Genomic DNA, 55807 nt, shown 5'->3' on the forward strand with positions numbered 1-55807 from the left:
ATGGCGAAGACCGCCCCGAAAACAGCACCTGTGATTGAAGGCTTGACCGCATTAATGGAGCGTCATGCCGACGCGCTTTCTAGCCAACTTAAAGCACATCATCTGAAAGTTTTCCCACCAACTTCTGAGAAGGGAATTCGGACATTCGGACCGTCCGAGGCGTCTAAGTTGCTCGGTGTCGGAGAGTCTTATCTACGACAGACTGCTTCGGAAATGCCAGAGTTGAATGTCGGCATGAGCCCGGGCGGCAGGCGCATTTTCTCGATCGAAGATATCCATGCGATCCGCAAGCATATGGACCAAGTTGGCCGCGGGAACCGTCGGTACCTCCCGCATCGTCGAGACGGTGAGCAGCTTCAAGTTATCTCCGTTATGAATTTCAAAGGTGGGTCAGGCAAAACGACTACCGCCGCGCATCTGGCCCAGTACCTCGCAATGCGTGGATACCGCGTCCTAGCTATCGATCTTGATCCTCAGGCCAGCCTTTCCGCGCTCTTCGGCAGCCAACCGGAAACCGATGTTGGCCCGAACGAAACGCTGTACGGCGCCATCAGATACGATGATGAGCAAGTACCGATCGAGCAAGTTGTCCGAGGAACATATATTCCTGACCTTCATCTGATTCCCGGTAACCTTGAACTGATGGAATTTGAACACGACACGCCGCGCGCGTTGATGAAACGCAAGGAGGGCGACACGCTCTTCTACGGTCGGATCAGCCAGGCGATTGAAGACATCGCGGATAACTATGACGTCGTCGTTATCGACTGCCCCCCCCAACTTGGCTACCTTACGCTATCAGCTTTGACGGCCGCGACATCAATCCTTGTCACTGTCCACCCACAGATGTTGGATGTGATGTCCATGAACCAGTTTCTGGCAATGACATCGAACCTACTGCGGGAAATTGAGAGCGCTGGCGCCGAATTCAAGTTCAACTGGATGCGCTACTTGATTACCCGTTTCGAACCGAGCGACGGACCACAAAACCAGATGGTCGGCTACTTGCGGTCGATTTTTGGCGAAAATGTTCTCAATTTTCCGATGCTTAAAACTACAGCGGTATCGGATGCGGGGCTAACAAACCAAACTCTGTTTGAAGTCGAGCGTGGCCAGTTTACGCGATCGACCTATGATCGCGCATTGGAGGCCATGAACGCCGTCAACGACGAGATCGAGTCCCTAATAAAAAAAGCATGGGGTAGACCCACATGAGCAGGAAGCACATCCTTGGCGTCTCGACGGACGCCCCCAACGCATCGCCTGCGGATAACCTTGCAGGCAAAACGCGGTCAATGCCGCTTCTGGGTGTAGCCAGGAAAGAACGCGATCCGGCAACAAAGCTGACAGCGAATATTGGCAACGCACTGCGTGAACAGAATGATCGTTTGAGCCGTGCTGAAGAGATCGAGCGCCGCCTGGCGGAGGGGCAGGCGGTAATCGAGTTGGACGCTTCAGCCATCGATCCGTCCTTCGTGCAGGATCGCATGGCAGGGGACATCGACGGGCTCCTGGCATCCATCCGAGAGCAAGGCCAGCAGGTTCCGATCCTCGTGCGACCTCACCCGGATCAGCCCGGGCGATATCAGGTTGCCTTCGGCCACCGTCGGCTTCGGGCGGTGTCAGAACTGGGTCTTCCGATCAAAGCAATTGTTCGCGATTTGACTGATGAGCAATTGGTCGTTGCCCAGGGCCAGGAAAATAATGAGCGCGAAGATCTTACATTTATCGAGAAGGCGCGCTTCGCGTATCATTTGAACAAGCAGTTTGCACGCGAGATCGTTATCGCAGCAATGTCGATCGACAAAAGCAATCTGTCGAAGATGCTTCTGCTCGTCGACGCCCTCCCCTCGGATTTGATCGATGCGATTGGGGCAGCTCCCGGGATCGGGCGGCCGAGCTGGCAGCAACTGGCGGCACTTGTCGAAAAGGCACCCTGCTTGGCGGAAGCGTCAAAATACGCGCTATCGGATGAGGTGCAGGCTCTCCCGTCGGCGGAAAGGTTCAAGGCAGTGATCGCCAACCTGAAGCCCCGCGGAGTGGCTCGTGGGCTTCCTGAAGTTATGTCAACACCGGACGGTGCTAGAATTGCGCAGGTTACGCAGAGCAAGTCCAAACTGGAAATCACGATCGACAAGAAGGCGACGCCGGAGTTCGCGGCCTTTGTGCTTGAACAGTTGCCGACGCTTTTTCAAGCGCACCGCGCACAAAACCAACGGAAACAGGGAGAGTAACCCGCAAAAGAAAAGAGCCCCCTCAACGTCGCCGTCGCGGAAGCCCTTCTGTCTCTGTAGCAAGAACAGAATCGCATTTCCTCGAATCCTCGTCAAGAGACTTGGCGCCATTTTGGTGAGTGAATTTCTTTTGCCTGCTGAAAGGTGAAAGATGATGCAGACAGGAAGTGTAACGACGCCATTTGGGCGGCGACCGATTACGCTTGCGCTCGTGCGGCGGCAAGTGGCGATGGTCGACATTAAACCAGGCAAGACTGCGGACAAGTGGAAGGTCTTCAGGGATGCTTCTGCCGCCATGGATCTGCTTGGGATCCAATCCAATAGCCTTGCGGTTCTTGACGCGCTGTTGAGTTTCTATCCAGATAATGAATTGCGCCAAGACGCACAATTGATTGTCTTTCCATCGAATGTTCAGCTTGCGCTACGAGCCCACGGAATGGCTGGCGCGACGTTGCGCCGACATATCGCCGTGCTCGTGGAGTCAGGCTTGATCGTGCGGAAAGATAGCGCCAACGGGAAGCGCTATGCTCGGAAAGATCGGGCAGGTCAGATCGAGTGCGCGTTTGGTTTCGACCTGTCCCCCCTTCTCGCCCGATCCGAAGAACTGGCGATGCTGGCTCAGCAGGTAGCTGCTAGTCGCGCAGCTTTCAGAAAGACGAAAGAGAGCTTGACCATTTGCCGACGTGATGTCCGGAAGCTGATCACCGCGGCCATGGAAGAAGGCGCGGACGGCGACTGGCAAGTGGTCGAGGAGATTTACGTGGCCCTTGTGAGCAGGATCCCCCGCGCCCCTACGCTGACTGACGTCACTGGGATACTCGAAGAAATGCAAATGCTTCACGAGGAAATCGTCAATCGATTGGAATTTCAAGGGAATCCTCAAAATAATAGCACCAATGACGATCATAATGAGCAGCACATACAGAATTCAAATACCGAATTCTTAACTGAATTTGAACCTAGCTCTAGAAAAGAGCAGGGCGATGGGACGAGTGATATCCGCCAACCGCTGAAGAAGCAGAGAAAGGAGTTCCCATTGGGAATGGTTCTCAGGGCATGTCCAATGATCGCCGACTATGGACCGGGCGGCGCGATTGCAAGTTGGCGCGATCTGATGTCGGCCGCGGTGGTGGTTCGGTCAATGCTGGGCGTAAGCCCGTCGGCCTACCAGGAAGCCTGTGAAGTTATGGGGCCAGAGAATGCGGCTACCGCGATCGCGTGCGTTCTGGAGCGATCGGCGTTTATCAACTCGCCCGGGGGCTATCTGCGCGATCTGACGCGCCGAACAGAGCGTGGGGAGTTCTCTCTCGGCCCGATGATTATGGCCTTATTGAAAGTCAGCGGCCAGAGTATCTTGAAGGCTGGGTAAGGCTGAGAACAGGGTGCTGGACTGCAGGCTGGCGATACTAAACCTCTCGAGAGCCTGCTACCGTTGGTGGTCAGCTGACCACTGTAGTAAATAGCTGAAAAGGCAGTGTTTTTCACGCTACCTTTTTAACAGCAGAATGCGGACTCGTCTCCTCGCAGCGGAACAAAACGTCGAACCAGCATTCTGTTGAGAAAATAGAATGAGAGCGCAGCCGCGAACAACAGCAGCAACACGGCGATGCTGGTGCCTGTGCACTTCTCGCCGAACATGTCGGTTGACGACCTGGTTGAGTGGGGTTTTCCCCGGATGAAGGCGAGTGCGAACAAGGCAGTTAAGAAGGGAAGGGCGGCATGTATTGTCATCACGTCTGCCACCGGCGCCAGGCGCAGCGGGTTCATGAGGCAGATTGTGGCGAGTGTCGAGAGGATCATCATCCACAGATCCGCCACTCCGACAGCTTGGATCGAGCCCCACAGGTCCTCGCTATGACACCAAGCCATATAGGCGCCGATGAACAAGTGTCCGAAGACGCCGCGCCAGAACAGGTTAGTAGCTATCTGGAGAGTTTGGACTCTCTGTGGGATTTCGCGAATGAACTCCACTTCGTCTCATAACGCGCTTAAAGTCAGGTGCGGCGCCCCGTTCGAAGTTTTACGGACAGAATTTCCGGTAGTGTCGACCATGCTTTTTACGATCCGGCGCATGTTGGAAAAACTGTCGAATGTAACGGTATCCACCGGTTCATCGAAACGCACAGTCATGGAATAGTATGTGCCCGAGGATGACAATGCGGTAATTTCGCCCTTGAAGGGTTGCCCAAGATACCGCCCCTGCACCCTTTGGTGCAAATGGAACGGAGGGGGATCAGCCTTGGCCAGTCTGGCAGATAACGTGTTCCAGTCGCGCGCGCCGTTCTGTCGGGCGACGAGCTCCAGTACCTGGGCATGGCCTAGTACGGTACCGTCGGCGGCGAGTGCGCTCCTAAAGGATTTTGCGTGCGCCTTTGCTTCTGCAATGGTTCTGACTGTCATGACAGGTTCTCCACGGCCCTCAGCCCGATACCGGCGTTTCCCCGCGCCTTCCGCGCGGTGGCAAGCACAAGAGTTGCGATGATTGCGGCCACGCCATCGGCCAACGGATAGGCGAACCAAATCGCATCCGCGCCCAACATTGCCGCAGCAATCGTGACCAAGACAGGCAACAGGATAAGAGGCTTGACCATGGTCAGAAGAGCCGAGCGGGCCGGTTGGCCGATGGCTTGGAAATAAAGCCCGAGCACAAGAACCGGTCCGGGAAAGAGATAGACCGCAGCCATGGGACGAAGTAATCGGCCGACCTCGCTGATGACATCCGGATCAGCGACAAAGGCTGCTCCGACGACCGTGCCCGCGCTGAACAGCAAAACTTCAACTGCAAGACAGTAGAGTAATGCCGTTGCCGCAGCGATCCGCAGGACCGCATCCGAGCGAGTGTAGAGACGCGCACCGACATTGTAGCCGACGATGCTCTGCATCGCCATCGCGATCGCCATGATTGGCAGGAAGGCAAAACCGAAATGCGTGTCACGATCCCGTAGGCGGCAATGGTCCTGGCGTAGTCGGTGCTGCCTGCAAGACGGAGGGCAAGCACCACGCTGGCGGCTGAAAGCGCCATTCCGATAAAACCCGGACTGATGGGAGCGCCCAGCGCAACAATAAGCCTCCAACTGCCGGTCCAGCGGTTCCGCCAGAGGCTGTTGAGCGGCATCATGCCCCCAAGGAACGGGCGTAGCCCGGCCAGAAGCACCAATCCCAGCGTCTGTGCCAGAAGCGTGCCCGTGGCCGAACCCGCAACACCCAGTTCCAGTACCGCAACCAGGATGTAGTTCAAGAGAATGTTGATGAGCGTGACCCCAAGCGACATGAGCGCCATCAATCCCGCCCGTCCTTCGTTCCTCCAGGCATCGGCGTGAACACCCAGCAGAAATTGTACCGGGGTTCCGAAGACGGTAATCGCCAGGAAGACCCACACCATTTCGTCAACCGGGCCATCGGCGCCCGCAACGCGCAGGGCGAAACCCCAGCCGCCAGCACAGAAGATGACGATCAGCGCTGAAGCGATCGTCAACGCAAGTCCATGCGCACCGGCGAATGTTGCGTTGACCGCGTTACGGTCGTCGGCGCCAAGCTGGCGAGCCAGCAGGCTTGACATTCCCCCGCTGACAAGGGTCGAAAGCGCGATGGTCAGCATGAGGACTGGAAAGGCCATGCCCACTGCCGCGATGGCGTCCGCACCGACGAAATGCCCGAGAAACACTGCGTCGATGATACCCAACATCCCGTTCATCACCATGATGGCAATCATAGGAAAAGCGGTGGCGGCAAAAATTCTGCCCGGCGAGGCAGTCAGAAAACGGTTTTCGGGCGATTGTCGCGAAGACATCACTCACTCCTCCAAAGAGGCATTTCGACTGAGATGGGGCCTGCATTGCCACCGACGAAATGCTTCGAGGGTGAGGACGATCTATACATACCGGGCTTCACCGTGACTTGCGTCTGCAGGCGGCAGGTGCCCGGAACCTTCGCGAGAAGGACCATGCATTCCAGACATTGTCAATGGATGCGCATGTGGGAAAATTCGCGCACGTTTGGGCAAATCCAGTTCGACGCAAACATCCCGGCTGCGTTTTCATTTTTACGTCTGATTTTTTGGGTATCAGCAGACTATCCAATTACCGGACGCCTGCAGCTCCTCCACTGGTGGACCGTAGCGAAATTGAGGCAAGCGAAACCGCAGCTAGTGGGCCAATCGTCTTTTCCGATAAGTGGCGTCGAGCTCTATGCCTTCATGTAGCTAAGCGGCGTCTACGACAGAAGACGTGCGGCTCGTCCTGTTCGCCTGGTCGCATTGTTGTAATAACTGGAGGCCTGCTGGACGGATCTGTGGCGGGACTGCTCCATGGCCTCTGGCAGAGGGACGCCTCGATTGGCGGCCTCCGTGAGATAGCCCGATCGCAGCCCGTGCGCCGAAAACTCTCCGGGCGCCAGCCCCGCCAGCGCCGCCCGCTGCTTGACGATCTGGTTGACCGCACTCGGCTCCAGCGCCCGCTTCGAAACGTTGCCCCAGCGATCGATCTTCCGAAAAATGCTCCCGCTTTCGATTCTTCCAGCCGCAAGCCAGCCGTTAAGCGCATCCACGGGCCGGCCCGTCAGATAAACGACCTCATCGTGCTTGGAGCCAGACGTTTTGGTGCGACCCAAATGTATGGCGAGAGAGGGGAGGGGAGGGCCGCCTTCGACGGTAATGGGCGCCTCGACCGAGAGCTGCTCTCTGCGCAAACCGGCAATCTCACTGCGGCGACGACCGCCGGACGCGAACGCCACCATCAAAATTGCGCGGTCACGGATGTCTCGCAGGCTGTCGGTTCCACAGGTCTCGAGGAGCTTGGCAAGGACGTCGCCGGTCACTGCCGTGGCGCTCTTGCGTTTCCTCGGACGCGGAGTTGCCCGAACGGCGAGCCGTATCGCGGATTTCAGCGAAGGGGAGGAGAAGACGCCTGACAGCCTGCGCCATTTCGTCAGCGTCGACCAGCTGGCAATCCGCCGCCGCACCGTGTCGGGCGCGTGCGGCCCTGGCGATCGCAGAAAACCCTGTTCCCGAAGGCTCTGTTCGACATCGGCTGGCATGCCGTGGTGAGGATCGATGTCGCGCTGTTCGGGCTGCCACAGATGGTGCGCGACGAATTTAAGAGCCAAGGCTTCGGGCGCCGGCCAGGGGAGGGAGGCGCCGGTCGCGGCAAGCGACCAGGCCTGTAGATAGGCGAGATCGGAGGTGAGGGCGCGCAGAGTGTTTTCGCCCATGCCCTCATTGACCAGATGGCGCAGCGTTTCGACATCCTGGTCGGTCAGCAGTTCGGCCAGTTCGTCGCGCCGGTCGATCGGCAGGACGCTGGCAATGGTGTCGAGTTCGTCGGCGCGGCGATCGACGGCGGTCTTGGAAATGGACGGCTTGGCCGCAGAGAAACTCCGGATCGGCGGCTTTTAACGGCCGAGCGGCCGTGGATTTACCGGATTCTTTCTGATTTGCGACTCCAGATCAACTACCATCGATAAGAGGTACTTATCGATGGTTAGATCGCCAACTGAGCTTACTATGCAATGACAGACGCTGCCACTTTACAGAGATTAGGGGGCTGAATTCTCTCTTCTCCAGGAGATCACAGGGTCTTCACGAAATAGCGGGCAGGTCTGCTTGCCACTCTTAACTATCGTATAGATCGAGACTTTGGTGCGATCCCAGCAGACTGTCTTATAATCACTCGATGCGGTAGATAAACGACGCCAGCTTCAGACAACGGGTTATCCATCACTTTTAGCAAGCGATACATGCCGGTCTCCCCGATACTCTGGGCGGGTTGCGCTACAGTCGTCAACTGAGGGTTGGAGACTTCGCCATAGCGGATGTTGTCGAAGCCGACGACCGAGATGTCACCGGGTACGCTGAACTTCATCGTCTGCAACTCGGAGATGGTGCCAAGCGCCATTTCATCGTTGGCGCAGACGATTGCGGTTGGCAACGTTTTCGCGTTGACAAGTTTCCGTGTTGCGCGCCGTGCATCGCTGATGATGAGATTGCCATCCGCCAGCCAGTCATCTGGAATATCGATGCCCGCGTCCTCCAAGGCCGCCCTGTAGCCCGTTTCGCGATCCTGAATCATGGAAAAGCCGGGCTCGCCGCGCATGAAGGCGATGTTGCGGTGCCCGAGGCCGATCAGATACAGGGTAATCTCCCTGGCGGCAGAGAACCCGTCTATTTGCACGCGCGGATAGTGCAGCAGTTCCGGATCCGCGGTTTCACCGCAAACCACGATCGCCGGATTGGCGGCAGATTCGCCCTCCCCGGCATTGCGCCTGAAAGGAGCGGCGCCCCCCAGTACGATGATTCCATCCGCTTCGCGGGATGTGACGATGTGGTTCAGATCCGTGTGTGAGAGACTGCCTGCTGTAAATTCCTGAATGCGAATGCGATAACCGCGCTGCCGGGCAACATAGGAGACGCCGGCCAGCACATCCCCATAGAAAGGGTCGCCCAGCGCGCCAACCAGTGCCAGCACGAGCTTCGTCTTGCCCAGCCGGAAATTTCGCGCCAGCGCATTGGGCAGATATCCGAGCTGTTCTATCGCCACCTGGATCTTGTTGCGCGTCTCCATCCGGACCCGTTCCGGCTCATGAAAATACCGGGAGATTGTTCCGTTCGAAACACCTGCATGCCGCGCAACGTCTCTTATCGAAGCCATCGTGTCTCCCGTTTTCCATTCGGCGCCAGCGCCATATCCGACAGTGGCGAATTTTTGAACAAAGCAATAGCCCGCATTTTTTTAAGGCACTCGCATTGACAAAGGTGATGTTTGATGAAAACGTTTTAATCAACGAGACAGCAGATATCAACGGAATAATCGGTTTCGCAATTCAATTTCCGAAAAATCCCGGCACGACGGCGCCTTTTTTTGAATGAGAATGAAAACGTTTTAATCTCTGTATCCGGGCTGTGAGATCGTCGAAAGACAGGACTGTATGGTGGATCTGGACGATATTGATGTGCGCAAGGGGCGGGGAAGGATCTTCGGTTCTCCCGCATGGCTGCCGCTTGAGCAGTCGCAGTGGCGCGGGACTTCGGATTGCGGAGCTGCGTTGTGACAGCTTCCAGAACACATCGGCGGCCATCAAGCTTTCGCTACGCGCAGATCGGGCTCTGGTCGTTTCTGCTGGTCTCGGCGATCTTCTTCCTCGCACCGATCTACGTGATGATCGTGACCTCGCTGAAGTCGATGCCGGAAATCCGGGATGGCAACATCTTCAGCCTGCCGCGGCAGATCACATTCGAGCCATGGGTCGAAGCCTGGTCGCGGGCGTGCACGGGCCTGAAGTGCTCAGGCGTGCAGGGCGGCTTCTGGAATTCGATCAAGATCCTCATTCCGAGCGTGGTGCTGTCGGTGATGTTCGGGGCGGTCAACGGCTATGCGTTGACATTCTGGCGCGTGAAGGGCGCTGAAATCCTGTTCGCCTGCCTGCTCGTCGGTGCCTTCATTCCCTATCAGCTGTTCATCTATCCGCTTTCCCTGACTTTCGCCGCCTTCGGGGTCAGCAATTCGCTGGGTGGTGTCGTGTTGATCCACGTCATCTTCGGCCTACCGGTCACCACGCTGATCTTCCGCAATTTCTATTCCGGAATTCCTGCCGATCTGATGAAGGCGGCGAAGGTGGATGGTGCCGGTTTCTGGCGGATCTTCATCTCGATCCTCTTGCCGATGTCCGCGCCTATTCTTGTCGTGGCCACCATTCTTCAGGCGACCGGCATCTGGAACGACTATCTCTTCAGCCTGATTTTCGCGGGGCAGGAAAACCAGCCGATGACGGTGCAACTGAGCGCACTCATCAACGCGCGAACGGGCGAGCGGCCCTACAATGTGCACATGGCGGCAACGATGCTGACGGCCGCCGTGCCTCTCCTCATTTATTTCCTCTCCGGGCGCTGGTTCGTCCGTGGCATTGCAGCAGGAGCGGTCAAAGGATGACTATGAACACCACCGCAAAAACCTCCGTTTCCGTCCGCGACCTGACGATTGCCTATGGCAATACGACCGTCCTCGACAAGCTGTCGCTCGACGTCGCGCATGGTGAATTCCTCGTGCTGCTCGGTTCTTCCGGATGTGGCAAGTCGACCCTGCTCAATGCCATCGCCGGTCTCGGCGATATCTCCGGCGGGGAAGTCTGGATCTCCGATAAGGATGTGACATGGGCAGAGCCGAAGGACCGCGGAATAGGCATGGTCTTTCAGTCCTATGCGCTCTACCCGCGTATGACTGTCGAGCAGAACATGAGTTTTGGCCTGAAGATCAAGGGGCTTAAGACGGACCATATCCGCGAGCGGGTTCAAAGCACCGCTTCTCTGCTGCAGATCGAACACTTGCTGAAGCGCCGCCCCGCAGATCTTTCCGGCGGGCAGCGCCAGCGCGTTGCCATCGGCCGGGCGCTGGTGCGCGAGGTCGACGTGTTCCTGTTCGACGAACCCCTGTCCAATCTCGATGCGCAGCTGCGCTCGGAACTGCGTGTTGAAATCAAGAAACTGCACCACAGCCTCGGCAACACCATGATCTACGTGACGCATGATCAGGTGGAGGCGATGACACTCGCCGACCGGATAGCCGTGATGAAAAACGGCCAGATCCAGCAATTGGCGCCGCCCGCCGAGGTCTATGCGCGTCCGGCCAATCTCTTCGTCGCAGGGTTTCTCGGTTCGCCGAAGATGAACTTTCTTCAGGGTACGCTGTCCACGCAGCAGGGCAAACCGGTCTTCACTTGCGGCCAGACCCACATTGATCTTTCTGCCGCCGCCATTACCAGCACCGCCTATCAGGGCGAGGCAACGCTCGGCATCCGGCCGGAACATCTGGCGATCGTTTCCGGAGCCGGAGCGCCCGGTCAGAAGCAGCAGCTTGAGGGCAGTGTGTCGCTGATCGAGCCGCTGGGCGCGGAAACCATCGTCTGGGTCAATTTCCAGGGGGCGTCGCTCACAATCCGGACGACGGCGTACATCGTGCCTTCGGTCGGCGACCGGGTGTCGTTCTCGCTCGATCTCACCAGAGCATCGGTTTTTGCCGCAGACAGCGGCCTCCGGCTCTGATCGCTCACCAATTCCATTCCATCAGTCAACAGGTCAACAGCATGTCACTCGATCACAAACTCTCTTTCCAGCTCTATTCCGCCCGCGAATTCCCGCCGCTTGGCGAGCAGCTGAAAACCCTTTCCGCGCTCGGTTTCACCAATGTCGAGCCTTACGGCGATCTCTACGAGGATCTCGCGGGCTTCAAGGTAGGGCTGCAGGCAAACGGACTGTCGGCGGATAGCGGCCATTTCGATCTGGCGATGCTGGAAAGCCAGCCGGAGCGCGCAATCGAGATTGCAACGGCGCTCGGCATGAAGAACATTATCGCCCCATGGCTCGATCCCGAAGACCGGCCGGTCGATGCGGCGGGCTGGAAGGCACTTGGTGACCGGCTGGAAACGCTGAACGGCGTGTTCACGGCCGCGGGCTTCAAGTTCGGCTGGCACAATCATGATTTCGAATTCACGCTGCTTGATGATGGCTCGATGCCGATCGAGCATCTGCTGGGCGGAAACGGCGTTGGCCTCGAGCTCGACGTCGCCTGGGTCGTGCGCGCCGGGATCGACCCGCTGCCGTGGATTTCGCGCTATTCCGATCGCCTGCTCGCCGTGCATGTCAAGGATATCGCACCGGCCGGTGAAAACCTCGATCAGGATGGCTGGGCGCATCTCGGTCAGGGCGTCGTCGACTGGAAGGCCATCTGGCCTGCCGTTGCCGCCTCGAGCGCACGCGTTGCCGTGCTCGAACATGACCAGCCAGCCGATTGGCGCCGATTCGCGCAAGAAAGCGCGGCCGCGCTGCTGTCGCTGCAAGCCAACTGAAAGGGCGGACACTCATGACCATGAATGTGGGCATTGTCGGTTGCGGCAATATTTCCGACACCTACCTCCAGAACGGACCCTTGCTGCGCGATATCAACTACATCGCCTGCGCGGATCTGCGTTTCGACGTGGCCGAGGCGAAAGCGTCGAAATACGGAATCGAAGCGGCATCCATCGACGCGCTCCTGGCGCGCGACGACGTGGATATCATCCTCAACCTGACGGTGCCCGCAGCCCATGCCGAAGTCTCGCTTCGCGCGATTGCGGCCGGAAAGCACGTCTACACGGAGAAGCCTCTCGCCATCAGTCTGGCGGAGGGCCGGTCGGTACTCGAAGCAGCTGCATTCAAGGGCGTACGCGTCGGTTCCGCCCCGGACACGATCCTCGGACCAGGCCTTCAGGCAGCCCGCGCCATCGTCGATTCCGGCAAGCTGGGCGATGTCGTCACCGGCCTTGCCACCGTCATGTCGCATGGCATGGAAGACTGGCATCCCAACCCGGCCTTCTTCTTCCAGAAGGGGGCCGGGCCGGTCCTCGACATGGGGCCGTATTATGTCACGGCGCTGATCAACATGCTTGGCCCGGTCAAGCGGGTTCAGGCGACCGGACGCATCGGCACGCCGGAACGGCTTGTGACCGCCGAAGGCCCGATGAAGGGCCAGACGGTCAAGGTCGAGACCTTCACCAGCCTCAACGCGCTCCTGAGCTTCGAATCGGGCGCCGAAATTGCATTTCTCGCAAGCTGGGACGTGTGGAACTACGATCTCCGCCCGATCGAGCTGCACGGCACGGCGGGCACGCTGCGCGTTCCCGATCCCAACAATTTCGGTGGCACCGTCGATTTCGCGGCCGAAGCGGGCGCGTTTGCGAGCGAGCAGACCGCCACCCTGCCGTTTGGCGCCGATAACAGGCTCTGGGCCGATGAGTATCCCTATTCATGTTATCGCGGCATGGGCCTGGCCGACATGGCACGCAGCATCAAGGCAGGTGTTCCGCACCGCTGCTCCGGCGAGCTCGGCTACCATGCGCTGGATGTCATGCTGGCGATCGAGGAAGCGGCCCTTCAGCACCGCGTGATCGAACTCGGCAGCACTTGCGCCCGGCCTGCGGCCCTTTCCTCCGAGGAGGCCGCACTGTTTGCCGCCGATGCCGCTTAGTGGTGCGGGATACAGCGCAAAGACCACAGAAAATTCACATCAGGTAGAAAACGTAGTCCATCAAAAAAAAGGGGACTTTATGAAAAATCTCTCGAAAATATCGATCCTTGCCGGTGCGATCGCCATGACGGCGCTCGGAGCGGTTCATGCGGAAACGCGCAAGGCCGAAGTCATGCACTGGTGGACAACGGGCAGTGAGGCTGCGGCGCTGAAAACCCTCGTCGACGCGTATAACAAAGCGGGCGGGGAATGGGTGGACCATGCCGTGCCCGACTACGAAAGCGCGCTTGCCGCCGCAACAAGCGCAATCGTCGGCGGTTCGCCGCCGGCCGCACTGCAGTTCATCGGTGGAAAGCAGTTCACTGACCTCGCCGCCCAGGATTATCTGACCGACCTGACGCCCTATGCCGAGGCTGGTAAATGGGCAGATGCCCTGCCACCGGCATTCATGTCGGCCGTCACCTATGACAACAAGGTTTACGCTATCCCGATCGACAATCACGGCGTGAACTGGATGTGGTCTTCGACGTCGGCGCTGAAGAAGGCGGGCGTGACCCTTCCCACGAAATGGGACGAGTTCTTCCCGATGCTGGACAAGATCAAGGCCGCCGGCATCACGCCTGTCGCGCAGTCCGGCGAACCCTGGGTCCAGCTGGAAGTCTTCTACCAGCTGATGATGTTCCGCGGTGATCTCGATCTCTATTATGCCATTTTCCGCGATGGCAATGTGGACGTGGTCAAATCGCCGGAATTCAAGGCATTTGCCGAGGATCTGAGGAAATACACGACCTATATGGATGCCGGATCCGCCGGTCTGAAATGGAACGATGCCACCAGCATGGTGATCAAGGGAACGGCCGCCGTGCAGTTCATGGGCGACTGGGCCAAGGGCGAGTTTACCGCGGCCGGACTGAAGCCGGGCGTCGACTATGACTGCACCATCGGCTTTGGCGGCAAGGACTATTACATCATGAGTTCCGATGTATTCGTTCTTCCGAAATCGGCCAGCGCGGAGATGGCGCCGGTGCACAAGCTGCTGGCGGAAACGATGATGTCGCCGGAGGTCCAGGTGGCGTTCAACAATCTCAAGGGCGGTCTGCCCGCCCGGCTGGACGCCGATCCCTCGAGCTTCGACGCCTGTGCCGCAAAGGGCTTTGCAGCGATGAAAAACCCTGAACAGCAGGTGGCCGGGATCGAGATGATGACATCGAGTGACCGCGTCGGTGCGGTCCAGGATGCTGTCATCCAGTTCTGGAACACGCCATCCATGACCTCGGACGATTTCGTCGCCGCGCTTGCGCAGGCCATCGAAACGACCGAATAAAGAGAAGCCGGGAGATGCCGACAATGCCTTCCACACGCAAGCCGCCAAGACGTCTGAACATGGCAGGCATTGCCCTCTGGCCGTCCTGGATCATCGTTGCCGTTGCCTATATCGGCACCATGGTCTGGACCGTCGGCATCTCGTTTACGAATTCCAAGCTGCTCCCGGTAGCAAACTATGCCGGGTTCAGCCAGTACAAACGTCTGTTCGGAACGCCGAGATGGCTTCAGTCCATTGACAACATGTTCGTCTTCGGCATTTTGTTCATTCTCATATGTCTTGTTCTCGGCTTCCTGATGGCGGTGGCGCTCGATCAGAAGATCCGGGCGGAGAACGTGTTCCGGACCATCTATCTCTACCCGTATTCTCTTTCCTTCATTGTCACCGGTGTCATCTGGCAGTGGATGATGAACCCGGCGCTCGGCATTCAGAAGGCCGTCAACGACCTCGGCTGGACCTCGTTCGAGTTTGACTGGGTGGTCGATCCCGACAAGGCGATCTACGCGGTCGTTCTCGCCGCCGTCTGGCAGTCGGCAGGTCTTGTCATGGCGCTGATGCTGGCCGGCCTGCGTGGTGTCGATCCCGACCTGTGGAAGGCCATCCGCGTTGATGGTGTTCCTACATGGCGTGCTTACATCTCGATCATCATACCGATCCTCAGCCCCATGATCGTTACGTCGGTCGTCCTCCTTGGCATATCCGTGGTGAAATCCTACGATCTGGTCGTGGCGTTGACCAATGGCGGACCAGGAACGGCAACCGACGTCCCGGCCAAATTCATCATGGATTTCCTTTTCCTGCGATCCAATATCGGGCTGGCATCGGCAGGCGCGACTGTCATGCTGGTCGCCGTCGTCGCGGCTGTCGCTCCATGGGTATACGCTGTCTACATGCGGCCAAAAACAACAGGATGAAAAATGCCCCGACCATGGGCGAACATGCCGCGGACACTCCTCTCTATAACCGAGCGACATCCGGAACGAGTGGCATCCCCGTGGGCCGGATCTGTTTCTTGAGGGCGGCGATACGGAAGATGGTGTTGGCAGCGCCGTAGCCGCGATAGCCGCGCCGTTCGACGATCTCGAAGAAAAAGCCCTCGCCATAGACGCCGCTGTAGAGCTGGAAGAATTCGCCGTACTTGTCGCGGTCGTAGAGGATATTTTCCGACTTCAGCCGCTCGCTGAGCTCCGGATCAAGCCCGAAGCGCGCCTCGACATCATCGTAATAGTTAGGCAAGATATGCAACGGCCGGAAACCGTTCTGTTTCAAGGCTGCGGCTGTCGCGAAAATATCGTCCGTGCTGAACGCCAGATGCTGGATGCTCGAACCGAAGGTTTCAGCGATGAAGTGGCCGGCGAGCGTGCGGCGGTTTTCCGCTCCGTTTAGCGTAATGCGCAAGGTCCCGGCGGCGTTTTCAATCACTTGGCTGCGCACGACACCAGCCGGATCGATGATATCGACCATCGGTGTCTTCTGTGTCCGGAAGATTGCCGTATAGAACAACAGCCAGGTCGGCATTTCCTCGTAGGCGACCGTCTGGGCGATATGGTCGATGGTGCGCAGATGAGCCGGCCGGCTTTCTTCTTCATCGGCGACGGACATGAAATCGATGTCCCACATGCGACCGAGATCAGCTTTCTCGTCAAGCAGATAGATAACCCCTCCACCGACGCCACGAATGGCGGGAATGTCGACCTCGCCGGACCCGACCGGCTGGCTGAACGGTTCCGCGCCCAGCGCCGTTGCCCGCGCCATGGTCTCCGCCGCGTCATCGACCGCCAGAGCCACGGCGTAGGCGGATGGGCCATGCACGGCATAGGAGGCATTGGCAAAACCCGCGCGCTCAGTGTTGATCAGCAACCGGATGTCGCCCTGCCGGTAGACACCGACCTGCTTTGTCCTGTGCTGCGCTGTCTTGCGAAATCCGAGAGTGGACAGGAGGGCAACCAGTTCGGCCACATCCGTTTCATCGACGGAGAACTCCACGAAACCGACGCCTTTCACCGGGGTGCGATCCGGCATTGCGGCAACCGTAAGCCCCACATTCGGATTGCGCCGGACCCGGTCGCCGAGCGTAACCAGCGATCGATGCCCGTCGGCTGCGATCGCCTTGGCGGAGCCGCCGCGGAACTGGTCGTTGAATATCTCCAGCGAGAAGTAACCGTCATAATCGGTTTCGGCGATGACGGTGGTGAAAGCCGCCACCGGCAGATCGCCTTCGCCGGGCATGTTGCGGAAGTGGCGGCTCCAGTAAAGCAGGTCCATGTCGATCAGCGGCGCGTCGGCCAACTGGACGATGAAGATCTTTTCCTTGGGGATCGAGTGGATCGAGTTGATATCGATCTTGCGCGACAAGGTATGGAAGCTGTCGAGGATCAGACCAATATTTGCATGATCCGCGCGCCGAACGATCTCCCATGCATCACGATGATCGAAGATGTGTCGTCCCCAGGCAAGCGCCTCGTAACCGACCCTGAGATTGCGTTTTGCCGCCCGTTCGCCAAGCTCATGAAAATCCGCCGCCGTCCGGTCGATACCGCCGAGCGAAACCGGCGAGACATTCGAGCAAACCAGCAACAGATCGGTGCCGAGTTGCTGCATGATATCGAACTTGCGCTCGGCTCGATCAAAGGCACGTGTGCGATGCGGTTCCGGCATGCCTTCGAAATCGCGAAACGGCTGGAACAGCGTGATCTCCAGACCTTGGTCGCGCACCATCCGTCCCACATCCGCAGGGCTGCCGTCAAAGGCAAGGAAATCGTTCTCGACGATTTCGACGCCGTCGAACCCCGCCTTGGCAATTGCCGCCAGCTTCTCCGGCAATTCGCCGCTGATCGATACGGTCGCTATTGAAGTCTTCATGGAAAATCCCCAGGTCCGCCATTCGCGGACATCCGTTCCCGACGAGCCTGTAGGTTCGAAGGGATTTTCCGATCTAAACGTGGGGCGGCTGCAATGGCAAGCGGCGCATCATAACGTTCTGATATACAAACATAACACCTTGTAATCGCCGCCATCGCTTTACGGATTGAACCCCCGAGCGAGGCCGCACATACTCTCGGTCATAACAACGACAAAGAGGGTAACATGTTAAAATTCAAGATCATACGGGCGCATACCTGCCGCCTTTCCATGTCCACCATCGCGAGCATCCTCCTGCTCGGTGCCGTTCAGGCGAATGCCGAAACGCTGCGGCTTGCCCACGCGTCAAGCTCGAAAAGCCTTATTCAGGACGCTGTCGTCATGTTCGCCGACAAGCTTTCCGCGGGGACCAAAGATGGCCTGACGGTTCAGATATTTCCGGACGGTCAGTTGGGAGACGAGGGCCCGATTGCCGATGGCGTCGGGTCTGGTTCAATCGATATCGGGCTCGGTGGTGTTGCCGATGCGATTGATCCGAAGCTAAACGTCGTCACTTTGCCCTTCCTGTTTTCCGATGCGAAGGCAGCCCACGCATTCCTTGACGGCCCGGTCGGCAAAAAGGTCTTCGACACCGGCGGCGACAACGGCTTCAAGATGCTTGGCGCGCTCGATTCCGGCTTCCGGCAGTTTGCAACGGTCAGCAAATCGATCGCCACACCGGAGGATATGAAGGGTTTGAAACTGCGGACGCCGCCAAACCCCGTCATACTCGCAACCATCGAACAACTGGGCGCGTTGCCGCAATCCCTGCCTTTCGGCGAGGTCTATACATCCCTGCAATCGCATGTGGTTGATGGCGTGGAGCCGGAAATCCGCGATTTCGCGGATCAGAAATGGTACGAGAGTGCGAAATTCCTGTCCGTCTCGAACTATATCTGGACGCCGAACTACTGGTACATGAACAGGGAACGCTTCGACGCTCTCAGCCCGGAATATCAGGCTGCCGTTACAAAGGCGGTGGAAGAGACGACAGTCTGGTATCGCAACCAGCTTGACGAGGTTTACGCCAAAGTCATTGAAGACCTCAAATCGAAGGGCGTGACGGTAACGACGGTAGACACCACACCGTTCCGTGCCATGGTTGATCCTGTTTACGTGAAATTCGGGGCTGAATGGGGCGACGAACTGGTATCGTCCGTGCGCGCGGCAGCCGCTGGTCAATAGCCGAAGCCTGCGGCGACATCACGACCGGTTGTCCGAGGGGTTGTCGCCGCATCGCCGTTTGCAAAGTTTCGTTCCTCCTTTGATGGAAGCTCCCATGAAACACCTCGGTTCCTCAGCGGTTCTGGTGATGACGATCGTCGGCGTCCTGGTCGTCGTCGCTCTGGTCTTTTCAACCGGTCTCGGCGCTGTCGGCCGATATCTCGGCCTTTCGGGCATTACCTGGTCATTCGAAATGGTCAGTATTCTCTTTTTGTGGACGACGGCCATCGGGGCCGTTCTCTCCGAGGTTGCCGGCGAGAATGTCTCCATCGACGGGAATACCTCGACAAGCGGACGTAGCCGGTGGTTTCGTATTTATCACAACTTCATTCTATTGAGCGTTGCGGCGGCCTTTCTGTGGAGCGGCACGGCCATGCTTGGACGGACTGGCTTCGTTCCCACGCCGGTCATGCGGGTGCCGAGCTGGGCGGTTCAAAGCATCATCGTCTTCATGGGGGCGACGCTGGCCGTAATCGCGACTGCGCGCATCGTTTCGGCTTTCCGGGAGCGCGCTCAATGACACTTCTGGTTCTCTTCGGAGTTTTCGCGGTGACCCTCTACACCGGCGTGCCGGTCGCCTGGTCGATCGCTGTTTCCACGCTTGTCGTCATCTTCTCCGGGTTGGTTCCGCTGCCTCCGTCCTGGTTTGCACAACAGGTCTATATGGGTGCCGATTCCATTTCGCTGGCATCCATCCCGTTGTTTCTCGTTGCAGGCGGCATCATGAACGAGGGTGGCCTGACACGCCGCATCATCGATCTTGCCAATGACATGTTCGGGTGGGTAAGAGGCGGACTGGGCGTCGTCAACGTCGCAACCTGCATGGTCTATGGAGGCATAACGGGCTCTGCCACAGCTGACACCGGTGCCGTCGGCGCCATCATGATCCCGGCCATGGCCGAACGCGGCTATCCCAGGGATTTCTCGGCAGCCGTTACCGCCGCCGCCGGTACGCTCGGCATTATTCTGCCGCCAAGCGTCGTCATGATCATGTACGGGGTCATAACGGATACGTCCATCGGCGGGCTCTTTGCAGCCGGCATCATTCCCGGTCTTATGCTGGCCGTCACGTTTGGGCTCACGGCCTGGTGGATCGGGGTGAAGGAGAATTTTCCGAAGTTGGAGACACGACCGACCGTCCGGAGTTTCACCCGGCATCTCTTCCGCGCCCTCCCTGCTTTGATGATGCCCATCGCGGTCCTCAGCTCCATGTTGAGCGGGCTTGCAACGACGACGGAAGCTGCTTTCGTCGCTGTCGTCTGGGCTCTTTTGGTTGGAGGCATTCTCTACCGGGAAATCACCTGGGCGGGCCTGTGGAAGATCGGAGTGGAAACGGTGCGGATGACCGGCGCCATCATGATCATCATGGCCGTCTCCGTTCCGTTCTCCTGGATCCTGACGGTCGAGCAGATTCCGCAGTGGACTGCCGGGCTGCTGCACGCCTGGGGTGCTGGCCCAACGATTACGATCCTGCTGATCCTGGCGCTTTTGACTTTCGTCGGCACGTGGGCGGATCTTGGGCCTTCACTGATCATTCTTGCCCCGATCGTTCATCCGATCGGCGTCGAAGCCGGGCTCCAGCCGTACCAGCTCGGCCTGATCTTCACGATGGCGCTTGGCATCGGGTTGTTCACTCCACCGGTCGGCACCAATATCTTTGTCGTCTGCAATGTCGCAAAGGTGGGGGTAAACGCGGTCACTCGACGGCTCATCCCGTTCTTCATCACCAGCAACATCTGCCTTCTGCTCGTCGCCTTCATTCCCGAGACGACGGAATGGCTGCCGCGCTACTTCGGTTTCTAGGACCGCCAGCGGTTACAACAAATGGATACAGGACAATGACGACACATCTGGTCGGAGGGATCTCCAGTGCCGGGCGAGCCCTGCCGCCCTTGGACGGCAAACCGTTCATCACCCGGCGGTCCAATGGCGCCTATGTCTGGGACGATGCGCAACGCCGATACATCGACACGGCACTCGGTTTTGGAGCGACCGTGATCGGTCATGCGCATCCACTGGTCGTCGAGGCGGTAGCGGCCGCCTTGCGCGACGGCCCGATGCCTGCCTTTGCCCATGACGGCGAAGAGGAGGCAGCGCGCATGCTGACGTCCGCGACGCGCCATCTGTCGCGGGTGATTTTCACGAACACCGGCAGCGAGGCGGTTCACCTTGCCTGCAGGATCGCGCGCGCTGCTACTGGCCGCTCCACCGTCGCCAAAATGGCTGCCGGTTACGACGGATGGTACGATGACGTTACGCTCGGGCAGGCGGGCTCCGCCGATGCCGCAATGTCCGCGATCGCGAGACCTGTTCGGGACCGCACCACCCTATTGCGTTTCAACGATTTTGAAGATGTCGATCAACTGTTTGCGGAAAACGGCGATATTGCCGCCGTTATCCTGGAGCCCATGCTGGCCAATGCGGGATGCGTTCCGGCAGCACCCGGATATCTCGCTCATGTCGAAGCGACGGCGCGGCGCCATGGCGCGCTCGTCATTCTCGATGAAGTGCTGATGGGATTTCGCACGGGCCTCGGCCTTGCGGGACATGGCATCGGCGTGGAGGCTGATCTGGCCACCGTCGGCAAGGCCATCGGCAGCGGCATCGCTGTCGCTGCAGTCGTCGGTCGACCCGAGCTCATGGCGCTTGCCGAAGAGGGCGCAGTCAACCGCGCCGGGACTTACAGCGGCAATCCCGTTGCCACCGCATCCGTCATTTCCACGTTCCAGGTTCTCAAGGATTTGAACTACCCGGCGCTTCTCGCACGAGGCGAGCGCCTGAGACATGGGATACGGACCGCGTTCGCCAAGAATGGTATGACAGTCACGACCTCGGGCGAGGGCTCCGTGTTCACGATCTGGTTTGCTGACAGCCCACCGTCAAACTACGCGGAGACGCTGGGGCTGGCAAACGCAGTCATGACGCTCAAACTTCACGAAACACTTCGTCGACATGGTCTGCTGATCATGCCCTTCGCATTCGGTCGCCTTTATCTTTCGGACGCCCATACCGATGACGTTATCGACGCTATGATTGGTATTTTTGAAGAGGCTGCGAGAGATATGGCCGCGTAGCGCCGTTGGTCAGTATTCACGACCCGCCGTGACCCCTTGCAATTGAAAGCAAAGAACATGAGCCTCATTTACATCCTCAACGGCCCCAACCTCAATCTTCTCGGCAAACGCCAGCCGCATATCTACGGTTATGAGACGCTTGCCGACGTGGAGGCGGATTGTCGCCGTATTGCCGTGGAGTTGGGACACGACATCAGATTCCATCAAAGCAACCGCGAGTATGAGATCATCGACTGGGTCCATGAGGCTCGCGAAGACGGGGCTGGAATTGTGATCAATCCCGCTGCATTCACGCATACGTCGGTCGCTATTCTCGATGCCTTGAACGCTTTCGAACCGCCGGTCATCGAAGTGCATATCTCGAACGTGCACAAGCGAGAAGCCTTTCGTCACCATTCCTTCGTTTCCCATCGCGCCGATGGCGTCATCGCCGGTCTCGGAACCGAAGGCTACCAACTGGCTGTGCGCCGAATTGCGAGCCTGATCAAGGTATCCGGCTGATAATGTCAAAGCTGCTGAAAGTGTGACCGAACGAAACTGGCGACCGTTCGAACGGCCGCGCGCGCGCCGTGTGGAACGAGCAGGGCGATCTCAAGGGGTTTCAACGCCGGCAGACCGTCGTCCTGCTCGGTCAGACGGCGGTGTCGTGACGCGACAACGGAGGCTGGCAACGCGGTAACGGCAGCACCTGCATCCAGCGCTGCCTGGATCGATGGCAAATGTGACGATGTCCACGCTGCACGCCATCCAATTCCAGCCTGGGTAAGTGCTTGAACGATATGCGGTCGCGCGCGACAATCCTTCTCCGGGAACAAGGCAAGCGGAAGGGGCCGCTGGCGCTCCGTGTGTCCTTCCGAAGGGCCGCACCAGATCAGTTGTTCCCGACGAAGCAATTCTCCGATAATCGAATCCGGTGCACGGGTTATGATAGCGAGATTGATAGTGCCGTGTTCCACCATTGCTTCAAGCGAGCGTGAAAAGTCGCACTGGATCTCGACTTGAATGCGAGGGTTGTCGCGAGAAAATTCTTCGATCAGTGGCTTACCGAAAAGTTCGATGTAGTCGTCGGGCATTCCCAGACGGACATAGCCGCGCATGGCGCCTGGATCGAGCGCTGCCAATGCCTCGTCCTCGATGGCAATCATGCGGCGCGCATAGCCGATCAGAATCTCGCCGGTTTCAGTCAGGTGCACGCCGCGCCTTGTCCTGTCGAAGAGCTTTCTCCCGACCTGATCTTCAAAACGTGCGATAAGGAGGCTGACGGTCGCTTGTGACTTGCCGATTCGCAATCCAGCGGCCGTGAAACCGCCAGCGTCGGCAACTGCCACGAAGGTCGCGAGCGCATCAGTGTCAAAGTGTTGCATTATACTGGATCTCGCTAGCGGGCTGACGGTGCTCTGCTGGTTTGAACCACCCCGACTTTGCGGCGAAATAAACATCGCCGCAAAGGTGGCCAACTGCTGCTACCATTCTCCGTTTTTGTAATGGAGTAAAGTGCCGGTCATTTGGTAGGTGAGATCGTCGCTTACCTCTCGTTTATCTGCTTATACAGCCCGCTCGGCTTGGTTAGATTAATGTGAAACCGATCCCTGAATCGCCGATATCGACGCGTCATTTCAGCGGAGGCATGGCTAAGCTGCTTCTTGATATAGCGTTCGCCGACTTCGGCAGAGGAGGCAAGGCTTGCGCGGATGGAATGACCGGAGAACTTGAAAGCGCACTCGATCTCGCTGAGATCGCCACATACGCCGGCGGCCATCGCAGCCCGTTTTATAAGTCGTGCTGTCTCCTTGTCGTTTAGTCGATCGGACCCAGCAGCTTTGCCCTGCCTCGTAACCTGTCAGAAAAGAGGACCATGCGCCAGCTTGTCGAACTTGATTCAGATCTTGACCGCAGCGACCGGACAGTTGGCGTCGGACGAGCCGCGAACGACTTCGACCTTACGCCATCCGGTTTTACCACGCAGGGTGACGAGCATGCCCTTGTTGAGGATTTCAATCCAGCCGCGACCGTCCTCGGTCTGGTTGGCCTTGAGGTCAAGACCGACGATTTCTGAGCGCAGAAGACCACCGGCAAAACCCATGTGGAGCATGCGCAGTCACACAGGCCGCGCAGTGAACCGCGTCCGAGCGTCTCGATCATGGCGATGATATCCTCGGCCATGATCGCTTCCTTCGAACGGGCTGCCTGGCATGGCTGTTGCGGATGCCGGCCATCACAGTGGGAATGTGCCTGTCTTTGCGATCAAGGGTGAGGCCGCGCTGAGCATAATTCCAGAATAGTAAGGAGAGGCGCCGTTCGATGGTTGAGACGGAGTTGGCCTTTGTGGCCCTGTCTACTGTGCGGGAGGCGCAGGCCGCGATGTAGAGTTCGCCTGTATTTGGATGCGGGGGAGGGGAGCCAGATTGAACCGCCGGCACCACGCGAAAAAGTGCTTCCAGTCGGCGTAGGCTTTTCGGGTGTTGACGGAGCTGGCGGCTTCGACATAGCCGCGGGCGCGATCGGCAAGATGAGCTGGCGTCTGATAGTCGCCAACGGGTGAGGGGAGGGGGCTGTCGCCCGACACCTCCGGTGTGGAAACATCACCCCCAGAAGCCGTGCTGGGAGACGGCGCTGAGGTCTCCTCGACGGGAACATCCGTGTTTTGCTCGATGATTTGGGCCATTTCTATACAAGGAGCATAACGTCCGATAATGCAAGATTATCGGTCGTTTTATTGCGTTGACGTGTGGTGCGGTTTAAGGCGATATTACTGGCTTAAACCGCGCATCAGATTTACAATCCCGCTCATGGATTCGCTCTCGCCCGCCTTCGCCGCTGGTATCGCCCCGAAATCGCTGGATGATCTGACTCTTGCCGATCCGCCATGGCTTGGCTGCTGGCGCGATCGCCTGGCGCTGAAATCGGCCGCCGTTGCCGTAAAAAAGGTCGGTCGCAACTAGGACGAACACGCTTTGCGTAATGCGCTTTTGCTCACTGCCGCCGGTGACGATCCTGGACCGGCCGGAAAGCTGTTTTTGGCCACACGAATGTTGACCCGCCGATCCGGGACAATCACCACACCCTTCGTTCAGGAGCTTGCCGCGCTGTGGGCCGCCGTCGCCGAACACGTTGAGCTTGGCAACACGGGCGGGGCCAGTTCGGTCGCGCGAGGACTTTTGGATGGCTTGCTCGATGCGGGGCTCCGCTGATCTAGCCAGACGACAGCAAGCGGCCGATTGCAAACTGTCAGAAAACTGCGTATATTTCTGACGGGAGATTGATATGCAACGGTTGAGCGAACAGATTTTGGCACATGCGGGCGGTTTGCCCGAGGGTACTCCCGTGTCCGCGAAGAGCTTGCTGCACCTCGGCAATCGGGCTGCGGTGGACCAGGCGCTGTCGCGCCTGGCGGAGCGCGGGCAGTTGATTCGCGCTGGCCGCGGCGTCTATCTGCGTCCCGTGACAAGCCGATTCGGCACGCGGTCGCCTTCGGTGGAACAGGCGGTCGAGGCGGTCGCCAGCCAGCGCGGTGAAGTCATCGTGTCCAGTGGTGCCGCGGCCGCCAACACTCTTGGCCTCACGACACAGGTTCCGGTCCGCTCGGTCTATTTGACCTCGGGCCGCACCCGGAAAATGAACCTCGGCAAGCAGGTGGTCGAACTGCGGCACGCACCGCGCTGGCAGCTCGCATTGGCCAATCGCCCGGCCGGTGAGGCAGTCCGGGCGCTGGCCTGGCTTGGTCCCGAAAAGGCTGAGGCGGCGCTTTTGGCTTTGAAGCGCAAACTTCCGCAGACCACCTTCAACGAGCTGGTGGCCGCGGCGCCGCAGCTTCCGACCTGGCTCGCGCGCAGCGTGGGAAAGGCGGCGCATGGCTGACGCGTTCCTCAGCCTTTCGGCCGCAGATCGCCGCGAAGTCTTGGGCGTCGCGGCGGACCGATCCGGTCGCCCGGCGCACCTCCTCGAAAAAGATGCCTGGGTGGTCTGGGCGCTTGCCGTTCTCTATGGCTCGCCCCTGAGCAAGCATCTGGTCTTCAAGGGCGGCACGTCGCTATCGAAAGCCTATGGTGTCATCCGTCGATTTTCCGAGGACGTCGACCTCACCTATGACATCCGCGCGCTTGCCCCCGACCTGGTGGGCGACAACGGCGAGGCCCTGCCGAAAACCCGCAGCGAGGAGAAGCGCTGGTCGAGCGAGGTCCGAAAGCGACTGCCCGAATGGGTGGCGAGCACGGTGCAGCCGGTTGTCGCCGAAGCTCTTGTCAGCGGATCGCTCGCCGCCGCGATCCGCGTCGAAAACGACAAGCTGTTCATCGACTATGAGGCGACGACGGCTGGCTCGGGTTATGTTGCGCCCATTGTAATGCTCGAATTCGGGGCGCGATCGACGGGCGAGCCGGCCAGCTTTCGCGACGTCGTCTGCGATGCTGCCGGCCTGGTCGACGCGGTGGACTTCCCGAGTGCTCGGCCGAGGGTGATGCATGCGGAGCGGACCTTCTGGGAGAAGGCGACGGCGATCCACGTCTTTTGTCTTCAAGAACGGCTGCGGGGCGATCGCTTCGCGCGGCATTGGCATGACGTTGCGCGCCTCGATGAAGCCGGCTTCGCGGCCTCAGCCATTGCGGATGGCGATTTGGCGAACGCCGTCGCTCGACACAAGACGATGTTCTTCTCGGAAAAAGCGGCCGACCGCACGCCGATCGATTACGTAGCCGCGGTCAACGGCGGTCTGCAGCTGGTCCCGGCTGGTGACAGTGCAAAGGCACTAGAGGAAGATTATGCCCGAATGGTCGAGGACGGCCTTTTTCAGGAGGACGCAGAGCCTTTCCCGGCGCTGATGGAACACTGCGCTGACATCTCGGCGAGAGCGAACGCTTAGGGCCGAATAAGAAAAAAGGGGCTGGGAGGGGATGTTGAATACAGGGGCACAGACATGAACGGCCAAGTCGCTCCACCTGCGGCGATAATCCGCCGTCTTTCGATCACCCGTTTCCGGGGCATTGGCAATTTGGTCTGGCGTCCCGGTCCTGGGGTCAATTTGGTACTGGGCGGTGGCGATGTCGGGAAGACCACCGTTCTTGACGCCATTGGCCTCGTCCTCAGTCCCGTGAATCCTTTAACGTTGTCCGACACCGACTATTTCGGTCGCGATATCGAAAGTGGATTTGAGATCGAGGCCGTCATCGCGTTGCCCGTTGACAGTGCTATCTCCACTCAAGCGCGTCCGGCTTGGCCCTGGGCTTGGGATGGTAAGGATCCTGTCGTGCCGGCCCTTGATGGCGATTCAGCGGAGCCTGTCTATCGCCTCATGGTCAAGGGCACCGAAGACCTGGAACTCATCTACGAGGTGCTGCAACCAGATGGGTCCACCGACACTTTGCCTGTGATGCTCAGGCGTTCGATCGGGCTTGTGCGTCTGAGCGGCGATGATCGTAACGACCGAGACCTGCGCCTCGTCCAAGGCTCTGCGCTTGATCGGCTGCTATCGGACAAGGGCCTGCGCTCACGTCTCGCCAGCGAGCTGGCTGAAGCAGAAGTGAAGGACGCGCTTGGCGATGCGGCGAAAAAGGCGCTCGCCGATCTGGACAAGACCTTCAGCGAACGCAGTCTACCCGTGGGATTGGACCTTTCGATCACAGGGGGGCAGGGCGCGTCGATTGCCTCACTCGTCGGTCTGACGGCAGACCGCAACGGCATTCCATTGCCGCTGGCAAGCTGGGGCGCCGGAACGCGCCGCCTCGCCGCGCTTGCCATCGCTGAGCAACGGCAAGGCGACCGCCCTGTTACGATTGTCGACGAAGTGGAGCGGGGACTTGAGCCATACCGACAGCATGCGCTCGTCGAGAAGCTCCAGGATAGCGGCGCTCAGGTCTTCGTCACAACCCACAGCCCGGATGCGATCGCTGCAGCTTCCAAAGCGAGCCTTTGGTATGTCGACCATACTGGCCAGATTGGTCCGCTGGATACCAACAAGGTCGCCCGTCATCGGGCGAATGATCCGAACGCCTTTCTGGCCCGCGTCACGATCGTGGCGGAGGGCCTGACCGAGGTCGGATTTGCCAGCATTCTGCTCAGACGCGCACTCGGCGCGCCGTTGTCCCAATTCGGCGTGCACATCAGCAATGGCGGCGGGCATGAATACACTCTGGAGCTGTTAGAAGCGTTGAACTCGGGCGGGCTGAGCTTTGGCGGCTTCGCCGATGATGAAAATGGCAAGCATCCCACACGCTGGAAAGCGCTCGAAGAAGTGCTTGGGGCCCTGCTGTTTCGGTGGCCAAAAGGCTGCCTCGAAGAAAATGTGTTCGGGGTGACGCCGGAAGGCAAGCTCGAAGCGCTGATGGCTGACACTCTTGGCGACCGCACAGGAATGCGGCGCCAGACGCTTGCGCTGCGGCTCGGCCTTGAGGCTAAAACCTTTGCCGAGCTCGCGACCGCGGCGGGCGATCAGCTGAGGCCGACCATGCTCGAAGCGGCGTTGGGAACCGTTCCCGCTGGGCGGGACGAAGACAAGGGAACGTACAAATCCCATGGTGGGACCTGGTTCAAGTCGCTGGGCGGCGGCCGTGAACTTGCGGGGAAAGTTTTCACACTCGGTCTCTGGCCTTCGCTGAAACCTCAGTTGCTTCCCTTCTGCAACAGCGTCCGCAGTGCCGTGGGTCTGCCCAGCATCGAGGACTTGCCGCAATGAGCGATGCCTCGGTCCGGGCGGCGCTACGATCCGACGAAAGGCTTGTCGTGATTGAGGCCCCTGCGGGCTGCGGCAAGACACATCAGGGCGCCGACTACGCAAGCGAGATTGCCCGCGCCGTTGATGGGCGCTTGCTGATCCTGACGCATACGCACGCCGCTTGCTCGGTTTTTGCCGAGCGCACCCGCGGCGTAGGCGCGCGAGTTGAAATCAGAACGATTGACGGCCTGATTAGCCAAATCGCGGGCGCTTATCACGCCGGCCTCGATCTTCCGGCGGATCCGGCGGCATGGGCCCGTCGAATCAAGGATGGCTATTCGCAACTCGCAATGAGGGTGGCGTCGTTCCTCGATCGACATGCCATGGTCGCCGCAGCTTTGGCCCGGCGCTACCCATTTGTGGTTTGCGACGAACATCAGGACTGCAGCGGCGATCAGCACGCGATAGGCATGGCGCTGCACCGGGAAGGCGCGCGGTTGCGGTTATTCGCCGATCCGATGCAGCATATTTACAAGGACAAGGTGTTGCCTGGCGGCCGGCCCCCGGCAGACTGGCAAAGTCTTGCAAGCGGCGCTGACGCGTATGAGGAATTGGACACCCCCCATCGTTGGCGCGATGGCTGTCCGGATCTCGGCTCCTGGACGCTCGAGGCGCGCCGCGTTTTGAAAGCGGGCGGTAAACTTGATCTCAGAGCCAAGCTGCCCCGCAGTGTCGAGGTCGTGTTTGCTGAAAATCAGGCGCGTCGCTATGGCGACTATCAACTGGCTACGGCAGATCGCAGAAGGATCGACGCGTTCGAGCGGGCGAATAGCTCACTTCTGATCGTGTCGCACTTTTCCGATACAGCACAGAACCTCCGCGCCTTTTTTGGCAGGCGCCTTCCTCTTTGGGAAGGCCACACCCGCCCAGGATTGAAGGCTTGGTCGAAGCGACGATTGCGCATCAGGGCAAGCCGATAGAATTGGCTCAGGCCCTAGTGGGTTTCATGGGTGAGGTCGGTAAAGGATTCAGCCCCTCTGCTTTTGGCGACCGGCTGGTTCGTGAGGCAATGGAGCGCTGCACAAGATCGACAAGCGGAAAGCCCGCCGCCATCCAGGGAATTGCCCGCCATATCGTCGAGACACCTGATCATCGGGGTGTCGCCGGCGCCTTGCGCAACTTAGCTGACTTGCGCCGCAGCCATGCCGACTTCACCGGCATCGAACTGGATTGTCCGTCAGAGTTTTGGGAAGCTATCAGATTGGGCGGGCACGCGGACGCGGAAGAAGGGTTCGCTCAGATCACACATCAGCGGACGCATTCGCGACCGACGCCGCCCGCCAAGGCGATAAGCACGATTCACAAAGCAAAGGGACTTGAATGCGACGGCGTCATCGTGATGCCTTGCGACGCTAAGACTTTTCCGGACACAGCCGAGGCGCGCTGCCTGCTGTACGTAGCCCTAAGCCGTGCAAAGAAACGGCTGTTGCTCGTAGTCTCTGCTGGAACACCGAGTCCACTCCTGTTGACCTAATGGAGAGGCCCGCTCACACAGGGTGATATCAGTTTGATCAGAGTCACCGCTAAGCCAATCGGTTGGGACGAGTGCGCGTTCGTCTCGCTGCTCTTCGATAAGGCACCTGGCAGAGTTGGTTCGCCTTAAGGTGTGACGGCGGCGTTGCAGCCGCCGGAACAGATTATTTTATGCAGCAGTTTCGGCCTTCCTGGCTGAAATCTGTGCATCGGTATCTTTGCTGCGAATCAGATTAGCGTTAGAAACATCGCCTTCAGCGATCAACCATCGCTGGTAATACGAGCTGTTTTCGGAAACCAAATCATCGACATAGTGCCCGAGCTTACCCGCTTTAATATCAGATGAACGTGGCGTGTGCATGGTTTGTTCTCCCGTTGACTTGATCATGCTATCAAAATTTTAAGGTTGAGTTAACTTGGAAAACCCGCTGTCCAGCATTGAGTTCCCTGAATTGTTTATCGGAATCGTTGCTCCAGTGGGCGTCGATATCTCTTCCACAATTCGATCACTATCAGATTTTTTTGTAGCGCAGAATTATCAAGTTATACCGGTGAAGGTCACTGACTATTTTTCAAATATAAAAAGATCTCTAAATATAGATTTGCCTCTATCAGGCGCCCCCACAGACACGAGGATTGATGATTATATAAATTTTGGAAACCACGTACGATCAATATTTAATGATGATGCAATTCTTGCCGCATATACAATATTTCGGGTAACACGATTAAGGCAAAAGGCATTCAAGCGCGAAGATAAAATCAGTTATTCGCGGCGAGTTTTTATAATTCATCAATTCAAGCGCAAAGAAGAAGTCGACTTGATGAGGTCGGTTTATGGACGCGGTTTTTTTCAGATTTCAGTTTACTCAAAAAAGCTTTCTCGAATTGAGTATCTCTCTCGAAAACTTGCGCACGAGCAAAACAGCGCGGACGTAGATTCGTTCAGGTCTGCAGCTAACAATTTGGTAGTAAGAGATCAAAATGAGATAAGTAATTCGCACGGGCAACGCGTTGCAAAAATATTCCATGACGCTGACTTCATAGTAAATCAGGATGAATTGGGGAAAGAGTCGGTCAAGAAGCAAATAGAGAGGTTTTGTTTTCTTCTGTTTTCGGCAAATTATATTTCACCTTCCAAAATGGAATACTCGATGTTTGCTGCGAAAGCAGCCGCCCTTCGTACCTTGGACTTGTCAAGGCAAGTTGGGGCCGCCGTATTTCGACCTACAGGAGAAATATTGAGCATGGGTTCGAATGAAGTTCCCAAAGCGACAGGTGGAACATATTGGTGCGATGAGCCGCCCTTCGACGCTCGAGAATTTACTTATGGGGAAGATTCCAATGATCGACGGAAAAAGGAGCTGCTCCGAGAACTCTTCGAGATTAGCAACCCTGAAGATGATTTCGAGGCCTATTTCGATTCCAAGCCGATCAGAGACAGTCAGTTTATGGATGCACTGGAATATGGCCGGATCGTTCACGCAGAAATGTCAGCTATTACCGATGCGGCGCGACTTGGGATCCCATTGAAAGGCGCAATACTATATTGCACGACGTTTCCGTGCCATATGTGCGCTAAGCACATCGTCGCGACTGGGATCTCGGAAGTGATTTTTCTTGAGCCCTATCCCAAGAGTTTGGCTTTTGACCTGCATTCGGATTCTATTCAGATTGAAGGCGCCAACAGAGGAATCTTCGATGAATACGATGCGGTGCGCTTTAAGCACTTTCACGGCGTTACTCCAAGGAGATACCGCGAACTGTTTGAGCGCTCTTCTCGAAAGAGGGATGGAGTTTTCGTGGAATTCATAAACGGGAACGCGCGTCCTAATGTTAATTTCAAAGCACCCTTTTACGCCGACCTGGAGTTGTTGGTCATTAAGAGCGGAACGCGGGCCCTGAGCGAGATATTATCACCATAGTCTCACTTGTACGCGGTAGCCCCCAAACGAACTGGGACATTTATACGTGTGCGTTCGACGATGACGGGACAGGGTACAGCGTTGGCCCGCCTCAAACCGTCTCGGTTGGAGGTTTATATTAACGCTTCGAGCTCGCCTGCTCCCCTGTTCAAGAGCGTTGCCGGGCGATAGGCACTAAGGTTCTGATATTGCTGCATAACCGCAGAAGTTTCAACGGGGTCAGCGGTTCGAGTTGGTTCAAGACGAGGCCATCAAACACCCCTGATCTTTATGGAATCGCGCTGCAATATCCGTGATGTTGCTCTCGTTCGTCCCCAGCATCGCCTCACGGATTTGCTGCCGCAACCATGCGCAGCCAAGATCGCTGTCCATCTGCAGCGGCCAGACCATTGCCACGGGTGGAAAAGAAAGCGCCAATGGCACCGGGCTGACCTGAAGCCCCAACAGCGGGCCATAACGAAGCGCAATGCGCGAAGATACGGTGGCAATCACCGCAGATGAACGCGCGGTGGCCAATATCGACATGAAATCGGGAGCTGCCGCCACGACTTCCAGTTCTGCACCTGCATGCTCCAGCGCATCCTTGACGCAGCCATGCAGGCTGTCCGTCTGCGAGATCACCGCATGTTGTGCGGCCATATAGGCATCAAGATCCACCGGATTGGAGAGCTTCAGGTATTGGGGATTGAAACAGCACAATACGCTGGACTGATACAGCGATTCGCTATGGTGCCGTGAATCCGGCAGATAACTGCACCCCACAGAAAGATCGATGACGCCCGCATCCAGCATCGCATCGACTTCTGCCGCATCACCACCACGGGCCAGAATACGGATGCCCGGCGCGATTTCCCGCAGCCGCGCCGTCAGATCGGGCAGCAATAGCAGTTCCACCTCGCTGGAAAGTCCCAGCCGGAATGTGCGGTGCTCGGTGGCCGGATCGAATGCATCCGCCATCAACACGGCCGCCTGCGCCTGCCGCAGTGCCTGCCGCACCGGGCCGGACAAATTCAGCGCGCGTGCGGTGGGCTTCATCACCTGTCCTACGCGGATGAACAAGTCATCCTGAAAGAGCGTGCGTAGGGTGGATATGTTGTGGCTCATGGCAGGTTGCTGGATTTTCAGCCGCTGCGCTGCACGGGTGACGCTCATCTCTTCCATCATCGCGTCGAAGGCCACGAGAAGATTGAGGTCGAAGGAACGAAGATTGAAATGATCGATGACTTGCATGAACGGTATCGATTTGATTGCTGACCGAGACATCATTAGCTGATGGGCAGGAACTTGCAAGCCGTTCCGCACACTCAGCCAAGGAGCAAACCCATGCCATCTCGTCGTTCAATTCTCAAAGGCGCTCTTTCCGGCCTCATTGCCGCACCCTTCGTCACACCGTCGATCGCCTTCGCCAAGGCACCCTATGCCGTTGTTCAGGCACCCGGTTTCTACCGGCTGAAAATCGGCTCCGTGGAGGTCACCGCCCTGTCGGACGGCACCGTCGCGCTGCCGCTGGCAAAGCTTTACACAAACACCACCGAGCAACATGCGCAGAGCGCGTTGAATGATGCCTTTCTGCCGGACATCATCCCAACCTCCGTCAATGCTTTCCTTGTCAACACCGGCGAAAGACTGGTGCTGATCGACGCAGGCACCGGTGCATATCTCGGGGCCTCGCTCGGCAAGCTCGTCGCCAATATCGAGGCATCAGGTTACAAGACGCATGACATCGATGATGTGGTCCTCACCCATATCCACACCGATCATTCCGGCGGATTGGTGAGCAATGGCAAGCGTACCTTCTCGAACGCCACATTGCGGGTCAATGAACGCGAGGCGAAATTCTGGCTGAGCGCGGACAACGCCAAGGCGGCAACCGGCGTCGTCAAGCAGCATTTTGCCGAGGCGTACCAGTGCGTGACGCCTTATGTGAAGGCCGGGAAATTCGAAACCTTCGCGGATAATGCAGCGCCCGTCCCCGGGCTTGGGTCGATTCTTTACGCAGGACACACACCGGGTCACAGCGCCATCACGCTGGAAAGCGAAGGCCAGAAGATCGTATTCTGGGGCGACATCACACATGGCGATATCCTGCAATTCGATGAACCTGGCGTCGCGATCGAATTCGACATCGACCAGAAAGGCGCTGTGGCTGCACGCGACCTTGCATTCAAACAGGCGGTGGACGGTAAATATCTGGTAGCAGGCGCGCATGTCGCCTTTCCGGGCATAGGCCATGTGCGCAAAGACAGCACGAATTACGACTGGCTGCCCATCAACTACGCTTAAGATCTGACAGCCGCCTGTAATAGGGCGAAACAGGCGGATCCGGGAAGAGGCTCACGCCAGCCTCTTCTTCCATAGTGACGAACGTCGATTTCGCCGTGGGTCTTGCCACTCTGACCTTCTGGAGCCACGTGCCCATTCTCACCAATCTGCGCCACCAGGGCGCGGTTGGGCCCCGCTGAACCAGGGAATTGCAGCCCGTTGCAGGTGTTCAAACCGACGAACAAATCCGATGAGTTCTGGCTACAGAGGGCTAGGACGACGTCAGTTTGTACGCACGAACGTGGTCAATGAGTGCGCGCAGCTTGGGCGCCATATTCCGGCGGTTGGGGAAGTAAAGGAAGAACCCTGGAAATGGCGGCAGATAGTCGTCCAACGCCGTGATCAACTCGCCGCGCTCGATAAATGAACGAAACGTCTCTTCCAGTGCGAATGTGATACCCCCGCCAGCGAGCGCGGTCCGGATCATCAGATGCAGATCGTTGGTGGTAATTTGCGGCTCGACGGCAACGTCGAAAGGTATGCCATCCTCCTCAAACTCCCATCGGTATGGCGCAGCACTTGGAGACGGACGCCAGCCGATACAGCGATGATTGGCCAGTTCCCGAGGATGGCGGGGCGTTCCGTGGATCTGAAAATATCCCGGCGTCGCGACCACCACTTCTCTCTCTTCTTTGGTCAGTGGAACCGCGACCATATCCTGCTCGATCACGTCACCCAGCCGGACCCCTGCATCGAAGCCGGCGGCAACGATGTCGAAGACGTCGTCGGTCACCGTGACGTCGATGGTGATGGTGGGATGGGCTTCGGCGAAGGACGCGATTAGCGAGCCGGATAGAAACCGTTCCGCAATCGATGTGACCGCGATCCGCAGCAGGCCGCTGGGTCTGGCGTCACCTGCCACGTTCTCGAAAGCGGATCTCACCTCGGCCATCGGCTGAGACAAGGCTTCACGGAAGCGGTCGCCCGCCTCGGTCAGCCGCACGCTGCGCGTCGTGCGGCTGACGAGCGCGATGCCACAGATATCCTCAAGCCGTCTTATTCCTTGGCTTACAGCCGAGCGAGTAACACCGAGGCGATCAGCGGCCGCCCTGAAATTTCCCTCTTCGGCGACTGCCAGAAACACCGGCAGCAGGTTTAAATCGATTGTCATTGTCGTATGTCGCTAACCAATTTCGTTAGCGGAAAGGGAATACAAGCGACAATCGAACTTGTCTATCTATTGCTCATAGCCGACCGGAACTTTGGCGGCTGGCAGACAGAACAACCGATCATCGAAGGAGAGATTCCCATGACAAACATCAAGATCACACTCGCCGCAGCTTTGACTTTCGGGATCTTCGCCGGACCCGTCGCTGCACAGGATAGGGCATGCCCCCAGGACGGCGCCGATTCTCCTCTCGCACTCCATGCCGACTGGATCATGAAGGGCTGGGAACGCAATGAAGGTGATGGTAAATTCGTGTTCGCGGAAAAGCTGAACCGGTATTACGACCTGGAAAACACCAAAGGGGTTTTCTACGATAATTTCGCGCCGGGCGACACGCAGCTCTTTGACAACTCCGCCCGCTATGGCGCCAACTGGGAGGCGTTGCAGAACGCTGCCCGATCGGTTCGCCACGGCCTGACCGGAGGTCACGACGCGATCATCAGTGAAACAGTTTCTTCGACGACTCTTGGTTTCGTCGGCCGCATTGATCGTCTTGACGGCAAGGTGATCGCGTTTGATGGCCGCTCGCAGCTGGGCTGGGAATGCACTGCCGGCACATGGAAAATCCGCCATGAACTGAACTACGCCTGGGTCGTCGAGCCCGAGACCATTCAGTCTTTCCTGGGCAAGACGGAGCTGGCTCGATGACCAGCCCGATGCTCACGCACCCTTATGTCGGCATGTGGCAGACCGCAGACGGTCGCATCCGGCACCAGTTGCTCCCGAATGGCCGTTACGACGAAGCGCGCGGCTCACGCGAAAGCGCCTATCAGGGACGATACGAGGTGTCGGGAGACCACATCGAGTATTGGGACGATACCGGGTTTACGGCCGACGGCGATTTTGTCGATGACGTCCTGTACCACGCGGGAATGGTTCTCTATCGCAAGGAGTAGTCTCAACAGCACACCGGCATATCCAGTGCCGGTGTGGTCCAATTCTTTCGCTCGATGCAGACATCCGCGCCCGTGAAAATCAGATCAAATAGAAAGCGATGATAATGACCAATATCGAAGAGCAGCTCGAGAATTTGGCTTCGCCAGGAGACATGCAAAAACACCTGCGCGGCCTTGCCGTCCTCAAGCAGATCGGGGGCGAGAATTTTGGCGGGCCGGTAAGCCAGCTTGCCAGCTTCTCGGAAGATCTGGCGCGGTTCACCATTCAGTTTCCCTATGGCGATGTGCTGTCGCGGGACGGCCTGGATCTGCGGACACGGCAGATTCTGACTGCGGCCACATTGTTGGCCCACGGATCGGCGCAGTCTCAGCTTTCTTTTCACCTCAAGGGATTGCTGAACGCCGGGGGAACCAGCGACGATATCGTCGATCTGTTGTTTATTTCCGCAGGTCTTCTCGGGCTTCCGACCGCGATCAATGCCGTTCCTCTCGTCCGTGATATTCTTACCGATCGCGGCGAAATTGAAAATGTCACCAAGACAAAAGCATCACCTGCTGTCTCGGATATGTCCTCGGTCGGGGTCGCCATACTCGACCGGTTTGCGCCTGAGTTCTTGAAATGGCGCGAGCATACGCTCCACGAGGAGATATTCGGTGCGGTGCACCTGGAACCCAGACTGACCCACCTCGCGTCGGCTGCAATGCTGGCGGCACGAGGGAAAGTAGGGGCGAGCTTTGACGGTCATATTGTTTCGGCATTGGCTGCGGGTGCTACCGATCGTGATATTGTCGAGATGGTTATCCAACTGAGCGTCTATTCCGGGTTCCCCGCCTCGCTCAACGCTGCCGGCAGAGCCAAAAATGTCCTGGCGGCTTCCGAACGGCCACAGGTGGGTACCAAGAAAAGAGTCGAGACCACAAAAGATGACGAGCGACGCTTCATGAGGGGTATCGCAACACTTGCCGAGACATCAGGAGGATCCGGCGCTGATGTGGTCGACAGCTTCAAGGATGTTGCGCCTGGTTTGGGTAGGCTTATCGTTGCCCATTGCTACGGCGATATCTTTTGCCGCCCCGCCATTAATCCAAAGGACCGTGAATTGGGTGCAATCTCTGCTCTCGCCGCCCAGGGGACCGTCGCGGCAGAGAAGCCGCTCGGCGTCCACATCGATGCAGCTCTCAATCTCGGGGCCACCCGAGAAGAGATTGTCGAGACCCTCTTCAACATCATTCCCTATGCCGGCTATCCATTGATCGAAAAAGCTTTGCTGATTGCCCATGACCGTATCTCGTTGTTCGACGACAAGCGGGTTGATGGCAGCCCCTCTTGATCATCGAAGACCGAATATGTGCTCCGACTGATGGTTTGAGGCCATTGGGTGTCCAGCCACTTTGGCAGCGCGTCGGTCTCCCTCAAATGAATTTGCGAGGGTTACGAACAATGGATTTTTGCAGGATCAGGCAATCTCATTGGAGCGTCGTTCTACCGCTCTTCGATCGTCATGGACGATGCTTGTTCGAAACGAACCATCGATGGAGTGGATCATGTTCGGCAGTGAAGCAGTCACATTCATTCGAGCACGACCAGGGGAGGGCGCGATCTTGCGTTCGCTCTTTGAAAAAGATGCCGTCGGAAGCTTTCCGGATGGTGCCACCAGGCCGGAAATACTTTCTTGCGACGTTGATGTGGATTTCATCTGCCTCAAGGAGTCAGAAGAGACCAGTTTTATTTTCCTATCGGACGAAACCAAATGCTGCATTGCATCATTGATGGTGGTTGTGGGCGGTGATGTGAACCGGGACGTATTCCATTGAAGCTCCATGTAATCTTGAGGCAGCTCTGCCGGCTTTACGAAAGTGTCCGCATTGGCAAACGTCGAAGCATCCCGTCAGAACGTTTCCCCTCCAATACCGGCTGTTACCGGGAACCCTATTTATCCAGCGGTCCTCGTGCCCGAACTGGAAGAGGTTATTGCAAGGCCCGATCGGACGTCCCCGCTCGGGCTTGAACAATATATAGCCGGTCGCACGCTTGTCAGTGGCGATAGTCCTGCGTGGAATGACATGTTCGTGCAGGTCTATTCCCGCATGAACAAGCAGGAGCCCTTTCTCGTTCCCGCAGTCGCGGAACCCCTGATCGTCTGGGTGATGTCAGGCGAAGCTGTCGTTGAGGAACGCGACCTTGACGGGGACTGGGTCGCCAACACCGTCACAGTTGGCGATTTTTTTCTGACCCGCTCTCCTACCCCATACGAGATGCGCTGGCGCGCCATCGGTGACGCACCTTTCCAGGTCATGCATCTTTATCTCTCCGTTCCGCTTTTCGAGCGCGTCGCCTACGACGTGCTGGGCTGCGCCGCCCCTCCTGCACTTCGCGACATTTCCGGGGGCAAGGACACGCAGCTGTCACACATTCTTGCAGTGATCCATCAGGAGCTGACGTCTGAAGGGAAGGGGAGCCAGCTCTTCATTCAGGGCCTCGCCCAGTCCCTTGCCGTGCAACTGATCCGGAATTACGCCGCCAGTGAAGCGACCGACGATCGGCAGAACGCGCTCCCCGGCTTCAAGCTCCGTCGGGCCGTGGCCCACCTGGAAGAACATCTAGCCGAGCCGTTCAATCTCGCCCAGTTAGCCGAGACGGTCGGCATGAGCGAATTTCATTTTAGTCGTTTGTTCAAGAAGGCGACCGGGCTCTCGCCCTCGCGCTACTTCATTCGCCAGCGCGTTGCCCGGGCACAGCTTCTCCTGCAGGAGACAGATACGAGCATCATCGAGATTGGCATGTCCGTCGGCTATTCGAGCCCAAGCCACTTCGCCCAGGTCTTCCGTCGCGAGACCGGCCTGCCGCCGAGCCACTATCGGCGAGGCTAAATTTTCGACCTGTCGCGATTTCGAGCAAGATCGCGACAGGTCGAGCAAGGCCCCGAGAGAAGGGCGCCGACGATCGGCTTAAATTCCTCCTTGTCGAAACGAAACGCCCACCGCGGTGGTGGGCTTTGAGACAAGGAGTAAAGACAATGACCAACCTCAACGGAAAGATCGCACTGGTCACCGGCGCATCGAGTGGCATTGGCGCTGCGACCGCTGCAAAGCTTGCTGAAGCCGGTGCAAAAGTTGGTATCGCTGCACGGCGCACCGACAAGCTCGACGATCTCAAGAAACAGATCGAAGCCAAGGGCGGAGAAGCCCTTGTGATCGAAATGGACGTGGTTGACACGACTTCGGTCGAAGCGGGCGTGAAGAAGCTGATCGATGCCTATGGTTCGATCGACCTCCTCGTCAACAATGCCGGTCTTATGCCCCTCTCCGATATCGATCAGTTCAAGGTCGACGAGTGGCAGCGGATGGTGGACGTGAACGTGAAGGGCCTGCTCAACACGACGGCCGCCGTTTTGCCCCAGATGATCAAGCAGCATTCCGGCCACGTGTTCAACATGTCCTCGATCGCCGGTCGCAAAATCTTCAAGGGCCTGTCGGTCTACTGCGCGACAAAACATGCGGTCACGGCTTTCTCTGATGGCCTGCGTATGGAAGTCGGTCAGAAGCATGGCATTCGCGTGACCTGCATCCAGCCGGGCGCCGTTGCCACCGAGCTCTACGACCACATCACAGATCCGGGCTACCGCAAGCAGATGGATGAGCTGGCCGGCCAGATGACCTTCCTCCAGGGCGAGGATATCGGCGACACCATCGTCTTCGCAGCCCAGGCCCCGACCCATGTGGACGTCGCCGAGCTGTTCGTTCTGCCAGTAGAACAGGGTTGGTAACAGACCGGCCCTGAAGGGTCCCTGCATTGATGCAGGGACCTCTCAAGGGAGATTGTCATGAAGGAATTACCCGCATCTCAAGCATATCGCGTCCTGGAACCTGGCCCGATCGTCATGGTCTCGACCAGTCACAACGGCAAGCCCAACGTGATGACGATGGGCTTCCATATGATGATCCAGCACGACCCGCCGCTGATCGGTTGTGTCATCGGGCCCTGGGATCACAGCTATCAGGCTCTCCGGAAAACCGGAGAATGTGTTATCGCTGTACCCGGTCTTGATCTCGCCGAGACCGTTGTCGACGTCGGGAACTGCTCGGGCGACAGGGTGGATAAATTCCAGAGGTATGGTCTCAAAACGCGACCTGCGAGGGACGTATCAGCCCCGCTCCTCTCAGACTGCCTGGCCAACATTGAATGCCGGGTCGTCGATACCAGGCTCTCGGATCCTTACAACCTCTTCATCCTTGAGGCGACGAGGATCTGGATCAACGAGAACCGTAAGGAGCGTCGAATGATGCATCACCGGGGTGACGGTACGTTCACCGTCGATGGCGGCACACTCGACCTTCGAGATCGGATGGTCAAATGGCGCCATCTCCCCTGAGAGGCGCCGGGCCCAAAATGCACCAGCAACCCATTACGAAAGGAAGAAAACCATGTCTGCTTATCTCGTCGTTGATCTCGACATCCACGACATGAAGTCGATCGAAGACTATCGATCAAAGGCCTTGCCGCTCGTTGCCAAAGCCGGCGGCAAGCTTATCGCCATCGATGAAACCCCTCTGGAGCTGGAAGGCTGGAAAGCCACCAACATGCTCATCATCGAGTTCCCGGACAAGAACGCTATCCGTGAGCTCTTCGCATCGCCGGACTATGCGCCGCTTGCGGCTCAACGTCAGGCCGCCGCCGGGTCGCGTATCGTTGCGATCAACGGCGTCTGAAAAAACCGCATCGGCTTTACTGAACAAGGAGACCCGAAATGGCTGAATTGACCAACGTGGCCTACTTCACCGCAAAGCCAGGCCGTTCCCAGGATCTGGGTGCCGAGCTGCTCCAGCTCGTCACCCCCTCGCGCAATGAGGAAGGCTGCCTGCGCTACGAAATCCACCAGTCCAACGACGTCGCCGACGTTTGGATGGTGCTCGAAGACTGGCGGCATGCCTCGGATTTCAAACTGCATATGAGCACGAACTACGTCCAGGCCTTCATGGCGAAGGTTCCTGACCTTTGCGTCGAAGACGTGGAAATCTGCGGCTACCAGCAACGGTCCCCGCAGGCCTGAAACAGAAAGGAGTATATGAAATGAGCACGCAAAACCCCAAAGTCTGGCTCGTAACCGGATGCTCTACAGGCTTCGGTCGCTACATCGCGGAACACCTGCTGGAGACGGGTGAACAGGTTGTCGTCACCGCCCGCAAGACCGACAAGATCGCGGATCTTGAACAGAAAGGTGACGCCCTGATCCTTCCACTCGATGTCATCGATCGGGATCAGTGCCAGAAGGTCGTTGATGCGGCAGAGGCCCGCTTCGGTCGGATCGACGTCCTGATCAACAACGCCGGGATCGGCTTCTTCGGTGCTATTGAGGAAACCGATGAACAAAATGCCCGTCGCCTGTTTGACGTCAATTTCTTTGGCACCGCAAACACGATCCATGCGGTCCTTCCACATATGCGCGCCCGCCGCAGTGGTACGATTGTCAATCTGACATCAATCGGCGGCCTGGTCGGCTACACAGGGGTCGGTTATTACTGCGCCACGAAATTTGCCGTGGAAGGCCTGTCGGATACGCTTCGCAAAGAAGTCGCTCAGCTCGGGATCAATGTGATGACTGTCGAGCCAAGCGCCTTCAGGACGGAGTGGGCAGGTTCGTCAAACGAGGTCTCTGCGTCCATCGACGACTACGATGGCACAGCGGGCGAGGCACGTCGAGCTTACCACGCATCGGTCGGAAAACAGGCTGGCGACCCCGCGCGTGCGGCGAAAGCCATCCGGGAGGCCGTGCTGGCTGAGCAGCCTCCGCACCACCTTCCGCTCGGCAATGACGCCGCGGACGCTGCCCTAAAGAAGGCGGAGGACCTGAAGGCAAACGTTGTTGCCTGGGAGGCCTTGTCACGTTCGGCCGACTTCCCGGCAACCTGAACCAATCCAGTCAAACCCAAACACGAAACCGACACTGCCGCGGCCTTCGCCACGGAGAATGAAGGAGTGTGTCATGTCAAAACGGTTTGAAGGAAGAGTAGCAATTGTGACCGGCGGTGGTTCCGGTATCGGCGCCGCCATTGCCAACCGGCTTCTTGAGGAAGGAGCGTCCGTGATGATCTCCGGCAGAACCGAGAAGCGATTATCGGAAGCTGCCTATAAGATGCCGACTGAGCGCAGCGGCACCTTTGTCGCCAATGTTTCTTCACGGCCGGACTGCGACGCCCTTGTCGCGGCGACGGCCAAGCGGTTCGGCCGCATCGACACTGTCGTCAATGCCGCCGGCATGAATCTCGTCGGCACCATCGAAGAGACGAGCGATCAGGATTGGGACGAGTGCATTGCCTCGGACCTCTCCGGTGTCTTCTACATGAGCCGTGCAGCGGTTCCGCATCTTAAGGAGACCAAGGGTTCGATCGTCAACATTGGCTCCGTCTCATCCCTTGGTGGCGGCTGGAGCCATGCGGCTTACAATGCAGCAAAGGGCGGTGTCGCAAACCTGACCCGCTCAGCAGCCTGCGACCTCGGCAAGTTCGGCGTCAGAGCAAACACAGTGGCACCGGGACTTACTGTCACGGGAATGGTGGATGCTATCATGGATGACGATGGGCTTCTGGAGAAAGCCTGGGACCGGATCCCGTTGAGGCGGGCAGGCCAACCCGAAGAGGTTGCCTCGGCGGTCGCTTTTCTTGCCAGTGATGAAGCTGCCTGGATCACCGGAATTGTCTTGCCTGTCGATGGGGGCCAGACCTGCACGGATGGTGGTCCGGAATGGGGTAAGTAAAAACGCGGAAAGCCCGGACCATCGTCCGGGCTTTTCCTTTGATCGGGTGCTTCGCTTAACGGCGGGCGTCGAGGCTGTAACGACCCGCGCCGAACGCCACGACCTGCAGCAGACCGCCGGCCATTGCGATGTTCTTGAAGAAGTGGATGAACTGGTTCAGGTCGCTGAGGTTGTTGTGGAACGTCAGTGCCGTGGCAACGCTGAACAGGGCAAGGATCAGAGCGACGATGCGGGTCTGGAAACCGAGGATCAGGGCAATGCTGCCCAAGAGTTCAGTCACGACCGCTGCGCCGTAGGACAGCGGCGGGAAGGGCAGGCCAACCATATTGATATAGCCGATCGTTCCAGCCGGGTCAGAGATCTTGCTGATACCGGACAGAAGGAAGATTGCTGCCAGCAGGACACGGCCGGTGAGAGGCGTGACGCCGTTGATGAGGGCCGAATGGGAGAGAGTTTCAACGCGCTGGGCGATTGCATCGGAATAAGACATGGACGTTCTCCTTAAGTTTGGGGCGTAGCCACCGTGGCTGCGTCGTGAGGAGAAATTGCCACCATCCGAGCGAACGAAAAAGCTGGATAATATCGCAGATTATCGTCGAAAAAATCGAACGATGGAGGCAAAGAAAAACCCGCGCTTTTGAGGGCGCGGGTCCGACTGGAGGGTCGAGCAATCAGATAACGGAGAGCAGCCCTCCATCCACCAGGAGCGCAGTGCCCGACACATAGCTCGACAGGTCCGAGCCAAGGAAAGCGACAGCATCTCCGACTTCCGCCGGCTTGCCAAGCCGGCGAAGCGGCGTCCTCTGGCGAAAGCCCTCGGAGGCCTGGGCGATACCGGGGCTCGTGCGAAGAAGCTCCGTGTCGATGGTGCCGGGTGCGACTGCATTGACGCGGATACCGTCGGGGCCAAGAGCGTCGGCCAATGATTTGGCCATCAGCACAACGCCGCCCTTGCTGGTCGAGTAGGCGACGGTGATGCCGGCGCCAGAGATCCCGCCCATGCTTGCCATGAGGACAATGCTGCCCTGCTTGTTGAGTGCTTTCATCTGACGTGCAGCTGCCTGCGCGCCAAACAGCGGGCCATCGAGATTGACAGACATCAGGCGGCGGTAATCGTCTTCCGGAACCTCCGCCCCGTCTGTCTTCAGCGTAATGCCTGCATTTGCGACCATGACATCGACGCCGCCGAATTCTTCTGCCGCCGCAACGAGGGCGTCGTTGTCAGCCTTGCGGCTGACGTCTGCTTTCACGAAGACGGATTTGGCCCCCAGTTTTCTGATCTCCGAAGCAGTGGGTTCACCGCCTTCGCGCGGTGCTTCCACGACGTCCGAGACGATGACTGCTTTGGCGCCATGTCCGGCGGCCCGAATGGCGATCGCACGTCCAATGCCGCTTGATGCGCCGGTTACGATGACGACTTTGCCGTCGAGAATGTTACTGTTGCTCATTGTGGTGATCCTTAATGTTCCGGCACTTTGGGGGCCGAGGAGGGCAGGGCGTCGAGTTGCTGCAGAAGATAATAGAGGTTGGCCACGCCCCAGTGTTCGGCGATTTTGCCGTTGCGGATGCGCATGGCGTCCACGGTTTCGAACTTGATCTGGCGGCCCGTTGGTGCGATCCCAAGGACGACGCCCCGGTGCGTGCCGTGATAGGTCTTGAAAGTCGTCACGATGTCGCCATCGACCGCTTGCCAGTGAATTTCCGCGCGGAAGTCAGGGAAGGCTTCGCGCAGCGCGTGGTAAAGACGACGCGCTCCTTCCTTGTCTGGCGTCCCGCCTGGCTGCGGTGTGTGGTCCAGAAAATCGTCGGCGAAAAGCTCGTCGAAAAGTTCGAAGTTGCCGCCGGACTGCACCTCGAGTGTGTTGCGGCGGACGATTGCTTTCAATGATTCAGGTTGGTCTGACATGGGATTTTCCTTTCAAGATTCGGTGTCAGAGTTCAAAACCACCGATTGTCATGCCGCCGTCGACGGTCAGCATATGTCCGGTGACATAGGAGGCGGCGTCGGAGGCAAGCCAGATTGCCGCGGCCGCGATTTCCTCCGGCTTGCCGCCGCGTTTGGCAGGAATGGCGTTCTGAGCGAGTGCCGCAAACGCCGGGTTCTGGTGGCTGTTTGCCGCAACCATTGGCGTTTCAGTCCAGCCAGGCGCGATCGCGTTGACGCGAATGCCGTGCGCTGCATTCTCCATCGCGACGACCCGGGTCAGGCCCTGCACCCCGTGCTTGGAAGCAGCGTAGGCACTCATGCCTCCCGGTCCCGTCAAAGCGGCGACGGAAGCCGTGTTCACGATAGAGCCACCACCACTACGCTTGATCAGCGGGATCTGGTACTTCATCCCGAGAAAGACACTCTGGAGATTGACTGCGATGACCCGCTGAAAGTCTTCCAATGGATAATCTTCAATCCGTTTTGCAGGGCCGGTTATCCCGGCATTGTTGAAGGCCGCGTCGAGCCGACCGGATGCGGCATCGATCTGTTCGATCCATCCGACGACCTGAAGTTCGCTCGCGACATCGAGCTCGGTTGTGAATGCCCGGCCATCTTCGGCGCGGATGAGCTCTGCCGTTTGGGTGAGACCCTCGGCATCGCGATCAGCCAGATGCACTGTCGCGCCGTCGCGAGCGAGCCCAAGTGCTATCGCCCGACCGATCCCAGAGCCTGCACCGGTGACCGCGACGACCTTGTTTGAGAAAAGCGAGGACATGACTTCTCCTTGCCAGCCGATCGCAATCGGCTGGTCTGGTTGGAGCTGAATTTCAAGAGTGAGTTAGGCGGGTTTAGTTGCGGGCAGCGACAAGAGCGGCAGCAGTGCGGGCGACGATTTCGCCCTGATGGAAGGCACCGGCGAGATCGATTTGCGAAGGCTGGCGCGACCCGTCGCCACCGGCAACTGTCGTTGCCCCATAAGGAGCGCCGCCAACAATTTCTTCAGTGCTCATCTGGCCCTGGTGGCTATAGGGCAGGCCAACGATGATCATGCCAAAGTGCATGAGGTTGGTGATGATCGAAAACAAGGTGGTTTCCTGGCCGCCGTGCTGGGTGCCGGTCGATGCGAACGCTGCGCCCACCTTGCCGTTGAGAGCACCCCGTGCCCACAGACCACCGGCCTGGTCGAGGAAGGCTGCCATCTGCGACGACATCCGCCCGAAGCGTGTGCCGGTACCGACGATGATCGCGTCGTAGTCGGCGAGTTCCGCGACTGTCGCAATCGGTGCCTCCTGGTTGATCTTGAAATGAGACTTTTCGGCAATTTCGAGCGGGACAGTTTCCGGGACACGCTTGATCGTAACATCGGCGCCGGCGCTTCTTGCGCCTTCAGCGATTGAGCCTGCCATTGTCTCGATGTGGCCGTAGGACGAGTAGTAGAGAACGAGAACCTTGGTCATTTCGGTAACTCCGTGAGGATGTTGGTGTCGATGAATGCAACATCTGCTTTTTCATCGTTCGATAAAAGCTGCATAATTTTGTCCATTACGTTCGATTTTATCGACCGATTCCATTGTCAAAAATCCGTGTTGCCTTCCGTGAAATTCTCTATATCTTATAACTTATAAGTTAGGGAACAACGGGAGTATATCCGTGACATCGTTAAATTTCTATAGCGGCCATCCACCGATGGATCGCAACAATGACCCATTGTCTGATGCGCAGTTGGAGCATCTCCGCGAGCGTGCAAAATTCGTGCGGCTGGAAACGATCCGGCTGATATCAATCGCTAAAGTGGGGCACTACACGTCAGTGTTCTCATGCGCCGAGATTTTTGCAGCTCTGTACTACGACGTCATGAGGATCAAAAAAGGCGAGCCCGCATGGCCCGACCGCGACCGCTTCCTCATGGGTAAAGGCCACGCCGCCGTCGGGCTTTTCCCGATTTTGGCCGATCTCGGTTACTTCGACCCAAGCTGGCTGGATTCCTACACGCGTCTAGGGAGCCCACTCGGCGACCACCCAGATATGACCAAGGTGCCAGGCGTCGACTTCAGCTCCGGCTCCATCGGACATGCTTTGTCCAACGGCGTCGGAATGCTCCTCGGAGGTCGCTTCCATAAGCGTGACTTCAACGCCTTCGTACTTCTCGGAGACGGAGAGATGCAGGAAGGGCAAGTCTGGGAGGCCGCCTTGTCTGGCTCGAGCCACGGCCTCTCCAATCTGATCGCGATTGTCGACCGCAACGGCTATCAGCTTGATGGAAAGGTTGACGATATCCTTGCTGTCGAACCTCTGGATGAAAAATGGCGAGCGTTTGGATGGGAAGTCCACACCGTCAACGGCCACGACATCCATGCTCTCACCGCTCTACTGCGGCAGGTCAAAGCCGACAAGGGTCGCACGAAACCTTGCTGCATTATCGCGAAGACCGTCAAGGGCAAGGGCATCGATTACATGGAAACCGAACCAGGCTGGCACCTCGGCTTCCTTGGTGCGGAAGACGAAGCGAATGCCCTCGAAACGATCCAAAATACGGTGATCTCATAATGAACCAGCTGATTTCCAAGGACTCGTGGCAGTACCGCGAAGTCAATCGCCGCGCCCCCTCGCTTCCAACTTTTTCCAATGCCCTGATCGAACTCGTGGAAGCCGGTCATCCTGTGATGGCGGGAACCGCAGATCTTCAGTATTCCAACGGTTTGAACGAGTTTGCCCAACGCTTTCCGGAGCGGTTTGTCCAGTTTGGGATCTCTGAACAGAACATGGTCTCCGCTGCAGCGGGTATGGCAACGACGGGTGTTATCCCATACGTGGCCACGTTCGCGTCTTTTCTTGCACTGCTTTGCTGCGAGCAGATCCGAATGGATGTCGCTTATTGCAGACAGCCGGTCCGCCTGATCGGCCATCACACCGGCATTTCGCTCGGTTTTTACGGTACCTCCCATCACGCAACGGAGGACATCGCGATCACGAGAAGCATCGCGAACCTGGCCGTCGTTTCGACAGCGGACGGCCCGGCTCTCGCCGCGGCACTCAAGGCGACCGTCGATTATCCTTTGCCAATCTATTTCCGCATTCACCGCGGACATGACCCAGTGGTTTACGACAACGGCGTCGATTTCCAGCTTGGGAAGGGGATTGTTCACGGCATAGGCAACGACGTTACTATCATCGCGGCCGGGCACCCGGTCCATGGTGCGAAAAAAGCAATGGAAGAGCTCAACGAGGCTGGCTACTCGGTCGGTCTGATTGACATGCATTCCATTAAACCACTCGACGAGGAAGCCATACTGGAGGCATCCGCGCGCTCCAAAATCATCCTCACGGTGGAGGAACACAACATTATCGGCGGTCTCGGTGGCGCGGTAGCTGAAGTCCTTGCTGAAAAGGGTAAAGGCGCTCGTCTCGTTCGCCACGGTATCAGGGACGAGTACAGCCTCATCGCTCCTCCGACCCATCTCTACAGGCACTATCGGCTTGATGCTGCCGGGATTCGCGCTGTCTTGCTCGAGGCCATCGAAGGAGCAAGCGCATGACGAATAACGAGGTTATCGCACGCCGCGCTGAAGCCGTCATTCCCGGCGGTCTTCTCAGCCCCAGCCGACGCCTTGGAGCGCCTATCGCTTTCTCCAGGGCGGACGGGCCTTACCTCTACGACGCCGACGGCAATCGCTACACAGACTATCACTGCGCGTTCGGTGCAAACGTGCTCGGGCACCGCAACCCGGCAATCTTCAAGGCGATCGCGGGTGTCAACGAGAGTGTCGATTTGATCGGCGCCGGTGTGCTCGAACTGGAGGTCGAGGTCGCCGAGCTCCTTGTAAAGGCCATCCCGTGCGCCGACCAGGTCGCGTTCTGCAGCAGCGGATCGGAAGCCACATACCATGCCCTCCGTCTAGCCCGTGCCTACACGGGGCGAAAACAAATTATCAAGTTCCAGGGCGGCTATCACGGGTGGCACGACTACGTCGCGATGAACGGCCAGTCCAGCCGCCAGATGATCGGCTCGTTCGACCCGATGTCCGACGGAATCCTTTATGACGCGGCTCGATATACGAAGATTTTGCCCTACAACAATGCAACCGCCGTTGAGGACTATATCAGAGCCAACCCCGGCGAGGTTGCCGCGATCATCATCGAACCAATCGCGCACAATATGGGCGCCGTCATTGCACAGAACCAGTTCCTACAGGACCTGCGCAGGATAACGAGCGAAAACGGCGTTGTACTGATATTCGACGAAGTTATTACGGGGTTCCGGCACGCGCTTGGCGGCTACCAGTCGATCGTCGGCATCACCCCCGACCTCGCCACCTTTGGCAAGGCAGCCACTAGCGGCTACCCGATTGGTCTTGTTGCCGGCAGCAGGGACATCATGGAACGTGTCGGGAGAACTGGCGACGGAGCCGTGTTCATGGGTGGCACCTTCAATGGAACACCGTCTTCTCTGTCCGCCGTGAAAGCCACCGTTCAAGAGTTGTCAAAGCCCGGCGTCTACGACCGCCTCTTCGAACTCGGTAGCTACCTCCGGAAGCAGATCGACGAAATTATAGCGCGGCACGGCATCAGAGCGCAGTCGGCGGGCTTTGGCTCGGTCTGGCTCGTTTACTTCTTCGATGGCGAGTTCCGGGAATACGCCGATCTGCTCCGGAACGACAACGATCTCGACATGCGGTTCCGGAGGGCACTGATAGAGGGAAAACAGATTTTCCAGCCGCTTCAGCTCAAACGCCTCTACCTCTCCCTCAGCCACGACGAGACCGTGTTGAACGAGACTCTCGAGCTTATCGACACCACCATGGCCCACCTCGCGCGGTCGGCCGCGGCTTAACTTCCAGAACCTGATCTCAATCAAAAAAGGGGAACCAATGAAACATCGGTTAATTACATTGATGGTCACGGTCGCGTGTTTTGCGACCACGACTCCGACACTTGCCCGCGATCTTACGGTCGTCGGCTTCGGCGGCGCAACGCAGGAGGCGATGCGCGAGACACTCTTCAAGCCTTACGAACAAAAGTCGGGAGCACCACTTCTGGAGGAGTCTTACACAGGAGGCATCGCCAAGGTGAAGGCGATGGTCGAGACTGCAACGACGACATGGGATGTCGTGCAGATGGACGAGAATGAGATGATCTTGGCTTGCGACCAAGGACTTCTCGAAACGTTCGACTGGAAGACATTGCCGAACGCAACAGACATCATTGGACCTGCCAAATCCGACTGCGGGGTTGGCGCGTTCGTCTGGTCGAAGATACTGGCTTACGACGGGGACAAGACCACCGGCGTGACATCCTGGGCAGATTTCTGGGATGTCAAGAAATGGCCTGGGAAGCGAGGCTTGCGCAAGCAGGCGCGGATGACGGTGGAAATCGCACTTCTGGCCGACGGCGTAAAGCCGGAGGATCTGTACAAGGTTTTGGCGACGAAGGAAGGTCAGGATCGCGCCTTCGCCAAGCTCGACCAGTTGAAGCCTAACATCCAGTGGTGGGAAAGCGGTGCCCAGCCGATGGAATGGCTCGCGTCTGGCGAGGTCACCATGACGTCTGCGTATAACGGTCGTGTTATTGCAGCCAATCAGCAGGGCAAGCACTTCCAGATGTTCTGGACCAATCAACTTTACGCTATGGATTTTTGGGCTATTCCTAAGGGCAGCAATACGAAGGCGGCATTTGATATTGTCACCTACATGACAAGCCCCGAGCCTCAAAAAGCATTTGCGGAAAAGATGGTCTATGGCGTCACGAACGCAAAGGCGACCGCCAGTATTTCTGCCGATATAGCCCCTCAACTTCCTACCGCTGAGAAGAACATGGCAGGCGCTGTGGCCCTGAACACCCCATTTTGGGTCGATCACGAAGAGGAGCTGCAACAACGATTCAACCGGTGGGTAGCGCAATGAGGAGGAACCCCATGCCATATCGTAAACTTTTCAGCGGGCTTATGCTGCTCGCATGCCTCGGCGTTACATCCGCGGCGCTGGCGGATTCAGGAAGCCTGACCGTGGTTGGTGCAGGTGGCGTGCTTCAGGACGCGGAGCGAAAAGCCTTTTTCGAACCTTTTGCGAAGTCGTCTGGTGTGAGCGTCACCGAAGACTCTTATTCAGGTCAGATGGCCAAGGTTCGTGCAATGGTGGCCAGCGGGAGCGTTTCCTGGGACGTCATGCAGGTCGAGCAGAACACGCTGCTGTCAGGATGCGCAGAAGGCCTGTTTGAAGAACTCGACTGGACTAGGATAGGAAATCAGGAAGACTTCATTCCTGAAGCTTACAGTGAGTGCGGAGTTGGCGCTTTCGTCTGGTCCATGGTTCCAAGCTATGACAAGTCCAGGCTCGCTGATGGGCCGAAGAACTGGGCAGACTTTTGGAATACTCAGAAATGGCCTGGCAAGCGAGGTTTTAGACAAACTGCCAAGATGACGCTCGAGATCGCTCTGCTTGCAGACGGCGTGCCCGCTAGAGAGGTTTACGATGTTCTGTCGACCAAAGCCGGTCAGGATCGCGCCTTCGCCAAGCTCGATCAGATCAAATCGGACATAATCTGGTGGACGTCTGGAGCGGAGTCGCTGGAGCGTCTGGCGTCTGGTGACGTCGCGGCAACAGCAACCTTTAACGGCCGTGTGTCGGCCGCGAATGCGACGGGTAAAAACTTCGCCCTTCTCTGGGATGGTCAGGTTTATGGCATTGACTACTGGGGCATCGTGAAGGGAAGCGCCAACCGGGAAAACGCTGAAAAATTCATTGCTTTCGCATCCTCCGACACCGCGCAGTCGGCCTTCCCGCAGTATATCACCTACGGAGTGACCAACAAGAAAGCCATCTCAAACGTCAAGCCCGAGCTGGCGAAGGACCTTCCCACCACCGAGGAAAATCTGAAAAACGCTGTCGGCCTCAACACCGAGTTCTGGGCGGACAATGGTGAGGCTCTTGAGGCGAGGTTCGCAACATGGCGGGCTCAGTGACATCCGAATTGGCAGTGCGGCAGTCCTCCGGGGCTGCCGCCGCCCAGCCCGGACGCGCGTTAGCGCTCGCGGCTGGTTTTCGCGCCGACCGAAAAAGGCAGAGAATGATCTCGGTCATGCTGATCGGACCGCTCGTTGCGTTCATCGTCTTCGCATTCGTTCTACCGCTGGGAACCATGCTGTTCTACGCGGTGAACAACCCCGAGGTTCGCAACGCACTGCCGCAAACACTGGAAGTTTTGAAAACATGGGATGGATCAGGTCCTCCACCCCCGGAGGCCTTCGACGCGCTTGTCGCTGACATAAAATCCGATGTTCCACCGAACGTTCTTGCCGAAGCTGGCCGTCGTCTGAACTACGAGATAACTGGCTTCCGCAGCCTCCTTGCCAAGACAGTTCGCAACGTTCGCAACGCCGAAATAACAGTAGCGCAGCAGCACTTATTGGCTATCGACGAACAATGGAATGATCCTGCCTACTGGAGGGTAATCCAGCGGAACGGGTCCGCATTGACAGCATTCTATCTGCTGTCTGCTGTCGATCTTAGACCTGGAGACGAAGGAGGTGCCAAGCTCGCTCCTCGGGAAGAGCGGCTTTTCCTTTCTACGCTGATGAGAACGCTGGTCATCAGCGCTGTCGTAACGCTCATCTGCGTTCTCCTTGCCTATCCAATAGCCAATGCGGTCGTTTCTGTCGGGGGACGATTCTCGGCCATCATGCTGGCTTGCGTTCTGTTGCCGTTCTGGACCTCGCTTTTGGTGAGAACGAGTGCCTGGATCGTGATTCTTCAGAAGGAAGGGATAGTCAATCGCGTGTTACAGGCACTTGGTTTGACGGACGCCCCGCTTGAGCTCGTGTTCAACAGAACCGGCCTTTATATTGCAATGGTCCACATCCTGCTGCCGTTCATGGTGCTACCGCTTATCAGTGTCATGAAGGGTATCTCGCCGACCTTCGTCCGCGCCTCATCATCTCTGGGGGCAGGGCCGTTGACAACATTCCTCAGAGTATATCTCCCGCTTACGCTGCCCGGCGTCGGTGCTGGTTGTCTCCTGACATTCATCATCGCAGCAGGTTATTATGTCACACCGACACTGGTTGGCGGCGCATCGGACCAAATGCTCAGCTATTTTGTCGCCTTCTATGCGAACACGACAATCAACTGGGGCATGTCAGCCGCACTCGGCGTCCTTCTTTTGAGCTGCATTCTGGCGCTGTACATCATTATCGGCAGGATCGTCGGTATCGACCGGATCGTTGGAATGGAGTGAGTCATGCCTGCTAATATCAGACGCTTACAGATTGGGTTTTGTTTTTTCGCGATGGTTTTCCTGATTGGGCCGACCTTCGCAATCATCCCGATCTCTTTCAGTTCGGCGAACTTTCTTTCGTATCCGCTACCCGGCTTCTCGCTGCAGTGGTACTATAAGATATTGCAGCCGCAGCCATGGATGGCTGCGCTGCTGAACAGCCTCATCATCGGCGCGGGCGCGACTGCGGTCGCAACGGTCCTCGGCACTGTGGCAGCTCTCGGTCTCTCAAGAGGACATCTTCCCGCACGATCGACGATTCTCGCCGTCATCATCTCTCCGATGATCGTCCCCGTCGTGATTAGCGGTGTCGGAATGTACTTCTTCTTCGCGAAACTGGGCCTCGTTGCTTCCTTCCTGGGCCTTGTACTGGCTCACGCCGTGCTTGCGGTACCCTTTGTCGTGATCACCGTGACCGCGACACTGAAGAACTTCGATATGAACCTGGTGCGAGCAGCGGCAAGCTTGGGTGCTTCGCCTTTTCACGCATTTCGTACAGTGACACTTCCCCTGATTGCTCCCGGCGTCGTGTCGGGTGCGCTGTTTGCTTTCGTCTTTTCGTTCGATGAGGTGGTCGTTGCCCTATTTATCAGTGGTCCGGGACAGAAAACCCTGCCGCGACAGATGTTTGACGGTCTTAGGGACAATATCGACCCATCTATCCTGGCAATGTCGACGCTGCTCGTCATCATCTCGATCATCCCAATGAGTGGTGGAGCCCTCGTCCAGAAACGCGCGGCCGCTCATGCGAACCCGCAGAATAAGTCGGAGTAATTGGTAAATGATCATCGTAACTGGAGCCACGCACGGGATTGGACGGGCTTGCGTCGAAACGCTTGCAGCAGCAGGAAGACAGGTAGTTGCAACCGGTAGAGACGCTGTCGCTGGCGCAGAACTTGCCGAAGCAAACGCGACTGTCGTTTTTGTCCCGGGTGATGTCACTGAGGAAAATGACTGCAGAAAGGTCGTCGAGTATGCTCTCGAATTGGGTGGTGGAAGTCTTTCAGGTCTCGTCAACAATGCGGGAATGTCAAAACGCATTTCATTCTCTGAGGCAACACAGGCGGACTGGGACGAGGTACTCGCGGTTAATGCGCGCAGCGCGTTCCTCTTCACACGCCACGCTCTAGCGGGCCTAAGGAAGGGGAGGGGCTCGGTTGTAAACATCGCCAGCATCGCCGGCAAGACGGGCGAGGAGGGACTGGCAGTCTATTGCGCATCGAAAGCTGCCGTCATCGGAATGACCGAAGCGCTGGCTCTCGAGTTTGGGGAAGAAGTGCGCTTCAATGCAGTGTGCCCTGGACAGATCGCAACACGAATGATGAACAAGATTATCGCTGATCCACTGAGGAAAAAGCAGCTTGAACTGCGTATTCCGGCGAACCGCTTCGGTACGCCGGAAGAGGTCGCAGACGTGGTTGCATGGCTCCTGTCCGATCACTCCAGCTATGTGAATGGAACGGTCATCACTGTCGACGGCGGTGAAACGGCAGGCTTGCGCACCCCGCGTATTGCTGAAGTTACAAACTGAGAACCAAGTGATCGGGAGCTAAACCAGCTCCCGCTCTTCGAAATATCGCAGAAAGCTTGTTGATGCCCGTGTAATATCATTCTCGATTGCCGCTCGGGCCTTTTTCTTGTTCTTCAACCGAAGAGCTTCCAGGAGGTGCTCATGCTCTTCGGCGCCAACGTAATCGTGTGGGATCTCTCGATAATAGACATTGAGGATGGGTCCCATAGACACCCACATTGTCTCGATTTGCGCGATGAGCATCGGCATTTTTGAAAGGCGATAGACGCCGAAATGGAAAGACCTGTTTGCCGATCGTGCAGCCTCAAAGTCATCAGACTTCTCGCTCGCGACAAAAGCTTCGTGGAAGTTCTTTAGCTGCTCGATGTCCGCTGCTGACACATTCTCTACCGCAAGTTCAGCAGCAAGGCCCTCAAGAGCAGTACGTATCACTTTTATCTGTACATAACGATCTTGACTGAGTTCCGGGACAACGACAAACCGGCCCGAACGGAGTTCGAATGCCTGCTCGCTCACAAGACGCAAGCACGCTTCACGCACAGGGGTGACACTCGTGCCGAGCCTTTCCGCGAGCTCTTGCATCAAAAGCCGCTCGCCGGGAGCAAAACTCCCCACAATCAAACCCTCACGCAGCTTGGTATAAATCCTGGCAGACAGGCTCCCCATCTCCCCCGGCTGCATGTCCATAACACTCATCGTCTCAACTCCTAATCCCTACTGCTTGCATACCTGAACCGGACGCCACGACCAACCACTTATATCTTATAATCCAGCCGTGCACGTTAGATGACGAATTTTATTCCAAATCCAACAAAGCAGTTGTCAACTTCTTCTGATAACTTATAAGTTATAAAACACAAGAACGCTTTGGAGGCTATCGTGCTTAATTCGCTCCGGTCACGCGATATGGCGTACCATTTTCACTCGCAGACCAATCCCCGCCGTCAGGAGGTTGACGGCCCGTTGATGATCACCAAAGGGGAGGGCTGCTATGTCGTCGACGAGCTCGGCAACCGATATCTGGAAGGTATGGGTGGGCTTTGGTGTGCATCGCTCGGCTTCGAGAACGAGCGTCTGGCAGAAGT

Annotated in this window: 58 protein-coding genes and 5 pseudogenes (1 of these 63 cut by a window edge); 43 read left to right on the forward strand and 20 right to left on the reverse strand. The window is 57.8% G+C overall.

The genetic code is table 11. From position 1 onward, the window contains the following. The 3 genes from repA to repC all read left to right on the forward strand — a co-directional run bounded on the left by repA (window position 1) and on the right by repC (window position 3603). Entirely contained in the window at window positions 1–1215 is a 1215-nt protein-coding gene (repA, locus tag PY308_RS21010) for a plasmid partitioning protein RepA (RefSeq protein WP_275791369.1), read from the forward strand. Next, window positions 1212–2234, forward strand: a complete 1023-nt coding sequence (gene repB / locus PY308_RS21015) for a plasmid partitioning protein RepB (protein ID WP_275791370.1) — start codon at window positions 1212–1214, stop codon at window positions 2232–2234. Before repA ends, repB begins: the two co-directional genes overlap by 4 nt. A gap of 154 nt (window positions 2235–2388) precedes the next feature. Beyond that, on the forward strand, window positions 2389–3603 hold the full coding sequence (gene repC / locus PY308_RS21020; protein WP_275791496.1) for a plasmid replication protein RepC: 1215 nt from the start codon (window positions 2389–2391) through the stop codon (window positions 3601–3603). 125 nt (window positions 3604–3728) lie between these two features. Here the strand turns inward: repC and PY308_RS21025 are convergent, their stop codons facing one another. The 6 genes and pseudogenes from PY308_RS21025 to PY308_RS21045 form a co-directional block, all read right to left on the reverse strand. After that, a complete protein-coding gene (locus tag PY308_RS21025) occupies window positions 3729–4205 on the reverse strand; it encodes a hypothetical protein (RefSeq protein ID WP_275791371.1) in 477 nt (158 codons plus the stop codon). Window positions 4206–4211: 6 nt separating this feature from the next. Next, window positions 4212–4634 carry a glyoxalase superfamily protein gene (locus PY308_RS21030; protein WP_275791372.1) on the reverse strand — a complete coding sequence of 141 codons (423 nt, stop codon included), beginning with the start codon at window positions 4632–4634 and terminating at the stop codon, window positions 4212–4214. Further along, window positions 4631–4825, reverse strand: coding sequence for a hypothetical protein (locus PY308_RS21035; protein ID WP_275791373.1), 195 nt, complete (start codon window positions 4823–4825; stop codon window positions 4631–4633). Before PY308_RS21035 ends, PY308_RS21030 begins: the two co-directional genes overlap by 4 nt. 33 nt (window positions 4826–4858) lie before the next feature. Next, window positions 4859–5134 (reverse strand): annotated as a pseudogene (locus PY308_RS23010) (MATE family efflux transporter); the annotation flags it as partial. A 386-nt stretch (window positions 5135–5520) separates the two neighbouring features. Further along, window positions 5521–6024, reverse strand: a pseudogene (locus PY308_RS23015) (MATE family efflux transporter); the annotation flags it as partial. A 422-nt stretch (window positions 6025–6446) separates the two neighbouring features. Further along, complete coding sequence (locus PY308_RS21045; RefSeq protein WP_275791375.1) at window positions 6447–7442, reverse strand: site-specific integrase; 996 nt, start codon at window positions 7440–7442, stop codon at window positions 6447–6449. 15 nt (window positions 7443–7457) lie between these two features. Between PY308_RS21045 and PY308_RS21050 the strand changes: the two genes are divergently transcribed. Then, window positions 7458–7694: a hypothetical protein gene (locus PY308_RS21050; protein ID WP_275791376.1), complete on the forward strand. Its 237-nt coding sequence runs from the start codon at window positions 7458–7460 to the stop codon at window positions 7692–7694. A gap of 152 nt (window positions 7695–7846) precedes the next feature. On the opposite strand, the gene PY308_RS21055 is transcribed toward PY308_RS21050, so the two are convergent. Both PY308_RS21055 and PY308_RS23020 read right to left on the reverse strand, forming a co-directional pair. After that, a complete protein-coding gene (locus tag PY308_RS21055) occupies window positions 7847–8791 on the reverse strand; it encodes a LacI family DNA-binding transcriptional regulator (RefSeq protein ID WP_275791377.1) in 945 nt (314 codons plus the stop codon). A 3-nt stretch (window positions 8792–8794) separates the two neighbouring features. After that, window positions 8795–8878: pseudogene (locus PY308_RS23020) on the reverse strand (LacI family DNA-binding transcriptional regulator); the annotation flags it as partial. Between the two features lie 396 nt (window positions 8879–9274). Here PY308_RS23020 and PY308_RS21060 point away from each other — a divergent pair. From PY308_RS21060 to PY308_RS21085, 6 genes are all read left to right on the forward strand, one after another. Then, window positions 9275–10156 carry a carbohydrate ABC transporter permease gene (locus PY308_RS21060; protein WP_275791378.1) on the forward strand — a complete coding sequence of 294 codons (882 nt, stop codon included), beginning with the start codon at window positions 9275–9277 and terminating at the stop codon, window positions 10154–10156. Further along, the gene (locus PY308_RS21065; RefSeq protein ID WP_275791379.1) at window positions 10153–11265 is read left to right on the forward strand and encodes an ABC transporter ATP-binding protein; all 1113 of its coding nucleotides are present in this window, start codon (window positions 10153–10155) and stop codon (window positions 11263–11265) included. Before PY308_RS21060 ends, PY308_RS21065 begins: the two co-directional genes overlap by 4 nt. A gap of 41 nt (window positions 11266–11306) precedes the next feature. Then, window positions 11307–12068, forward strand: coding sequence for a sugar phosphate isomerase/epimerase family protein (locus PY308_RS21070; protein WP_275791380.1), 762 nt, complete (start codon window positions 11307–11309; stop codon window positions 12066–12068). Between the two features lie 14 nt (window positions 12069–12082). Beyond that, a complete protein-coding gene (locus tag PY308_RS21075) occupies window positions 12083–13225 on the forward strand; it encodes a Gfo/Idh/MocA family protein (RefSeq protein ID WP_275791381.1) in 1143 nt (380 codons plus the stop codon). A 79-nt stretch (window positions 13226–13304) separates the two neighbouring features. Further along, window positions 13305–14549, forward strand: coding sequence for an ABC transporter substrate-binding protein (locus PY308_RS21080; RefSeq protein WP_275791382.1), 1245 nt, complete (start codon window positions 13305–13307; stop codon window positions 14547–14549). Between the two features lie 23 nt (window positions 14550–14572). After that, window positions 14573–15463 carry a carbohydrate ABC transporter permease gene (locus PY308_RS21085; protein WP_275791383.1) on the forward strand — a complete coding sequence of 297 codons (891 nt, stop codon included), beginning with the start codon at window positions 14573–14575 and terminating at the stop codon, window positions 15461–15463. Window positions 15464–15506: 43 nt separating this feature from the next. Here PY308_RS21085 and PY308_RS21090 read toward each other — a convergent pair whose 3' ends face one another. Beyond that, the gene (locus PY308_RS21090) at window positions 15507–17411 is read right to left on the reverse strand and encodes a bifunctional sugar phosphate isomerase/epimerase/4-hydroxyphenylpyruvate dioxygenase family protein (RefSeq protein ID WP_275791384.1); all 1905 of its coding nucleotides are present in this window, start codon (window positions 17409–17411) and stop codon (window positions 15507–15509) included. Window positions 17412–17636: 225 nt separating this feature from the next. Here PY308_RS21090 and PY308_RS21095 point away from each other — a divergent pair, with 225 nt between their 5' ends. From PY308_RS21095 to aroQ, 5 genes are all read left to right on the forward strand, one after another. Further along, a complete protein-coding gene (locus PY308_RS21095; RefSeq protein WP_275791385.1) occupies window positions 17637–18635 on the forward strand; it encodes a TRAP transporter substrate-binding protein in 999 nt (332 codons plus the stop codon). Window positions 18636–18729: 94 nt separating this feature from the next. Further along, on the forward strand, window positions 18730–19194 hold the full coding sequence (locus tag PY308_RS21100; RefSeq protein ID WP_275791386.1) for a TRAP transporter small permease: 465 nt from the start codon (window positions 18730–18732) through the stop codon (window positions 19192–19194). After that, window positions 19191–20477, forward strand: coding sequence for a TRAP transporter large permease (locus PY308_RS21105; RefSeq protein ID WP_275791387.1), 1287 nt, complete (start codon window positions 19191–19193; stop codon window positions 20475–20477). The genes PY308_RS21100 and PY308_RS21105 overlap by 4 nt, the downstream gene beginning before the upstream one ends. After that, entirely contained in the window at window positions 20450–21748 is a 1299-nt protein-coding gene (locus PY308_RS21110; RefSeq protein ID WP_434064274.1) for an aspartate aminotransferase family protein, read from the forward strand. Before PY308_RS21105 ends, PY308_RS21110 begins: the two co-directional genes overlap by 28 nt. Before the next feature lie 57 nt (window positions 21749–21805). Next, on the forward strand, window positions 21806–22249 hold the full coding sequence (gene aroQ, locus PY308_RS21115) for a type II 3-dehydroquinate dehydratase (protein ID WP_275791389.1): 444 nt from the start codon (window positions 21806–21808) through the stop codon (window positions 22247–22249). 5 nt (window positions 22250–22254) lie between these two features. Here aroQ and PY308_RS21120 read toward each other — a convergent pair whose 3' ends face one another. Together PY308_RS21120 and PY308_RS21125 are read right to left on the reverse strand one after the other, a co-directional pair. Then, entirely contained in the window at window positions 22255–23112 is an 858-nt protein-coding gene (locus PY308_RS21120; RefSeq protein WP_434064278.1) for a LysR substrate-binding domain-containing protein, read from the reverse strand. Window positions 23113–23273: 161 nt separating this feature from the next. Beyond that, window positions 23274–24413, reverse strand: a pseudogene (locus PY308_RS21125) (site-specific integrase). A gap of 124 nt (window positions 24414–24537) precedes the next feature. Here PY308_RS21125 and PY308_RS21130 point away from each other — a divergent pair. The 6 genes and pseudogenes from PY308_RS21130 to PY308_RS21155 all read left to right on the forward strand — a co-directional run bounded on the left by PY308_RS21130 (window position 24538) and on the right by PY308_RS21155 (window position 29928). Beyond that, a pseudogene (locus PY308_RS21130) lies at window positions 24538–24939 on the forward strand (DUF1403 family protein). Window positions 24940–25012: 73 nt separating this feature from the next. Further along, window positions 25013–25606: a DUF6088 family protein gene (locus PY308_RS21135; RefSeq protein ID WP_275791391.1), complete on the forward strand. Its 594-nt coding sequence runs from the start codon at window positions 25013–25015 to the stop codon at window positions 25604–25606. Further along, window positions 25599–26606: a nucleotidyl transferase AbiEii/AbiGii toxin family protein gene (locus PY308_RS21140; protein WP_275791392.1), complete on the forward strand. Its 1008-nt coding sequence runs from the start codon at window positions 25599–25601 to the stop codon at window positions 26604–26606. Before PY308_RS21135 ends, PY308_RS21140 begins: the two co-directional genes overlap by 8 nt. A gap of 129 nt (window positions 26607–26735) precedes the next feature. After that, a complete protein-coding gene (locus PY308_RS21145; protein WP_275791393.1) occupies window positions 26736–28415 on the forward strand; it encodes an ATP-dependent nuclease in 1680 nt (559 codons plus the stop codon). Next, a complete protein-coding gene (locus PY308_RS21150; RefSeq protein ID WP_275791394.1) occupies window positions 28412–29374 on the forward strand; it encodes a UvrD-helicase domain-containing protein in 963 nt (320 codons plus the stop codon). The genes PY308_RS21145 and PY308_RS21150 overlap by 4 nt, the downstream gene beginning before the upstream one ends. Then, on the forward strand, window positions 29335–29928 hold the full coding sequence (locus tag PY308_RS21155) for an ATP-binding domain-containing protein (protein ID WP_275791395.1): 594 nt from the start codon (window positions 29335–29337) through the stop codon (window positions 29926–29928). The genes PY308_RS21150 and PY308_RS21155 overlap by 40 nt, the downstream gene beginning before the upstream one ends. Window positions 29929–30096: 168 nt before the next feature. On the opposite strand, the gene PY308_RS21160 is transcribed toward PY308_RS21155, so the two are convergent. Then, entirely contained in the window at window positions 30097–30288 is a 192-nt protein-coding gene (locus PY308_RS21160) for a hypothetical protein (RefSeq protein WP_275791396.1), read from the reverse strand. 55 nt (window positions 30289–30343) lie between these two features. Here PY308_RS21160 and PY308_RS21165 point away from each other — a divergent pair, with 55 nt between their 5' ends. Beyond that, the gene (locus tag PY308_RS21165; RefSeq protein ID WP_275791397.1) at window positions 30344–31852 is read left to right on the forward strand and encodes an anti-phage dCTP deaminase; all 1509 of its coding nucleotides are present in this window, start codon (window positions 30344–30346) and stop codon (window positions 31850–31852) included. A gap of 237 nt (window positions 31853–32089) precedes the next feature. Here PY308_RS21165 and PY308_RS21170 read toward each other — a convergent pair whose 3' ends face one another. Beyond that, the gene (locus PY308_RS21170) at window positions 32090–33082 is read right to left on the reverse strand and encodes a LysR family transcriptional regulator (RefSeq protein WP_275791398.1); all 993 of its coding nucleotides are present in this window, start codon (window positions 33080–33082) and stop codon (window positions 32090–32092) included. A 93-nt stretch (window positions 33083–33175) separates the two neighbouring features. Between PY308_RS21170 and PY308_RS21175 the strand changes: the two genes are divergently transcribed. Continuing rightward, on the forward strand, window positions 33176–34135 hold the full coding sequence (locus PY308_RS21175) for an MBL fold metallo-hydrolase (protein ID WP_112852975.1): 960 nt from the start codon (window positions 33176–33178) through the stop codon (window positions 34133–34135). A gap of 250 nt (window positions 34136–34385) precedes the next feature. On the opposite strand, the gene PY308_RS21180 is transcribed toward PY308_RS21175, so the two are convergent. Next, a complete protein-coding gene (locus PY308_RS21180; RefSeq protein ID WP_275791399.1) occupies window positions 34386–35285 on the reverse strand; it encodes a LysR family transcriptional regulator in 900 nt (299 codons plus the stop codon). Window positions 35286–35423: 138 nt separating this feature from the next. On the opposite strand from PY308_RS21180, the gene PY308_RS21185 reads away from it, so the two are divergent. The 11 genes from PY308_RS21185 (at window position 35424) to budC (ending at window position 42993) form a co-directional block, all read left to right on the forward strand. Further along, the gene (locus PY308_RS21185; RefSeq protein WP_275791400.1) at window positions 35424–35990 is read left to right on the forward strand and encodes a hypothetical protein; all 567 of its coding nucleotides are present in this window, start codon (window positions 35424–35426) and stop codon (window positions 35988–35990) included. Continuing rightward, entirely contained in the window at window positions 35930–36238 is a 309-nt protein-coding gene (locus PY308_RS21190) for an Atu4866 domain-containing protein (RefSeq protein ID WP_434064279.1), read from the forward strand. Before PY308_RS21185 ends, PY308_RS21190 begins: the two co-directional genes overlap by 61 nt. Window positions 36239–36342: 104 nt before the next feature. Beyond that, on the forward strand, window positions 36343–37569 hold the full coding sequence (locus PY308_RS21195) for a carboxymuconolactone decarboxylase family protein (protein ID WP_275791402.1): 1227 nt from the start codon (window positions 36343–36345) through the stop codon (window positions 37567–37569). Between the two features lie 214 nt (window positions 37570–37783). Beyond that, window positions 37784–38053 carry a hypothetical protein gene (locus PY308_RS21200; RefSeq protein ID WP_275791403.1) on the forward strand — a complete coding sequence of 90 codons (270 nt, stop codon included), beginning with the start codon at window positions 37784–37786 and terminating at the stop codon, window positions 38051–38053. A 51-nt stretch (window positions 38054–38104) separates the two neighbouring features. Next, window positions 38105–39109, forward strand: coding sequence for an AraC family transcriptional regulator (locus PY308_RS21205; protein ID WP_275791404.1), 1005 nt, complete (start codon window positions 38105–38107; stop codon window positions 39107–39109). A gap of 146 nt (window positions 39110–39255) precedes the next feature. Beyond that, window positions 39256–40005 (forward strand): SDR family oxidoreductase, encoded by a 750-nt coding sequence (locus PY308_RS21210; RefSeq protein ID WP_275791405.1) that lies wholly within the window; start codon window positions 39256–39258, stop codon window positions 40003–40005. Window positions 40006–40062: 57 nt separating this feature from the next. After that, a complete protein-coding gene (locus PY308_RS21215; protein WP_275791406.1) occupies window positions 40063–40611 on the forward strand; it encodes a flavin reductase family protein in 549 nt (182 codons plus the stop codon). A 52-nt stretch (window positions 40612–40663) separates the two neighbouring features. Continuing rightward, window positions 40664–40948, forward strand: a complete 285-nt coding sequence (locus tag PY308_RS21220; RefSeq protein WP_275791407.1) for a DUF1330 domain-containing protein — start codon at window positions 40664–40666, stop codon at window positions 40946–40948. Between the two features lie 38 nt (window positions 40949–40986). Continuing rightward, complete coding sequence (locus PY308_RS21225; protein WP_112852968.1) at window positions 40987–41289, forward strand: putative quinol monooxygenase; 303 nt, start codon at window positions 40987–40989, stop codon at window positions 41287–41289. A 20-nt stretch (window positions 41290–41309) separates the two neighbouring features. Then, on the forward strand, window positions 41310–42149 hold the full coding sequence (locus PY308_RS21230; protein WP_275791408.1) for an oxidoreductase: 840 nt from the start codon (window positions 41310–41312) through the stop codon (window positions 42147–42149). A 73-nt stretch (window positions 42150–42222) separates the two neighbouring features. Continuing rightward, complete coding sequence (gene budC / locus PY308_RS21235) at window positions 42223–42993, forward strand: meso-2,3-butanediol dehydrogenase (RefSeq protein ID WP_275791409.1); 771 nt, start codon at window positions 42223–42225, stop codon at window positions 42991–42993. 55 nt (window positions 42994–43048) lie between these two features. Here the strand turns inward: budC and PY308_RS21240 are convergent, their stop codons facing one another. The 5 genes from PY308_RS21240 to wrbA form a co-directional block, all read right to left on the reverse strand. Beyond that, window positions 43049–43483: a DoxX family protein gene (locus PY308_RS21240; protein ID WP_168340833.1), complete on the reverse strand. Its 435-nt coding sequence runs from the start codon at window positions 43481–43483 to the stop codon at window positions 43049–43051. Between the two features lie 181 nt (window positions 43484–43664). Then, the gene (locus tag PY308_RS21245; protein WP_275791410.1) at window positions 43665–44441 is read right to left on the reverse strand and encodes an SDR family oxidoreductase; all 777 of its coding nucleotides are present in this window, start codon (window positions 44439–44441) and stop codon (window positions 43665–43667) included. 11 nt (window positions 44442–44452) lie between these two features. Next, complete coding sequence (locus tag PY308_RS21250) at window positions 44453–44899, reverse strand: ester cyclase (protein ID WP_275791411.1); 447 nt, start codon at window positions 44897–44899, stop codon at window positions 44453–44455. Window positions 44900–44924: 25 nt separating this feature from the next. Continuing rightward, window positions 44925–45698 (reverse strand): SDR family NAD(P)-dependent oxidoreductase, encoded by a 774-nt coding sequence (locus PY308_RS21255; protein WP_275791412.1) that lies wholly within the window; start codon window positions 45696–45698, stop codon window positions 44925–44927. Window positions 45699–45771: 73 nt separating this feature from the next. Then, a complete protein-coding gene (gene wrbA, locus PY308_RS21260; protein ID WP_275791413.1) occupies window positions 45772–46380 on the reverse strand; it encodes an NAD(P)H:quinone oxidoreductase in 609 nt (202 codons plus the stop codon). Window positions 46381–46609: 229 nt separating this feature from the next. Between wrbA and PY308_RS21265 the strand changes: the two genes are divergently transcribed. Genes PY308_RS21265 through PY308_RS21300 form a run of 8 tightly spaced genes read left to right on the forward strand, consistent with a single transcriptional unit; the run spans window position 46610 to window position 54722 of the window. Next, a complete protein-coding gene (locus PY308_RS21265) occupies window positions 46610–47470 on the forward strand; it encodes a transketolase (protein WP_275791497.1) in 861 nt (286 codons plus the stop codon). Further along, window positions 47470–48459, forward strand: a complete 990-nt coding sequence (locus tag PY308_RS21270) for a transketolase family protein (RefSeq protein WP_275791414.1) — start codon at window positions 47470–47472, stop codon at window positions 48457–48459. The genes PY308_RS21265 and PY308_RS21270 overlap by 1 nt, the downstream gene beginning before the upstream one ends. Further along, a complete protein-coding gene (locus PY308_RS21275; RefSeq protein WP_275791415.1) occupies window positions 48456–49754 on the forward strand; it encodes an aspartate aminotransferase family protein in 1299 nt (432 codons plus the stop codon). Before PY308_RS21270 ends, PY308_RS21275 begins: the two co-directional genes overlap by 4 nt. A gap of 37 nt (window positions 49755–49791) precedes the next feature. Continuing rightward, on the forward strand, window positions 49792–50823 hold the full coding sequence (locus tag PY308_RS21280; protein WP_275791416.1) for a polyamine ABC transporter substrate-binding protein: 1032 nt from the start codon (window positions 49792–49794) through the stop codon (window positions 50821–50823). An 11-nt stretch (window positions 50824–50834) separates the two neighbouring features. Further along, entirely contained in the window at window positions 50835–51881 is a 1047-nt protein-coding gene (locus PY308_RS21285; protein WP_275791417.1) for an ABC transporter substrate-binding protein, read from the forward strand. Next, window positions 51866–53152 (forward strand): ABC transporter permease, encoded by a 1287-nt coding sequence (locus PY308_RS21290; protein WP_434064275.1) that lies wholly within the window; start codon window positions 51866–51868, stop codon window positions 53150–53152. The genes PY308_RS21285 and PY308_RS21290 overlap by 16 nt, the downstream gene beginning before the upstream one ends. A gap of 3 nt (window positions 53153–53155) precedes the next feature. After that, the gene (locus tag PY308_RS21295) at window positions 53156–53965 is read left to right on the forward strand and encodes an ABC transporter permease (RefSeq protein WP_275791420.1); all 810 of its coding nucleotides are present in this window, start codon (window positions 53156–53158) and stop codon (window positions 53963–53965) included. A 7-nt stretch (window positions 53966–53972) separates the two neighbouring features. After that, window positions 53973–54722 (forward strand): SDR family NAD(P)-dependent oxidoreductase, encoded by a 750-nt coding sequence (locus PY308_RS21300; protein WP_275791421.1) that lies wholly within the window; start codon window positions 53973–53975, stop codon window positions 54720–54722. Between the two features lie 18 nt (window positions 54723–54740). On the opposite strand, the gene PY308_RS21305 is transcribed toward PY308_RS21300, so the two are convergent. Next, window positions 54741–55418, reverse strand: coding sequence for a GntR family transcriptional regulator (locus tag PY308_RS21305; RefSeq protein ID WP_112852962.1), 678 nt, complete (start codon window positions 55416–55418; stop codon window positions 54741–54743). Between the two features lie 210 nt (window positions 55419–55628). Here PY308_RS21305 and PY308_RS21310 point away from each other — a divergent pair, with 210 nt between their 5' ends. Next, window positions 55629–55807 carry the start of an aminotransferase gene (locus PY308_RS21310; protein ID WP_275791498.1) on the forward strand. 1159 nt of this gene lie beyond the right edge of the window, so only the first 179 of its 1338 coding nucleotides appear in the window; the start codon lies at window positions 55629–55631; the stop codon falls past the right edge of the window.

Source organism: Pararhizobium gei (assembly GCF_029223885.1).
Classification (GTDB): domain Bacteria; phylum Pseudomonadota; class Alphaproteobacteria; order Rhizobiales; family Rhizobiaceae; genus Pararhizobium; species Pararhizobium gei.

What these genes read in the sequence shown, in the direction of transcription:
- PY308_RS21285 (WP_275791417.1), top strand. Translation starts at nt 50,835, where the DNA reads ATGCCATATCGTAAACTTTTCAGCGGGCTTATGCTGCTCGCATGCCTC.
- PY308_RS21170 (WP_275791398.1), bottom strand. Translation starts at nt 33,082, where the DNA reads ATGCAAGTCATCGATCATTTCAATCTTCGTTCCTTCGACCTCAATCTT.
- PY308_RS21215 (WP_275791406.1), top strand. Translation starts at nt 40,063, where the DNA reads ATGAAGGAATTACCCGCATCTCAAGCATATCGCGTCCTGGAACCTGGC.
- PY308_RS21290 (WP_434064275.1), top strand. Translation starts at nt 51,866, where the DNA reads ATGGCGGGCTCAGTGACATCCGAATTGGCAGTGCGGCAGTCCTCCGGG.
- PY308_RS21240 (WP_168340833.1), bottom strand. Translation starts at nt 43,483, where the DNA reads ATGTCTTATTCCGATGCAATCGCCCAGCGCGTTGAAACTCTCTCCCAT.
- PY308_RS21055 (WP_275791377.1), bottom strand. Translation starts at nt 8,791, where the DNA reads ATGGAGACGCGCAACAAGATCCAGGTGGCGATAGAACAGCTCGGATAT.
- budC (WP_275791409.1), top strand. Translation starts at nt 42,223, where the DNA reads ATGTCAAAACGGTTTGAAGGAAGAGTAGCAATTGTGACCGGCGGTGGT.
- PY308_RS21105 (WP_275791387.1), top strand. Translation starts at nt 19,191, where the DNA reads ATGACACTTCTGGTTCTCTTCGGAGTTTTCGCGGTGACCCTCTACACC.
- PY308_RS21095 (WP_275791385.1), top strand. Translation starts at nt 17,637, where the DNA reads ATGTTAAAATTCAAGATCATACGGGCGCATACCTGCCGCCTTTCCATG.
- repA (WP_275791369.1), top strand. Translation starts at nt 1, where the DNA reads ATGGCGAAGACCGCCCCGAAAACAGCACCTGTGATTGAAGGCTTGACC.
- PY308_RS21120 (WP_434064278.1), bottom strand. Translation starts at nt 23,112, where the DNA reads ATGCAACACTTTGACACTGATGCGCTCGCGACCTTCGTGGCAGTTGCC.
- PY308_RS21030 (WP_275791372.1), bottom strand. Translation starts at nt 4,634, where the DNA reads ATGACAGTCAGAACCATTGCAGAAGCAAAGGCGCACGCAAAATCCTTT.
- PY308_RS21210 (WP_275791405.1), top strand. Translation starts at nt 39,256, where the DNA reads ATGACCAACCTCAACGGAAAGATCGCACTGGTCACCGGCGCATCGAGT.
- PY308_RS21255 (WP_275791412.1), bottom strand. Translation starts at nt 45,698, where the DNA reads ATGTCCTCGCTTTTCTCAAACAAGGTCGTCGCGGTCACCGGTGCAGGC.
- PY308_RS21065 (WP_275791379.1), top strand. Translation starts at nt 10,153, where the DNA reads ATGACTATGAACACCACCGCAAAAACCTCCGTTTCCGTCCGCGACCTG.
- PY308_RS21280 (WP_275791416.1), top strand. Translation starts at nt 49,792, where the DNA reads ATGAAACATCGGTTAATTACATTGATGGTCACGGTCGCGTGTTTTGCG.
- wrbA (WP_275791413.1), bottom strand. Translation starts at nt 46,380, where the DNA reads ATGACCAAGGTTCTCGTTCTCTACTACTCGTCCTACGGCCACATCGAG.
- PY308_RS21185 (WP_275791400.1), top strand. Translation starts at nt 35,424, where the DNA reads ATGACAAACATCAAGATCACACTCGCCGCAGCTTTGACTTTCGGGATC.
- PY308_RS21110 (WP_434064274.1), top strand. Translation starts at nt 20,450, where the DNA reads ATGGCTGCCGCGCTACTTCGGTTTCTAGGACCGCCAGCGGTTACAACA.
- PY308_RS21195 (WP_275791402.1), top strand. Translation starts at nt 36,343, where the DNA reads ATGACCAATATCGAAGAGCAGCTCGAGAATTTGGCTTCGCCAGGAGAC.
- PY308_RS21275 (WP_275791415.1), top strand. Translation starts at nt 48,456, where the DNA reads ATGACGAATAACGAGGTTATCGCACGCCGCGCTGAAGCCGTCATTCCC.
- PY308_RS21245 (WP_275791410.1), bottom strand. Translation starts at nt 44,441, where the DNA reads ATGAGCAACAGTAACATTCTCGACGGCAAAGTCGTCATCGTAACCGGC.
- PY308_RS21160 (WP_275791396.1), bottom strand. Translation starts at nt 30,288, where the DNA reads ATGCACACGCCACGTTCATCTGATATTAAAGCGGGTAAGCTCGGGCAC.
- PY308_RS21305 (WP_112852962.1), bottom strand. Translation starts at nt 55,418, where the DNA reads ATGAGTGTTATGGACATGCAGCCGGGGGAGATGGGGAGCCTGTCTGCC.
- PY308_RS21265 (WP_275791497.1), top strand. Translation starts at nt 46,610, where the DNA reads ATGGATCGCAACAATGACCCATTGTCTGATGCGCAGTTGGAGCATCTC.
- PY308_RS21100 (WP_275791386.1), top strand. Translation starts at nt 18,730, where the DNA reads ATGAAACACCTCGGTTCCTCAGCGGTTCTGGTGATGACGATCGTCGGC.
- PY308_RS21135 (WP_275791391.1), top strand. Translation starts at nt 25,013, where the DNA reads ATGCAACGGTTGAGCGAACAGATTTTGGCACATGCGGGCGGTTTGCCC.
- aroQ (WP_275791389.1), top strand. Translation starts at nt 21,806, where the DNA reads ATGAGCCTCATTTACATCCTCAACGGCCCCAACCTCAATCTTCTCGGC.
- PY308_RS21270 (WP_275791414.1), top strand. Translation starts at nt 47,470, where the DNA reads ATGAACCAGCTGATTTCCAAGGACTCGTGGCAGTACCGCGAAGTCAAT.
- PY308_RS21250 (WP_275791411.1), bottom strand. Translation starts at nt 44,899, where the DNA reads ATGTCAGACCAACCTGAATCATTGAAAGCAATCGTCCGCCGCAACACA.
- PY308_RS21300 (WP_275791421.1), top strand. Translation starts at nt 53,973, where the DNA reads ATGATCATCGTAACTGGAGCCACGCACGGGATTGGACGGGCTTGCGTC.
- PY308_RS21175 (WP_112852975.1), top strand. Translation starts at nt 33,176, where the DNA reads ATGCCATCTCGTCGTTCAATTCTCAAAGGCGCTCTTTCCGGCCTCATT.
- PY308_RS21295 (WP_275791420.1), top strand. Translation starts at nt 53,156, where the DNA reads ATGCCTGCTAATATCAGACGCTTACAGATTGGGTTTTGTTTTTTCGCG.
- PY308_RS21090 (WP_275791384.1), bottom strand. Translation starts at nt 17,411, where the DNA reads ATGAAGACTTCAATAGCGACCGTATCGATCAGCGGCGAATTGCCGGAG.
- PY308_RS21220 (WP_275791407.1), top strand. Translation starts at nt 40,664, where the DNA reads ATGTCTGCTTATCTCGTCGTTGATCTCGACATCCACGACATGAAGTCG.
- PY308_RS21075 (WP_275791381.1), top strand. Translation starts at nt 12,083, where the DNA reads ATGACCATGAATGTGGGCATTGTCGGTTGCGGCAATATTTCCGACACC.
- PY308_RS21080 (WP_275791382.1), top strand. Translation starts at nt 13,305, where the DNA reads ATGAAAAATCTCTCGAAAATATCGATCCTTGCCGGTGCGATCGCCATG.
- repB (WP_275791370.1), top strand. Translation starts at nt 1,212, where the DNA reads ATGAGCAGGAAGCACATCCTTGGCGTCTCGACGGACGCCCCCAACGCA.
- PY308_RS21045 (WP_275791375.1), bottom strand. Translation starts at nt 7,442, where the DNA reads ATGGGCGAAAACACTCTGCGCGCCCTCACCTCCGATCTCGCCTATCTA.
- PY308_RS21200 (WP_275791403.1), top strand. Translation starts at nt 37,784, where the DNA reads ATGTTCGGCAGTGAAGCAGTCACATTCATTCGAGCACGACCAGGGGAG.
- PY308_RS21230 (WP_275791408.1), top strand. Translation starts at nt 41,310, where the DNA reads ATGAGCACGCAAAACCCCAAAGTCTGGCTCGTAACCGGATGCTCTACA.
- PY308_RS21180 (WP_275791399.1), bottom strand. Translation starts at nt 35,285, where the DNA reads ATGACAATCGATTTAAACCTGCTGCCGGTGTTTCTGGCAGTCGCCGAA.
- PY308_RS21035 (WP_275791373.1), bottom strand. Translation starts at nt 4,825, where the DNA reads ATGGTCAAGCCTCTTATCCTGTTGCCTGTCTTGGTCACGATTGCTGCG.
- PY308_RS21150 (WP_275791394.1), top strand. Translation starts at nt 28,412, where the DNA reads ATGAGCGATGCCTCGGTCCGGGCGGCGCTACGATCCGACGAAAGGCTT.
- PY308_RS21070 (WP_275791380.1), top strand. Translation starts at nt 11,307, where the DNA reads ATGTCACTCGATCACAAACTCTCTTTCCAGCTCTATTCCGCCCGCGAA.
- repC (WP_275791496.1), top strand. Translation starts at nt 2,389, where the DNA reads ATGCAGACAGGAAGTGTAACGACGCCATTTGGGCGGCGACCGATTACG.
- PY308_RS21225 (WP_112852968.1), top strand. Translation starts at nt 40,987, where the DNA reads ATGGCTGAATTGACCAACGTGGCCTACTTCACCGCAAAGCCAGGCCGT.
- PY308_RS21085 (WP_275791383.1), top strand. Translation starts at nt 14,573, where the DNA reads ATGCCTTCCACACGCAAGCCGCCAAGACGTCTGAACATGGCAGGCATT.
- PY308_RS21050 (WP_275791376.1), top strand. Translation starts at nt 7,458, where the DNA reads ATGGCGCAGCGTTTCGACATCCTGGTCGGTCAGCAGTTCGGCCAGTTC.
- PY308_RS21140 (WP_275791392.1), top strand. Translation starts at nt 25,599, where the DNA reads ATGGCTGACGCGTTCCTCAGCCTTTCGGCCGCAGATCGCCGCGAAGTC.